Below are 57,671 nucleotides of genomic sequence, written 5' to 3'. Positions count from 1 at the left end.
GGTCATGGGGTCGCTGATGAAGGAGACCCCGGTAGTTCGGGAGTCGGTCGCCGTCGACTCCGCGTCGCCGCGCAGGCTTTCGGGGCCGAGCGTCGGATCGGCGAGCTGGACCTCGGCGGAGCAGCTCGTGCGGGCCTCCTCGCTCGGCGGCGTCGGCGAGATGCGCGGGAAGCCGTCGCCGCTCCAGTCGGAGGGGGCGGCGTCGAAGTGCCACGTGGTGTAGCGGGTCCGCGCGATCGGCCATTCGTCCTCCTCCTGGATGGAGGAGGCGCCGTTGCCGGTGCGCATCTCCAGCCGCACCGGCGGCTTGTCCATGATGCCGTTGTCGATGCCCTTGAGCCAGTGGTCGAAGAAGGCCATGTGGTCGGCCACGGACTCCTCGGCATAGGACTTGACCAGCCAGTCCTCCCAGAAGTCGAGCTTCTTGTGCGGCGTCTGGGTGTGCGGGTACGTCTCGCTGCTGCCGAGCTGGTGGAGGTGGCTCACGTGGGTGGTCGCCGCGACGGCCCGGAGCGGCACCGTCACCTCGCTCACGTCCGGGCTCATGAAGACCTCGGCGCGCGGCCCGAAGATGGCATCCGGGTCCGAGTCCTTGAACGGGTTGTCCCGCATCGCCTTGAGAAGTCAGCTTCATCGACTTCTTCACCGGTGGCCCCGAGAGCGAGCGGGAAGCCCGGGGCGGCCAGTCCTGAGAGGCGCTACTTGCACTGCGCAGCAACATCCAGGACTGGATCGCCGAGTCGCGCATCGACCTGGAAATGGCCCGCCTGCTGACAATGAAGGCGGCCTGGCTGACGGACACAGTGGGCAACAAGGGCGCACGCGTCGAGATCGCCGCCGCCAAGGTCGCCGTCCCCACCATCGCCGTCCCCACCATCGCCGCCCCCACCATCGCCGCCCGGATCATCGACCGGGCCATCCAGGTCTTCGGAGCGGCCGGCATGTCCATCGACACCCCACTCGCCGAGATGTACGTACATCAGCGACACCTGCGGATCGCCGACGGCCCGGACGAAGTACACAAGCGCACCATCGCCGCAGCCGAACTGCGCCGCCGCGAATCCGACTTCGCCCTCACCACACGCTGACACACCCGCACCGCAGCATCTGCGGAGACCGGAGCCGCAGTTGCTCGGACGGTGTCCACGCTGGACCGGTGCTCCGGTTCCGGCTCAACAGGAGGCGCGCCGCGAGCCTGCCGGGCGAACCGGCACAGCTCCGAGCGCCGTCACGCCTTGACGACGCCCGCTGCGACGACGTCTTCGATTACGCGGTCGAGCTTGCTCTTCGCTCGGGACAAGTCCTGGATGCGCTCGGCGATGCGGTCCCGCTCGGTGGTGAGCTGCCCGAGCATGTCGGGAGTCGCCGTACCGGTGCTCACGCACGGCAACAGCTCGACGACGGTCCGGCTGGAGAGGCCGGCGGCAAACAGATCCTGAATGAGCTGGACGCGGTCCAGGGCGTCTTCGGGGTAGTCGCGCTGGCCGCCGGATGTCCGTGCCGACTCGAGAAGGTTCTGCTCCTCGTAGTAGCGCAAGGCGCGCACGCTGACCCCGGAGCGCTTGGCGAGCTGCCCGATGCGCATGACGCAGATCACTTCCCTTCCGCTTGTATCTCACGTTGACGTCAGGTTTTAGGTTAGCAATACCACCGCAATCCATGCGGGATCCACAAACCGGCCTCACCTGTTCCGGCCTCATCGAAAGGACACCCGCATGAACGTCCCCGGAGTGACAGCGCTGGTGACCGGCGCGAACCGCGGGATCGGGCGTCACTTCGCCGCGCAGCTCGTCGAGCGCGGCGCGAAGGTCTACCGACCGCCCGGCGCCCCGGCAGCATTGATCTGCCGGGCGTGGAAGTCCTGCGGCTCGACATCACCGACCCCGCGTCGATCGTGGCCGCAGCGGCGGCCACCGACGTCGACCTGCTGGTGAACAACGCCGGGATCTCCACCGGCACCAACCTCCTGGGCAGCCAGCTCGACGCCATCCGGCGCGAACTCGACACGCACCTGTGGGGCAACCTCAACATGGTCCGCGCCTTCACCCCCGCCCTGGCCGCCAACGGCGGAGGCGCGATCGTGAACGTGCTCTCGGCCCTGTCGTGGTTCTCCTACGACGGCAGCAACACCGACACAGTGGCCAAGGCGGCGGAGTGGAGCATGACCAACGGCATCCGCCTGGAACTCGCACGGCAGAACACGCTCGTCACCGGCGTCGTCCTGGGGGCCGCCGACACCGGCATCATGGCCGGAGCCGACTACGACGGCCCCCTCACCGGCCCCGCCGCCGCGCGCGCCGCACTCGACGGCGTCGGGAAGGGCCTCATCGAGGTCGTCGTCGATGAGTGGAGCGCCCAAGTCGAGGCGTCCCTGGCCGCCGACCCCGCGGAGTTCCAACAGCAGCTGCTCGCCACCTGATCCATCCCGCGCCGCCCCACCGCTTTCCCCACAAAAACCAGAAGGAACCATGAACGACACCGTCATGATCATCGCTGAGAGCAACGCCATCGAGGGCAAGGCCGACCAGGTCCGCTCCTTGATCCAGAGCGTCGTGGAGCGCACGCGCGCCGAAGACGGCTGCTTGCGCTATGAACTCCTGCACGACCTGGACGACGATCACCACATCATCCTCATCGAGGAGTGGCGCGACCAGGCGTCTCTCGACGCCCACCTCGCCAGCGAACACCTCAGCAGCCTGTTCCAGGAGATGATGCCGCTCCTCGCCGGCGAAGGACGCGGAACCCGCGTCTCCCGCGTTCTTTGACCACTGCCGGCGTCGGCAGGCACCCGGACCGCGTCCGACTCGGCCGCGGTCCGGGTGCCAGGCGGGGCCGCGGCGGTCGCTCCCTGCGGCCGGGCACCGCAGGACCAGGTTCTGGCGTGCGGGCGATCCGGCTGTGAGGCGGGGGCCAGGCCGGGGTTGTGGCGGTGTGCTTCTCCTGGGAGGCGAGGACTGCGGGCATGTTGGCTTCGATGTGGTCGATGAAGGCCATGAGGTGGTCGCCCGTGGTATCGCCCAGGGGGGTGAGGGAGTAGTTGACGTTCGGGAGCATCGCGGTGAGGACCTCGCGGCTGACGATCGGCAGCGGTTCGTGGCCGCGGGCTTCGCGGATGTCCTGGGCCCGTAGCGGTCCGGTCGCGTGCTTGAAGGCGGCGAGGAGGCGGGGCAGTCCGGGTGCTCGGGCAGGTCCGGTGGGACGGTGGGGAGTCGGTCTGCGAGGCCGGTGACGGTCTTGCGGGTGATCGTGAGGTGCTCCAGGTGGGTCTCGGCCTCCCGCAACCGGGTCTGCAGGTCAGGGTGAGGAACTCGGGCTGCCCGAGGTGCTCGATCTCGACGACGCCGCGCGCCAGGACCCGAACTGGATCCGGACGAACGGGGTGGACGCGGGCCGGGACGGCTGCCGGGTGCCGCTGCCGTGGACCCGGGAGTCAGCCGCCTTCGGCTTCTCACCGCCGGACGCGGCGGTCGCCCCGTGGTTGCCGCAACCGGAGCGGTTCGCCAAGTACGCGGTTTCCGAGCTGTGGGCCGACGTCGACTCGCCCCCCGCGCTGCACCGCCGTGCGCTGTGCATCCGCAGAGCCGGGCCCGGCCTGGCCAAAGACGCCTTCCGGTGGCTCGACGTGCCGGAAAGCGTGCTGTTCTTCGAGCGCGGGAACGGCTTCGCCTGCGTGGTCAACTTCGGCACCGAGCCGTACCCGCTGCCGGCCGGCAGCAAAGTGGTGCTGACGAGCGTGCGCGGCAGGCGCGGAGCAAGGGCCGGTCCCCGCTCCGCGCCGGTCGATCAGCCCGGTCCGGTCATGTCACCGTCCATTTCTGGGACGCGCGGCCGTCGCACTGGTTGATGATCAGCTGGGTTCCGTCCGCCGCGCTGCCGCCGGTGGTGTCCAGACAGACGCCGCGGTTGCGGATGGTGCCGTCCGACTGCACGGACCAGTCCTGGTTGGCGCCGCCGTGGCAGTCCCACAGCTGGACCTTGGTCCCGTCGGCCGTACCCCAGGCGTCCACGTCGAGGCACTTGCCCATCGACCGCAGTGTGGCGCCCGTGGTCTGCCACTTCTGATTGTCACCGCCGTTGCAGCCCCACAGCTGCACCTTGGCGCCGTTCACCGAGCCGAAGGCGTCCACGTCGACACACTTGCCGCCGACGCCCTTGATCTGCTTCGCGGCGGACGGCCCGTCCTGTCCGACACCGGCCCCGACGAAGGTCATCGAGTCGACGTCGTACGAGTTGTCCGAGGACGTCTTGAAGACCAGGTACAGCTCCGTCGTCCCGCTGGGCTTGGTGACGTCGACCGCCGGTGTGCTCTGGTAGGTGTCCCAGCCGCCGGTGCTCGGGACCGGCACCGTGGCGATCAGCGCGCCGGTCGGCGAGCCGTCGCGCAGTTCGACCGTTCCACCGCCCGAGGGCGAGGAGAGTCGCAGCGAGACCTTGTCGATGCCGGTGAAGTTGACCGGGGAGTAGGAGACCCAGTCGTTGTTGCTGACGTCACCGAGCCGGCCACCGGACTCGGCGCCGCCCTGGGAGACGACCCGCACCCCGGACTGCCGGGTGTAGAACTCGGCCTGCTTGTGCTTGGGCTGGAGCAGCGCCTTGGCGCTGCCGGCCAGTGCGGGCGCTCCGGAAACTCCCTTGTCCGTGTAGGTGGAAGTGGCGACGTAGGACACGTCCAGGTCGGCGTGGGCGGTGTCCGTCTCCGGGACGATGGTGCCCGAGCACCCGGTGATCGCGTCGGTGTCGTGCGCGTGTTCGTCGTGTCCGAGCGAGGGCACGGTCCTGACCTTGGTGCAATCGATGGTGCCGTCCTCCGGGTCGGTGACGTTCACCGTGTACGGGATCCGGTCGCCCCAGTCGTACATGCCGCCGTTCGGCAGGGAGAGCTTGACGGCCGGCGCCGTGTTGCCGGAGGTCACGGTCAGGTTGGCGGTGCCGGTGCGGCCGCCGGTGTCGGTGACGGTGAGCTGGGCGGTGAACTGTCCCTTCGCGGTGTAGGTGTGCGTGGGGGACGCTTGGTCGGAGGTCGCGCCGTCACCGAAGTCCCAGTGGTAGGAGAGCGTGCCGCCCTCCGGGTCGCGCGAGCCCTCACCGGAGAACTTCACCGTCAGCGGCGCGGGTCCGGACGTCGGGGTCGCGGTGGCCTTGGCGAGGGGACGCCGGTCACCGGAGGAGTAGTCGATGCGGTAGAGGCCGGAGTCCGGGTTGTCCCGGCCGAAACCGCTTCCCCACTCCAGCAGGTACATCGCTCCGTCGGGGCCGAACTTCATGTCCATCGGGGACTTGAAGCTCAGGTTCGACAGGAAATCGTTGATCTTGAGCAGCTTCCCGTCGTCGTCCAGCCGGAATTCGTGCAGCTTGTTGCGGGACCACTCGCCGAAGAACGGGGTCTTGTCGAAGTAGGCCGGGAACTTCGTCTCCGACGGGTTGTCGGGGTCGTAGTGGTAGACGGGGAAGGCGGCGGGAGCCTCACCGCCGTCGCCCATCTCCGGGAACTTCCCGCCGTTGACGCCGTTGCCGTACCAGACGTCCGCCTTCTTGGCCGCCGGAAGGTGGGTGAGGCCGGTGTTGTTGGGCGAGTCGTTGACCGGAGCGGCGCAGTTGAAGTTGCCGCCGGACTGGCCGGTGGCGAAGTTGTAGTCCCGGTAGGGGATGTTGTCGCCGACGCAGTACGGCCAGCCGTAGAAGCCCGGTTGCTTGATCACGTTCCACTCGACGATCGCCGCCGGTCCCCGGGCGGCGTTGTCGGAGCCCGCGTCCGGCCCGTAGTCGGCGGCGTAGAGCGTGCCGTCGGCCGGGTCGACGGAGAACCGGAAGGGGTTGCGGAAGCCCATGGCGTAGATCTCGGGCTTGGTCTTCGCTGTGCCCGGCGCGAACATGTTGCCCGAGGGGACGGTGTAGGTGCCGTCGGCCTCGGGGTGGATGCGCAGGATCTTGCCGCGCAGGTCGTTGGTGTTGGCCGAAGTGCGCTGGACATCGTTGTCGGCGTGTCCCGGGCGCTCGTCGATCGGCGCGTATCCGTCGGAGCGGAACGGTTCGGTGTCGTCACCGGTGCCTATGTACAGGTTGCCGTTCGGTCCGAAGGTGATGTAACCGCCGGTGTGCCCGGGTTCCGGGGACTGGCGTGACGAGGGGACCCTCATGACGACTTTCTCGCTGGCCTTGTCGAGGGTGTCGCCGTTGACGGTGAACCGCGACACGCGTGCGATGTCCTCGGTGCCGCCGGCCGGCGAGTACATCAGGTAGATCCAGCCGTTGGCGGCGAAGTCCGGGTCCAGTGCGAGGCCGGTCAGTCCGTCCTCGCCGCCGGTGTAGACGTCGAGCGTGGCGGCGGTGAGCACGTCGCCGGTGCCGGGCTTGTGGACCTTCACCCTGCCGCCGTACTCGGCGTAGAACACCCGGCCGTCGTCGGCGATGTCCAGGGCGGCCGGGCCCACGGTGTTCTCGTCCAGCGGGACCTTCTCGTAGTCGGCCCAGGTCGTGGGGCCGCAGTCCGCCTTGACCTTGCCGCCCGCGGCCTCGACGCCGCCCACGACGTGGTTGCGGAAGAGCGGGTCCGAGTAGCTGGCCGCGTCGTGGCCCATGGCGGTGGCCCACACGCTGCCGCCCTCGGCGTCGCGGCACCAGGAGATCGGGTGGTCGGGACCCATGGCCTCGCTGCCCGGGTCGTACGTGGTCTCGTCGGCGGTGACCAGGACGTGCACGTCACCGCGCGGGTTGGGGTCGAAGTTGTACCATTCCTCCGTGCGTTCCCAGCGGTCAGGAAGGTGCGCCGTGGAGGGGTGGACCCGGTCGGCGACCTTGGCGGTGCCCTTGAGACTCCCGGGCGAGTGGGCGGGCATGTGGGCGCCGCCGTTGACCAGCTGGTCCCACCACGGGAAGTCGTTCTCGATGCCCATGTCGAGCGTGTTGTGGACGGCCGCGATGCCGCCGCCGTTGCGCACGTACTTCTGCACGGCCTGGCGCTGGGCATCGGTCTCCCAGACCATGCCGGACGTCTGGACCATGGCGACCACGTCGTACTCGGCCAGGTCGGCGTCGTTGAAGACCGCCGCGTCCTCGCTCTTGGTCAGCTCCCACCCGCGCTCGGCGGCCACCTGGTCGAACATCGTGACGGCTGCCGGGATGGAGTCGTGCCGGTAGGCGCCGGGCGCGGTCTTCGTGAACAACAGGACATGGAAGCCCTCCGGATGGGCGGAGGCCGGCGCGGCCAGGCCGGCCACGAGGAGGACCGGGCTGGCTAAGCTCAGCGCCCATCTCGCCATTCTTGATCTCATGTACGGCTCCTGCGGTCGTGGGATCGGATAAGGGGATGGATCCTGCGGACTTCGGGCACGGTGCGGGGAACACGAGTGCCGAACCGGCTCTAGGCCGGCGGCGGGCTCGGGAAGGCGGCGCGGGTGGGGCGGCGTTCGGCCTCTCGCAGGAAGGCGAGGCCACGGGTGGCGAGGGCGTCCTGGCTCGGGGCGAGCGGACGCCAGACGGAGGCGGCGACCGCGATGGTCTTGTTGTGGGCGGTGAACGACTCGATGCACAGCGGTCCCTGGTGTCCCTCGTCGTCCAGGGCGTCGAGGAAGCCCGGCCAGTCCAGGTGGTCGTCACCGGGGGCGCCCCGGTCGTTGGCACACACCTGGACGTGGAAGATGCGGCCCGTGGCCCGGCGTACGGCGTCCGGCAGTGACCGCTCCTCGATGTTCTGGTGGTAGGTGTCGAGGGCGACGCCGATGGTGCGGGCGGGCAGCCCGTCCATCGCCGCCACCGTCTGGGCGATCGTGTTGAACAGGCTCGTCTCGTACCGGTTCAACGGCTCGACGGCGATCCGGACACCGGCCTCGGCGGCGTGCGTGACGACCGGCGCGATGTTCTCCCGCCACTGCTCGTACGCCGCCGCCCGCTCGGCATCGTCCATTCGCCAGGTGCGGCCGACCGCGGCGTAGACGGGTCCGGCCACGACGGGGGCGCCGACCTGGGCAGCCGTGTCGACGCAAGTCCGTAGGTAGTCCTGGGTGCGGCGGAGTGTGGCGGGCCGGGCGCGTACCAGGTCGCGTCCCGGCGCCATCACCGCGATCACCGCTGCGGGCGTGAGGCCCTGGTCACCCAGCAGCTTGGCGACGGTCGCGGGGGCCCAGTCACCGGGCTGCTCCAGCGGCAGTTCGGCGCAGTCGAAGCCCCACCCGGCCAGCCGCGGCAGTACCTCGGCCAGCGCCTCCCCGGTGACCGGTGAGTGCCAGATCCAGGGATTGGCGCCGATCGCACGCCTGACGGTCGGCCTCACTTGCCGCCCCAGTCGCCGGGGTAGCCGGGAAGCTTCTCGCAGCCGCAGGCGCCGTAGTGCAGGGGCGGCATGCCCTCCTTGTAGTAGGAGTCGAAGCTCTCCTGTGTCACGACCGGCTGCGGCAGGGTCCACTGCTTCGGCACCTCCTGACCGCCCAGGACGCGCAGCGCGGCGATGACGGGCGTACGCCACTGGAAGGTGGGGTACGTCGGCGCGATGGCGGTGAGGTCCTTGTCCTTCCATGCCTGGAGGAAGTCCTGCTGGTCCTCGCCGGTGATCGGCGGGACGTCCTTGCCGGCGTCCTCGAACGCCTCGACGGCCGCGACGGCGGTGGCACCGGAGTCCATCCACACCCCGTCGATCGTGCCGTGCCGGGAGAGGGCGTCGGAGACGATCGACTTGGTCTTCGACGGGTCGCCGTCGGTGAACTCCACCTCGGCCACCTCGAGTCCGGCCTTGTCGAACGCCTTCTTCGCGGCGGCCCAGCGGGTCTCCAGGACGTCCACGCCGGGCGAGATGCGCAGCGCGACGATCTTCCCGCCCTTGTCCACCTCGTCGACGAGGAAGCCGGCCGCCGCGGCGCCGTAGGCGTAGCCGCCGATGGGGCTGATGAAGGTGACCGAGCAGTCGGTCTGCACACCCCGGTCGAAGACGATCACCGGGAGCTTGCCGCACGCCTCCTGCACCGCGGGGGTGAGGGTGGCGGTGGTGTTGGGCGAGACGATCAGCGCGTCGCAGTCCTGGCCGGACAGCTCCTGGATGTCGGAGATCTGCTTGTCGTCCTTGCCCTGCGCGTCCAGGACGGTGAAGTCGGTGATCTCCTCGTGCAGTTCCGCCTCCGCCTTCATGCTCTTGAGCCCCACTTGCCGCCAGGGGTTGAAGACGCCCGCGTTGGAGAAGCAGAGGTGGACGTCCTTGGCGCCGCCCTTCTTGGCGTACTTCGACGTGTCGGTCATCTCCGGGTTCAGCATCTGCTCCCACGGCTTGCCCGCGGGGCCCTGCGGTGTCGTCCCGGCGAGCGCGAGCTGGCGTTCGTAGTCGGCCCGGTCGAAGAACTTCGACTCCTCGCCGCTGTTCCGGGACTGCTTCGAGGCGGTGGCGCCGCCCGCCGCGTCGTCCTGGGGCACGTCGGAGGAGCAGGCGGACAGCAGCGCCGCGGCCAGCAGCGCGGCGAGGGACGCGGCCAGGCGGGCCCGGCCACCGGGTCGTCCGGTATGAAGTGCGCGGCTCATGAGGAGGTGCCTCCGGAGGGTTGTGAACGGTGACGGCGCAGGCGGTTCAGTCCCGGACGCCCGGTGGCTCCGAGCCCGACGGCCGCGATGACGATGACGCCCTGGACGGTGGACTCCAGCGCGCCGGACACGCCCTGCAGGTTGAGCAGTGTGAAGAGCGCCTGGAGGGAGAACGCCCCGGCCATGGCGGCCACGACGGATCCGCGGCCCCCGCCGAGGAGGACCCCGCCGAGCACGACGGCGGTGACGGCCTCGAACTCCAGGCCGCGGCCGGCCTGGGCGGAGACGCCGGAGAAGCCCGCGACGAGCACGGCCGCCAGCGCGGCGGCCGCGCCGGAGAGCACGAACGCGAGGGTGCGTGCGCGGGGGACGCGTACGCCGGCCAGGTTCGCGGCGCGTTCGCTGTCCCCGGTGGCGAGAAGCGTGCGGCCGAAGTCGGAACGCATCAGCCACACCGCGGCGGCGCCGACCACGACACAGGCGGGAACGGCCCACGGCAGCCAGCCGCCCGCGGTGCCGCGGCCGAACTCCCTGAAGCTCTGCGGAAGTACGCCTTGCGGGGAGCCGCCGGTCCAGTAGAAGACGGCACCCTCGAGGATGAGCATCATGCCGAGGGTGGTGATGAACGACGGCACCCGGAGCCTGGTGGTGATGAGTCCGTTGGTCAGCCCCACCACCGCTCCGGCGGCCAGCAGTCCTGCGGTCACGAGCAGCCAGGGGGTGTCCGGGTAGGAGCCGTAGAACTCGGCCCCGGCCACCACTGCGGCGGTCACCACGGCGCCGACGGAGAGGTCGAAGCCGCCGGAGACGATGACGAGGTACTGGCCCGCGGCGAGGATCACCAGCGGGGCGGCTCGTTTGACGAAGGCGAGGAAGCTGTCGGGCTCGTAGAAGCCGGGGTCGGTGATCGCCAGGGCGGCGAGCAGGCCGACGAGGAGGGCGTAGACGGGGGCACCGGTGCCCAGGCGCCGGACCGCTCGCACGGCGGTGTTCGGGGTGACGGTCCCGGTGGTGGTCATGCGGACTGCTCCTGCCCCGGGACGCCCGGCGCCCCGCCCTGTTTCGCCCGTCCCCGGCCGGTGCGGCGCGGCCGTCCGGCGGCCCGGCCCGAGCGGGGCCGGGCGTAGAGGGCGACGGCGGCGATGATGACGACGCCGCGGACGACGTTCTTGAAGAACGGGTCGACGGAGAGCTGGTTGAAGATGCTGTCCAGCACGGAGAGGACCAGGACGCCGCCGAGGGTTCCGGTCACTCCGCCGCGTCCGCCGGCGAGGGCCGTGCCGCCGAGCACGACGGCGGCGATGGACTCCAGGTCGTAGCGGGCGTCCGTGCCCGCCCAGGGGGCGCCCGCGCCGAGCCGGGCGGCGAGGAACAGGGCGGCCGCTCCGACGCACAGCGAGCACAGCACGTGCGCGAGAACGACGGCGCGTCCGGTGCGCACGCCGGACAGCCGGGCGGCGTGCTCGTCGCCGCCGGTGGCGTACATGTGGTGGCCGACGCGGGTGCGTCTGGTGATCAGCCAGGCGACGACGGCGACCGCGATCAGCAGCAGGACGGAGACGGGCACGAACCCGATGCGGTCGTAGCCCAGGCGCCGGAAGGAGGCGGGCACGTGGCCCGCGGGTCCGGTATAGGTGTCCTCGATGTAGCCGCGCAGGATGAACGCCATGCCGAGCGTCGCGATGAACGCGTTGACCTTCAGGCCGGTGACGATCAGCCCGTTCGCGACGCCGACGGCGGCGGACAGCGCGAGGACCGCCAGGATCGCGGTGAGGACGCCGCCGCTCTCCATCATCTCCGCGGCGACGAGCGTGCCGAGGCTGACGAGGTACGCGACGGAGAGGTCGAGGGAGCCGGTGACGATCACCACTGACTGGCCGACTGCGACCAGGCCCAGGGCGACCGAGTTCTGGAGGATGCCCGTGGCGGTGGACTGCGTCATGAAGTCGCCGCCGTCGGCGGTCACGGCGATCCAGCCGACGAGGGTGACCGCGAGGGCGGCCAGCCACACGGCGACCACCGGGTCGCCGAGGCGGATGCGGCCCAGGGCGGTCGGTCTGCGGGTCGCGACCGGCGCTGCGGATCCGCCGGGGACGGCCGTCATGCGGCGCTCCCCTCGTAGGGTCCGGCGGTGTCGCCGGTCGCCAGCCGCATGACGTCTTCCTCGGCGGCGCCCGCGGGCAGTTCGCCCACCAGCGCTCCGTCGGCCATCACCAGGATCCGGTCGCTCATCCCGATCAGCTCGGGCAGTTCGGAGGAGACGATGAGCACGGCAAGCCCTTCCCGGGCGAGTTCCCGCACGAGCGTGTGGATCGCGGATTTCGCGCCGACGTCCACACCGCGGGTCGGTTCGTCGAACAGGAGCACCCGGGGGCGGGCGGCGAGCCACTTGGCGATGACCACCTTCTGCTGGTTGCCCCCGGAGAGGTAGCGCACCTCCTGGTCCTGACCGCGGGAGCGCAGCGTGACCCGTTCCAGCAGTCCGCCGACCTCCCGTGTCCCGACACCGGCCACCGCCCGGGTGACGAGCAGGGCGTTGTCGCGCACGGACTGGCGCAGGGCCAGGCCCTCGGCCTTGCGGTCCTCGGTGACCAGCGCGACGCCGCCGCGGATCGCCTGCCGCGGACTGCCGGGCAGCAGCGGCCGGCCGGCGACGGTCATCCGGCCGCGGGTGAAGGGTGCGGCGCCGAACAGGGCCCGCACCAGCGAGGTGCGGCCCGAGCCCTGCAAGCCGGCGACTCCAGTGACCTCGCCGGCGCGCAGGGTCAGCCCGATGCCGGTGAGGCGCTCGTTGCCGGCGCCGGTGACGGTCAGGAGCGGCTCACCGATCTCCTCGGGGCGGGCGCGGGGCGGGTAGTAGGAGCGCAGTTCACGGCCGACCATGGCTCGCACCACCTCGTCGGGGGTGGTCTCGGCGGTGGTGAGGGAGGCGACCTTGCGGCCGTCCTTCAGCACGGTGATGCGCCGGGAGAGGTCAAAGACCTCACGCAGGCGGTGGCTGATGTAGAGGATTCCGATGCCGCGGGCGGCGAGCCGGCGGATCAGCGCGTAGAGCAGCTCCACCTCGTGGTCGGCAAGGGGTGCGGTCGGCTCGTCCATGACAAGAACGCGGACGTCGGAGGCGGCCAGCGCCTTGACTATCTCCACGGTCTGCTGCCGGGCCACCGACAGTTCCCTGACCTGGATGCGGGGGTCGATCCCGGTCTCGTCCAACTCGGCGAGCAGCTCGGCGGTGCGGCGCTCCATCGCCCGCCGGTCGACCAGCCCTCGCCGCACCGGCTCACGGCCGAGGAAGACGTTCTCCGCGACGGTGCGGTACGGCAGGAGGGCGAACTCCTGGTGGATGAGGGCGATTCCGGCGGCCTGCGCCTGCACGGGATGGGAGAAGACCCGGGTGGTGCCGTCGAGGGTGATGGTGCCCTCGTCCGGGGCGTACTCCCCGGCGAGCACCTTCATCAACGTGGACTTGCCGGCGCCGTTCTCCCCGACCAGGGCGTGGACCTCGCCCGGTTCCAGGTCGAGCGACACCCCGTGTAACACCCGCGCCCCGAGAAAGCTCTTCGAGACACTGCTCATCTTCAGCATGTTCGGCAGGATTGCGAGCCGACTTTGCCCTGTCAACACTTGAAGCGCGAATGCTTACAGCATCGTGAACCCCCGCTTTGCCCGACTTTCGAACAAAGCCTGGTCCGTAGACGAAGCGATCCTTAAGGTTGCTATTGTGAACGCACATACCTCTTCGCCCCCTCTGTCGTCGGTCCCCAGCTCCGCGCCTAGTTCGCTCCCGGGCCAGACACCCGGCGAGGTGTTGGCGCTGATCAGTTCCGGCGTCGCCGTCACGCGCGCCGAGATCGCCCGGCGCACCGGCCTCGCCCGCTCCACCGTCTCCCACCGTGTCGACGCCCTGATCACCCACGGCTTCGTCGACGAGGACACCGGGGCGCCCTCGACCGGTGGCCGCCCGCCGCGTCGGCTCTCCCTGCGGACCCACGGACACGCCATCGCCGGTGTCGACATCGGGGCCTCGCACTGCCGGGTGGGGCTGCTGGACATCAGCGGCACCCTCCTCGCGGCCCGCGAGGATCCGCTGACCATCGCGGACGGGCCCGAGGCAGTCCTCGGACACGTCGAGCGGACCCTGCGCACGCTGCTCGAAGCGGCCGACGGGAAGGGCCCGCGGACGCTGCGTGCCATCGGCGTCGGCGTGCCCGGCCCGGTGGAGTTCTCCACCGGACGCCCGGTGGACCCGCCGATCATGCCGGGCTGGCACCACTTCCCCATTCCCGAGTTCTTCGGCGAGCGCTTCGGCGTCCGGGCGCTGGTGGACAACGACGTGAACGTCATGGCCCTGGCCGAGCAGCGCCGGGCCTTCTCCGACACGCTGCACCTGCTGTACCTCAAGGTCGGCACGGGCATCGGCTGCGGCATCGTCGCCGATGGCCGGATCCACCGAGGTGCCCAGGGTTCGGCCGGGGACATCGGGCACATCCGCGTCGGTGAGCGGGACGAGCCGTGCCGCTGCGGCAACTCCGGCTGCCTGGAGGCCATCGCGGGAGGCGCCGCACTGGCCGCCCGACTGCGGGAGCGAGGGCTGGAGGCCGAGGGAAGCCTCGACATCGTCCGACTGGTCAGGGAAGGAAACCACGAAGCCGTCCGCACAGTCCGCGAGGCCGGTCGCGCGGTCGGCGAGGTGCTGTCCGGACTGGTGAACTTCTTCAACCCGGAGACGGTCGTCGTGGGTGGCGCCCTCGCCGCCATACACGACCAACTGCTCGCCGGCGTCCGCGAGGCGGTCTACCGCCGGTCCAACCCGCTGGCGACCCATGTCCTGCGGATCGAACCGAGCCGGATCGGCGAGAACGCGGGCGCGATCGGCGCCGGCATCCTGGCGATCGAGCACGCCCTGTCCCCCGCCCAGGTCGACCGCGCCCTCACGACGGACGCGACGGCGGTGTGAGCCCGACGGACGCTCGGGTGGCGTGAACCCGACGAACAGCCGTGTTGTACGCCCGCCCGACCACCGACCCGACAGCATCCTCGGCACGGTCCGAACAGGCACGCGCCATGGGGTCCGTACCCCTCGGCCGATCATCACGCGTCCACCCCGGAAGGGAACCCCAGCATGACCGACGCCTCGTTTCGGCCCGCAGCGGGACCGGCCCGTCGGCGCGACAGCCGGAGCGGCGGGGCTCTCGGTCGTGCTGACCGCAGCGCGACCGCGTCCCTCTTGAGCTCGGCCGTGAACCGTGGGCGCCTACCGCCCAGATGGACCTCGATGCTGGGTCCGCGTGGACCCCCGGGCCCTTCGTGGGGGTGACACCGCCGACAGCGGTGGGGCCGCCGTCACCGATCCCGAGGACCGACGAAAGCAACCACATAAGACCGCTGCTACAAGGGTCTGTCAATGAAGCCCGGCGTGGCGGTCTGCATTCGCCGGCACGGTCGGATGTGTTGACGTGTTTATGCAATGCGGTTGACTTCAGGAAGCGCACTCCCCCTGCCGCCAGAGCGCTCCCACTGCGACCAGGCGCGGGAGGCCGGAGCTTGAACCCCGCCCTCCCGCCACAACTGGCGCCACTGGTAGGCCGACTTCACGCTCACCTGTAGCCGCTGTGCCACTTCCGACGGCTTGACCTTCTGCTCGAACAGTTCAGCCGCCTGCATCCTCACCGGCTCCCGACGCCGACGTCCCGTAGGAGTCAGCCCGCCCCCATCCGCATGTCTCACACACCACGGATACAACCACCCACCCACGCTCATCAGGGGCTTCGCAACGATTCACCCCAACGAGCCGAAGTCAGTTAATGGACACTCCCCCCGGCCGGGCCTATCGGCGGGTGGCGGGCAAGGACGGAAGCCGGCAGGACGCCGACAAGGCCGTGCGGCGGCGGATGGAGAGCCGTTCGTTCCATTGACGACCGCCGTGGCCCGTGGTTTCTTGGCACCACATCTCACAGGCGCGACCCCGGTCAGGAGGCGCGCAAGACAGCTCCTCGCTACGCGCAACGCAGAACAGTCCACTCTGACAACGATGTCATCCCCTGCCCAAGGAGCCCGATCCATGACCACGCGACCGTCCCGACGTACCGTGTTGGCCGCGGCAGCCCTCGGGGGTGCGACCGTCCTCAGCTTCCCCTCTCCCGCTGCCTTCGCCGCCGCGCCGCGCTCTTGGCCAGGAACCGGACTGCCCGTGGACACCTTCCTCGGCACGGACGGCAACGGCAACGTATTCCCCGGCGCGCAGGTTCCCTTCGGTTTCGCGCAGTTGGGCCCCGACATGACCGGTGCCCCCACGCACGGCTACAAGACCGGCGCTCCGGTGCTCGGCTTCAGCCAGACCAAGGCCAGCGGCACCGGCGGCGGCATGTGGGGCAATCTCCGGATGCTGCCCTACACCGGGGAGGTCACCACCGATCCGGCCACAGCTCCCGTCACCGGTGAGGAGACCGAGCCCGGCTACTACGCCTGCATGCTCTCCGCCTCCGGCATCCGGGCGGAGCTCACCGCCGAGCGGCTGACCGGTCACGCCCGCTACGCCTACCCCACGACCGGCGCGGCACAGCTCCAGCTCGATGTCACGAGCGCCATCGACTTCGGCACCAAGGAATCCTGGCAGCAGCGCCCGCAGCGGGTCGAGGTGCACGTCGTCGGCGACGACCGGATCGAGGGGCTGGTGGAGTTCGCCGGCGGCTGGAACAGCGGACGCTACGCCGTGTACTTCAGCCTGCGCACGGACCTCCCCTTCACCACGACGACCACCTGGGTCGGCAAGCGCCTCACCCACGGCGGCCGGGACGTCGTCATCGGGGCCGGGGACCGCGTCGGCATCACGATGACCTTCCCCGAGGGCCGCACCGTGTCGGTGCGTACCGGAATGTCGCTGGTCTCGGTCGCTCGGGCGCGCCGCACCGCGGACCGTTCGGCCCGGCACTTCCCCACGGCACGGCGGCGGGCCGCCTCCCTGTGGCGGGACGTCCTGGGCACGGTCGCCGTGGACGGTGGCACCGACGGCCAGCGGCTGATCCTGGGCAGCGCGCTGCGCAACGTCCACATCGGGCTCAAGGACATCACGGGCGAGGACGCGCCCGGTGGCAGCCAGGGGCCGCACTACACCGACTACTTCGCCCTCTGGGACACCTTCCGCACCGTTCACCCGCTGCTGACACTGATCCAGCCCGAACGGCAGCGTGACATGGTCAACAGCCATATACGCACCAGCAAGGAGTTCGGCTGGGGCTTCGACGGGCTGCTGGCGCACTCCCCCGGCCTCACTCAGGGCGGCACGAACGGCGACGTGATGATCGCCGACGCCTTCGTCAAGGGCCTGGACGGCATCGACTACCGCGACGGTCTCGAGCTGATGCTGCGCAACGCCGAGCACGAGTCTCCCCACCCCATGAACTACGGTCGCGAAACGGTGGACTACATCGAGCACGGCGGATGGCTGCCGATGGACTACACCGGCTCGCTGCCCCCCGACCACGGCGGCCACGGCCGGACCGTCAGCCGCACCCTGGAGTACAACTACAACGACTTCTGCATCGCCCAGGTCGCCACGGGACTCGGCCGTCGGGCCGAAGCGGAGCGGCTGCGGCGACGAGCGCGCGGTTGGCGCTCCCTGTGGGACGGCGAGACCCTCTCGGTGCGACCGAGATTCTCCGACGGCCGGTGGGCGGACCCGTACAGCAAGTGGTGGAACGCCCCCTGGGACAGGCAACGCACCGATAGTGCTTGGGAGTTCGGTTGGTTCGAGACTCCGTACTACGAGGGCAGCGCCATGAACTACTCGACCTACGTGCCGCACGACACCGCCGCGCTGGTGGCCGCCTGCGGCGGTGACGCGGCGTTCACCGGCTGGCTCGACGAGCTCTTCGACCGCCCCCACTGGGATGGCGGATTCGACCCCGGCAACGAGCCGGCTTTCCTCGCGCCCTGGCTGTACCTGCACGCCGGACGCCCGGACCGCACCGCCGAACGGGTCCGCGCCCTGCTCTCGGACTCCTACCGGCCCGCACGCGACGGCTGGCCCGGCAACGACGACTCGGGCGCGATGTCCGCGCTGTACGTCTTCTCGTCCCTGGGTCTCTTCCCCAACGCCGGCCAGGACTTCTACTACCTGGGCAGCCCTGTGTTCCCAGAAGCCGAACTCCAGACAGGACGCGGGCGTCGGTTGCGGATCGTCGCGCGAGGCACCAGCGAGTCACACAAGTACGTACGGGGCATACGACTGGACGGACGGCCTCTCGACCGGGCCTGGCTCAGCCACGACGAGCTGGTACGGGCGCGGGTCCTGGAGTTCGACATGAGCGACCGGCCTGGTGACTGGGGCACCCGGCGGCGTCCGCCCGCGCGCGGATAACCGTGAGGTGAGGGCTTCGCCGCGCCTGTGTGCGCGGCGAAGAACCCAGCGGAGCGGAGATCGGCGGCTCTGATCTGCCTGCTTCCTCACAAGGGCGTGGTGAAGGCAGAGCCCTTCGAGGAGAGCAGCCAGCCGCGACGGTAGGAGCGATGCCGGCCTCGCAGGCGCCCGGGTCGCGTTCGGCGTGGGGGGCAGTCCTGGTGTGGATGGTGGTTGCCACGATGCTGTTCACCATGGCGTCGTGGCCAGTCGTCGACTCTGCGGCGAGACTCGCAGACAGCACCGCAGAGAGATGGCACCGCCTGGACGACGCCGCCCCATGGCTGCCCGGTCGACGACGACCGACGACGCGCAGGGAACGCCGTGCCGCTCCTGTCACTGCCGGGTGCCGGTAACCCTCGTGCCCTGCTTCTCGCGGTCTCCGTGGGTCCCTGGGGCAGTCGGCTGCAGCTCGACGACGGGAAGGCGGTCCGGCACCGAGAGGGCGGTGTCGGTCGGGTTCGGGTGGGTGGCCACTGGGGTCGGGCCGTTCTTCGGCTCGTAGACCCACCCCTCCTGGATCGCCTCACCGAGACGCAGGGTGAGGTTTCGAGGCTCGGGACTCGGGGGCGTCCCGCTCTCCGGCGGCGGCGGGTGGTCCAGGACGGAAGTCTGCGATGGGGGGTGGCATCGATATGTGCCTTCCTCTTGTGGAAAACGTTGTCAGCCGCTTCAGTGGAATCTCGTAGTGAGTTGCGTCACAGTCAACCGGGTTGGCGCGCACGGAAGTTGAGCCGTCCCCGCTCCGTTGGAGACGCGCATGTCGTTGTGCCGCCCCGAGAAGGGAACGCCTCGTGACAGGACGAACCGACCGACGGCGCACCGGAACCGGACGGCTGGGAGTGGCGGTGGCCGGTGCCGCTGTCCTGGCCGCCACCGTCGGACTGGCGCCGGGACCGATCGTCGGACCGGCCGCAGCGGACGAGCACAGTGGCCCCGCGGTCCCGCGTCCGCCTGCCGGGACCGGAGCGGATCAGACCCTCGTGTTCGCCGACGAGTTCGACGACGGGACCGTCGACCGCGGGAAGTGGAGCACGCGCAACCGGGAAGCCGACCCGAACGTGGAGGGCAAGTCTCGCTTCCTCGCCTGGTATCCGCAGGCCGAGGACGAGGGGGTGAGCAACGTCTCCGAGGGCGGCGGCTCCCTCACCGTGCGGGCCGACGACCACGACTGGTATCCCGGCCAGCCGTGGGGCCAGTCGTACGGCACCGGGATCGTGCAGTCGGCGCCCGGCACCGATCGGACAGAGACCCAGCCGGGTTTCCAGTTCCGGTACGGCTATGTCGAGGCCCGCATCCAGGGACCGGCCGCCGACGCCCGCGGCACCGACGCCGGGCTCTGGCTGTACAGCCGCAGCGGCTGGCCGCCCGAGATCGACGTCGTGGAAATGCCGGGCTCCCAGGCCGCCGGCAAGGTGCAGATCAACCACCACTGGAACGACGGCGGGCACCGCAACGAGTGGCACTACGCGGGCGTCAGGTCCGACCAGTGGCACACCTACGGCCTGCGCTGGGAACCGAACCTGCTCGTGTGGTACGTCGACGGCACCGAGATCTACCGATCCTCGACCGGCGTGCCCCAGGACCCGATGTTCGTCAACCTCGCGATCGAGATCGGCGGCGGGCCCGGCGACACGTTCTTCGGTGATCCGGCCGCCGGCGCCTGGCCCCAGCGCATGAACGTCGACTGGATCCGCCTCTGGCAGGACGGCGGGGCCGCCGCCCGGCGGACCGCGGACGAGCGCTGAGAACGACGGATGGACAACGTTGTCTTCCCTGTCCCGGCGTCACATTGCCCACCGCGCACCGGACCCGGCACATCCCTCATCGACCTCACAGGAGAAACTGTTATGTTGCCCGCGATAAGACCTGACAAGCGACCGCGTCTCGTCAACGCACTGATCGTGCTCATCCTCGCGCTGGCGGCATCGACCGCAGGCGTCCTCCCCGCGCAGGCGGCCTCCCCGCCGCCCGCGGGCGACTGGTCCTTGACCTTCGAGGACAATTTCGACGGCACCAGCCTGAACACTGACAAGTGGGTGACGTGCTGGAATTGGGGCACGAACGAGCAGGGCTGCAACAACAACCCGGGCGGGCGGATGCTCTCCTGGGTCATGCCCCGCAACGTCAGCGTCGGCGACGGCTCCCTCCAGCTACGCACGGTCAAGGAGAAGCACACCACGCCGTGGGACGGCCGTACGTACGACTGGACCAGCGGCATGGTCACCAGTGACCGGCTGGACGGCGAGGGGCGGGACTCCTCCCGCTTCGCCTTCAAGTACGGCTACATGGAGACCCGGATGAAGATGCCGACCGGTTCCGGCGTCTACAACGCCTTCTGGACCGGCGCCGAGGATCACAGCTGGCCCCCGGAGATCGACGTCGTCGAAGCCATCGCCGACCGGCCCGACCTGTACCACCAGTCGGTGCACTGGCCCACGAGCAGCGGCAGCGACTCCCGCACCCAGGACTACGTCGGGCCCCGGCTCAACGACGGCGACTGGCACACGCTCGGAATCCTGTGGGACCCGGAGAAGATCGTCTGGTACGTCGACGGCAAGGAGACCACCCGCTTCACCGACGCCTCGAAGATCCCGGCCAAGCGCCTACACCTGCTCCTGTCCACCGAGGTCTGGGCCGCTTCCACCGGCTGGACGAAGGGCCCGGACAGCTCCACGCCCGCGGTCACGACCACGTATGTGGACTATGTACGGGTGTGGAAGCACGACGGCGGCGACTCCGTGACCGCGCCTCCCCCGGCCAAGGTTGCCCCGACCGCGCGCTTCGGCACGGCCGGCATCGGTTCCGGCACCTACGACAAGGCCGCCGACGGCGACACCACCACGGGCTTCGACGCCGCCGACGGCAGCAACTGCCACACCGGGATCGACGCGGGCGGAGCCGTGACCGTGGACACTGTCCGCTACTGGCCGCGGCTCTACCAGGGCAAGCGGATGATCGGCGGCAAGTTCCAGGCGAGCAACAGCCAGAGCGGCCCCTGGACGGGCCTGCACACCGTCTCCTACTGGCCCGGCGACCACGCCTTCACCACGGTCAGAATCGCCAACTCCGCCGCCTATCGCTACTACCGCTACGTCGGCCCGCCCGAGGGCCACTGCAACATCATGGAGATGGAGTTCCGGCCGGCGCCGCCCACCGGCCTGGCCAATGGCACCTACAGCGTCGTCTCCCGGGCGAGCGGCAAGGCGATGGACGTCACGGACATGTCGACGGCGGACGGTGCCAGAGTCCATCAGTGGGCTGCGACCGGCGGCCAGAACCAGCAGTGGGCCGTCACACGGCAGAGCGACGGCAGCTACACCCTGGTGGCGCGGCATAGCGGCAAACTGCTCGACGTGCCCGGCGGCTCGACTGCGGACAGCGTCCAGCTCCAGCAGTGGCCCGCCAACGGCGCGTCGGCGCAACGCTTCCGGATCGAGCCGGTGGCCGAAAGCCACTACAGGCTGGTGAACGTCAACAGCAACAAATGTGTCGACCTACGCGGCGGAAGTGCCACCGACGGCACGCCCATTCAGCAGTACCACTGCAACAACTCGGCGCCGCAGCAGTGGCGCTTCCTGCCTGTGTGACGCCCGCGGTCAGCGGGTCCGCGACGCCGGCCACGCCACGCAGACCCGCCGACTGCCCCACCGGCGGGCGCATCCGTACGCGTTCGCGAGGTGGGCGCTTCGGGCAGCGGCCATCACGATCTCCAGCCCGTGCTGCCCCACCCGCCCGGCATCCGTACTGGAGGGCCCCGCCGCCGACCGGGATCACTGGCAGTGACCGCAGCATGACGGGCAATGGCGTCGAGTCCACCACGAACACCTGCCCGGGCCGGTGGATCACCACCCGGGCCGCGACGCCGGCCTCCGCGGCGTCGCCCACCGTCCGCTGGTGACGCGGCCTGGCGCCGCCCGGACCGAACTACTCCTCCCAGACCACCGCCAGCGGGTATCGGGGCGAGATCTTCTCCACCGGAAAGTCGGGTGGCTTTATCGACGATTCACGACAGCATCCGTCGACCTTTCCATGCCGTGCACTACGCATCGGGCGCACCACGCGCGTCGTCACCGTGTCCCTGCTCCGTGTGCTCGACAGCGGGGAGCCGGAGTACAGCAGCAGGCCGGCCGGTGCCTCCGCCGAGAGGTCTTGAGGGCCTTAACCAGGGCGGCCCGCGCGGGCGTTGCCAGCGGAGCGCGGAACGAGGCAGTGGCCCGGGAGCGCCCCGCGATGAGCATGGCTTGGCGAAGTCGCGGTAGCGCTCAGGCACGACGAAGCCCCGGCTCGGTGATGCTTACCGGCCGGGGCTTCGTCGTGCCGCAAGGTGTCACAGTCTCTGCGGGACGAGGCAGACAGGGCGCTGCTCACCCTGCATTATTCGCACCACCTGGACTGTGTGGACTGCCGCGGAAGGGCCCTACGACCTGTGCCATGTGGTACCGAGGGAGCGGCCCAGGACCAGGACCGGTACGTCTTCTGGCCCGTCACGGCGGTACTGCAGGGTTTTCGGTGGTGTCTCGCTCATCCGTCCGGCTCTCTCATCTATCACGAAACCTCACATCGCCGGGGCGAACCCAACGAGCTCGTGCAGGGTTGACGGAGGCGCGTCGAGGGCCGCGGTTGGTCTTCGGGGTTCACCTGTGCGGATCTGCGGACGGGGTGGCGGTCTGCTGGTGGATGAGCAGTCCGGCCACGGCCTGGACGAGGCCGGCCATGTGCTCTCGGCGAGCGTGCGCAGCCGGACACCGGGCGCGACGGTGCGGCCTTGCCGGGTCGGCAGCGCCGTACTTCGATCGACTCCGGGTCCGTTCCCTCGACGGGTCTCCGCCTCGCCCGGGTTCGGCGGCGGTGGCTGTTCACCGCAGGTGGAAGCTTGCGTCCCTCCGGTCGGCGTCTCCCGGGACCGGCTCGCTGTACAGGGCTGAGAAGTGGTGCCGGAGATACCGGTCGGGGAAGTTGTACGACTCGAACGAAACCAGTGACGGGTCAGCGAGGCCCGGTCGGCGGTGCCAGGTGGCGTCTGCCTTGTATTGCGCCGTGTCGGCAAAGGGGTCCATCCAGATCTCGCCGTTGCGGTGGCGCAGGTGGTGCCCCGGGAAGTTGACGGACTCAAGCGAAACGGCGGACGGATCCGCGAGGCCCGGCACGACCTTCCACTGCGCGTCTTGGAACGGGACCACGCCGGAGTCGATCCGGCCACGGCTCCAGGCGTGGCGGACGAACTGATCGGGCTGGTTGGCGGCTTCGAGACTGAAGATGTTGGACCGGGTCGACACGTTGTCGAAGCGTGCCGCCGTGTTGTGGACGCGCACGCCGGTGGCTCCGGAGGCATGGCTGCTGTCGGTGACGCTGATCTTCGGTTTCGCCATGTCATTGACGTAGACCTTGATGGAGGATGCGATCGCTTCGACCTTCAGCTTGTACGTCGTGTTCGGCGAGACCGTCATCGGGGCCGACGCGAGCTGGGTCCAGCCGTTCGCGGCCTTGCCCAGGACGACCCGGCCGGACGGGCTGATCCCCGCGTAGTACCCGTGGTAGCTGTCTTCGCCCACGCCGAGCCGCGTCGCGCGGAACACCACACCGCCGTCACCGCCGCCCGAGGTCAGGGTCACGTCTGCCTCGTGGACGACGTCGGAGAAGTTGGTGTCCAGCAATGCCTTGCCGCCGGGGGACGAGCCGGCGGCGTACTGGCCGTTCGCCGCCGACCACGAGCCGCCGTACGTACGCCATCCCACCGCGTTGTTGTCGGCGAAATTGTCCTTGACGCCCATACGAATCGGCTGGAGTGTTCCGTCGCTGTTGAAATACATCCGGTCGTAGGCGAGCGCTCGGTGATTGCCGTCCGTCTCACTCAACGGACGCCGATGGTAGAAGATGTACCAGATATCAGTACCCGGCACATTGACGACGGTATTGTGCCCGGATCCTCGTGCGACCGCCGGATCCTGGGCGAGCACTTTGTCGATCTTGCGGAACGGACCGGTCGGCGAGTCGGACATCGCGTACGAAACGGAGTAGTCCGCCCCTCCCCAGAAGCCCTCGGACCACATGAAGTAATACTTGCCGTTCCGCTTGAACATCAGCGAACCTTCGGTGTAGTTCTCCGGCGTGATCTCCTTGTATGTCGAGCCGTCCGGAAACGTGCCGAGGCTGACCATGTCGGGGTTCAGTTTCACGACGTTCGCGTGATGCCACCCGCCGTAGTACATGTATGCCTGGCCGTCGTCGTCGATGAAGACGTCCTGGTCGATGGGCTGTGCGCCGTTGACGAACCGGGAGACCAGCGGTCGCCCTATCGCATCGCGGTAAGGCCCTTCCGGCTGATCGGCCACAGCGACACCAATACCGCCGAGTTCCGAGTTGTTCTGAATGTCGTTGGCGGCGAAGTAGAGGTAGTACTTGCCGTTGCGGTGAACCGGTGCGGGCGCCCAGAGCGCCCGGCGCGCCCAGGAGATGTCGTCGACGTTCAGCACGTCGGCGTGCTTCGTCCAGGACACCAGATCCGTCGACGAGAACGCGTCCATGGACGTCTGCTGGTCGTAGGCCCTCGACGTCGTGGGATACAGCCAGTATCGGCCGCCGTACACAGCAATGTCCGGATCCGCGTACCAACCGTCGACGATCGGGTTGCCGGCTTCAGCCGTCGGATAGTCCGGGGCGGCGGCGGCGAGTGCACGCGGCGCGGCGCCCACGCCGAGTGCCACCGCAAGACCGAGCAGGAGCGCGAAAACGGTGGCCCCGGCTACAAAGTGACGAACTCTGCTCATCACGCACTCCCAGGAGGTGGGGTGTCACAACAACACTGCGAGGGTGAACGCATCGTAGGTATGGCAACACATCTCGTCAATACCTCACAAGATTCAACACTTTGCCTTGCGTGTTATCGATACGTCGAGGCTTCGGCGAGCAGCCGGGAGTTGCCCCGCTCCTTTCCCTTCAGCCACGAATGGCGTCACCACCTCTGGCGGCCGCCCCCCGCGCCCCGCCAGTCGGCTCGACGATCCGCGGCCATCGGCATCAGAAAGCTCCGCACCTGAGCCGTTGACACCCAGGGTCTCTTGCAAGACTGAGGTTCGTCCGGTTCGCCGAAGTAGTGCGGAAACAGGCAGGGCATCCTTGTTCGGGCAAGAAGTGAGCGCAATACAGGCACGGTCTCGGTGATCATGCGAGTGTCGAAGTCCCATGAACACTTGGCGAGTCTGTGCCTGTTCCTGCATCTTCCCTCATGCCCGCCGGCCTGGCGCCTGATCCACAAGGCGTTCGCGGCCGTCGCTGTCCGCTGTCCGCTGCGGTGGCCGCTGCCGCAGCGAGTGTGCTGGCCGATGCCCGGTCACTGACCGCGATCACCGAGTGGATATCCGACGCTCCCCCGTGGGCACGCCGAGCCTCGGCTTCCCGGTCGGCCCGTCGACCGGCACGGTGTCCGTCCCGCACCCCCACACCCTGCGCCGCCTGCTGATCCAGCTCGACGGCGATGTCCTGGACCAGGCGATGGGCGCCTTCCTCACCGCCCGTGCCAGACAGCTCCGGGCTGCGGGCAATCGCGGTCGACGGGAAAGTGTTGCGCGGCTCGCGCACCGCCACCGCCCCGGCCGTCGCCCTGCTCGCCGCGATGGACCACGCCGGAAACGTCCTCGCTCAACGGCAGGTCGCCGACAAGAGCAGCGAGATCCCCGCCTTCGCCCCGCTGCTGGACAGCACCGACCTCACCGGCACTGTCATCACCGCCGACGCCCTGCACACCCAGCACGCCCACGGCACCTGCCTCCGAGGCCGCGGCGCCCACTACATCGTGCAAGTCAAGGCCGACCACCCCAATCCGGCCGATGAACTCGCGGCCGGAAAGGCCCGGCTCACGGCCTTGGAGACCAGAGCGAGGAGCTGGTCGCCCTGCACCCGGACGGGGTCCTCATCCGCAGCCTGCCGGGGATGGGGGCCGTCCTCACCGCCGAGTTCATGGCCTCCGTCGGCACCATCCACCGCTTCACCAGTGCCGACGCTCTCGCAGCGGCCTCCGGCCTGGCTCCCGTGCTCACCCAGTCCTCCGGAAAGGTGCGTCACTCGCGCTCCGTGACGGGAGGCAACAAGGCCCTCAAACGCGTCTTCTACCAGGCGTCGTTCTGCTCGATCCAGCGTGACCCCACCTCGCGGGCCTACCACGACCGCAAACGAGCCGGAGGTAAACGGCACCACCAGGCCCTGATCGCTCCGGCCCGCCGCAAGGCCAACGTCGTCTACGCCATGCTCCGCGACCGGCGACCCTTCCAGGCCCGGCCACCCCTGCGTCTCGTGGCGTGACAGAAGCATCAGGCAGCCACCTCCGACCGTGCGCCGGGCACATGAGAGCGGGGACTGTTGAGTGGCTCGAATGCGGCCTGGGCGAGTACCAGGTCCGCCGCTACCCGGCTGGCACCACCGCATGACCCTGGTCATGGCCGCCGTAGGGGTCACGGTTGCGCATGTCTTCACGTTGGGCCGACGTGCCGTCCGGACGAGCCGTCGAGGAGCCATAGACCCCTGGCGACGTCTTCAACGCCGAGCTGCATATCTCTTGGAGTCTCCTTAAGCAACACCCGTGTCCGTCCTTCATCGTGACCCCAGTCGCTGACTTGCTCCGGAGAACTCCGCCACCTGCACGAACTCGTTCCACACCGGCATCGATCGGGGCCAGGTCGAAATTTCGGAGTGGACAGCCCTCGGTCCGCGCGTTGCCTGGAGAACGCGCGGTGCGCTGTCATTCGTCGAGAGGAGACATGTCCTCTGATCGTCGAGAACCTTGCCCCCAGTCGACAAGGAGTCGCACCGTGCATTTATCGAGGAGAACGAACCGGCGAGCAGGCGTCATGCTGGCCACCGCACTGTCGGTGATCGCGCTGATCGTGCCGGGCTCCCTGTCCGCCCAAGCCTCGGAGGCGGCGGCCCCGGCACCCGCCTCGGACCGGTCGCTCGACCAACGCCCCTTGGTCCGGGCGGCCGAAAACATCCGCAGTGTGGTCGAACGCGACAAGCACCCCGGTTACGCCGGGATCGTCTTGGGCGACCAGGACGTCACCGTGTGGTGGAAGGGGAAGGCCCCGGAGTCCGTCAGGGAGACGGTGGCGAAGGCCAACCGTCGGGTCACGGTGCGGGTGCGGGCCGCAGCGCACTCGGAGGCGGAGCTACGGGCCGCCGCGGGCGAGATCCGGGCGTGGTTGGACGCCAATCCCGGTAGCGGGTTCCACGGTGTGAAGAGCCCCGGTGACGGCAGCGGCCTGGTGCTCGCCGCGCACCCGGATCGCGCCATCCGGATCGCCGAGGGCCTCGCGGCGCTCGACCAGCAGGTCGATGTCCCGCTCAAGGTCTTGCACGAGGAGCCGATGAAAGACGTCTCCCGCCAGGACGACTCACCGCCGTGGTGGGGTGGTGCGCGGACCTGGAACCAGACAGCGAGCACGCTGTGCACCTCCGGGTTCGGTGTCCGGGACTCCGCCAACCGCCGCTACATCCTCACCGCCGAGCACTGCGGGCAGGTGGGGCACCGGATCGCGGACGGCAAAGGCGAGTTCATCGGCAATGTCAGCGCGGGCCACGACGACCACGACATCGGCCTGATCCCCACCAACAGCGAGAACCGCATGTACGTCGGTGGCGGGGACAGCAACGCCGGTGTCAACGTTGAGGGTTGGGGACACGTCTTCGTGGGCCAGTACCTCTGCCAGTCCGGTGTGACCAGCGCCGAGGCGACCGGTGCACCGGTATGCAACTTGAAGGTCATCTTCTTCTGGCAGGACCGCGAGGATCTGGTCGAGGCCGAACAGGTCCAGGGGCAGACAGCCGCGCGGGGTGGTGACAGCGGCGGGTCCGTGTACTCGTCGGGCGGCTCGGGAGGTGTCGTCGCCAACGGCACCGTCACCCGGGCCGGCGGCAACCGCCTCGGGTTCCAGGACTTCGCCACAGCCAACCGCGACTTCGGGGTCACCATCCCCTAGCGTCCCCTCCGGGGCGGGCTGTCCGCACCAGCGTGGACAGCCCGCCCCGGATGCCCATGTGTGCGCAGCCAACAGACGAACAGTGACAACGACCGCGCACAGCGGTACTCTCGACTGGCCGTTCGAATGATTCCGACTGGTCGACCGCGGACGCGGGTGACGTTGTGACGCAATTCGAGAATGCCAAGAAGCCGTTCGGCAGCCCGCGATTGTGGACCGAACCGTTCGATGTGGCGCTCAAGACGGCCATCCGACGCCAGGGCCTGACCCTGGAACGGCTGCGCTCCCATCTCGCTCGCCGGGGTGTCCAGGTCGGCCTGTCCAGTTTGAGCAACTGGCAGAACGGTCACAGCCGCCCGGAAGCGGCCGCCTCCCTGCGGGCCGTACGGGCGTTGGAGGACATCCTCACCCTGCCTCCGGGCTCCCTGCTGCGCCTGCTCGCGGCGACCGACGCGGATTCCCGGTCCCGGCAGGCGCGTCGAGCGGCCATCGCCGACGTGGCCCCGGTCGCGGAACTGCTGGACGCGGTCCCGGGCTCCCGAGCCCGCGATCTCGAACTGGTTTGCGTCCAGCACAAGGTCACCGTAGACGCTTGCCGGCGGGCCACCTCGCTGTGGACGCGCAGCACGGTGCGCGCCCTGCGCGACGGTGTGAGCCGGTACGTCGCCCGCTACTACGGCAACCCCTCCTGCGTACCCGCCAGGGTGCGGCTCCGTCAGCTGGGCAACTGCCGGTTGGGCCGGTGCGTCCCGCACCCCACCGCGCCGGCACTCGTGTACGAGTTGGTGTTCGACCATGTCCTGCAAGCCGGCGAGACCTGGATCTTCGAGAGCCACTTGGTCGACCCCACCGCAGGAGTGTCCACCGAGTTCGCCCACGGATTCCGGTACCCGGCCGAACAGTACCTCCTGGAAGTACGGTTCCACCAGAACGCCCAGCCCGCGGTGTGCTACTCCTTTGCGCAGTGGGACCTGGACGACGAGCGCCATCCCACCGGGGAGCTCACGCTCAGTGCGCACAACACCGTGCATTTGGTCGCCTCCGGCGTCAGCTCCGGAGTACTCGGCATCAAGTGGGAATGGCCCTGAATCATGCGGGTGCCGATCAGCACGCACCCAGACACCCTGCCGACCAAGATCGGCGAGTGCAAGACCTGCGGCTGAACTCATTCTGAAACGATCAGTTAGTCGCCCTGGAGGTGGAGTTCCAGGCTCGCGGCTTCCGCGCAACGCTCGGCCAGCTCGCGGATCTTTTCCAGCATGTCCCGCTCCTGCTGCCCCTTCACCAGGCCACAGGTGGCGTCGACCTCGGAGATGAACTGAGGCATATCCGCCGACGTAAGGATCTGGGTGCGGTACGGGTCCACGCGGTTGAGCATCGGCAGACCGCTGTTCACGCACAGACCGGAGAACAGGTCCGCCCCGTCCTGTACGAATTCCACCGTGGTCAGCTGACGCTTCTCAAGGCTCGTCCCCCGATGCGTCACCTGCATCAGCACTACGTCAACGCCCATTCCTCATGCCCCTTACAGGATCCGGAACACTCACCCAGGGCTCCAGAGCGAGCGCCAGGGTTCCGTCCACGATCAGGACGGCGTCCGCCCTGACACATCAGAATCGTCTCACTCGTGACCGATGGTTACGGGACAACCCTTAAAGGGCCTGCCGATCATCAAGATGTTGCTTTCAGGGCTGGGGCTCGTTGGTGTCGTATGCGCATCCCGGACGAGACTCGTGACCAACTTGCCGTGAAATTTGCGGTGTTGTTCCCGCATCTGGACGAGCGGCAACGGCGACTGCTGATGGCCGCGGAGGCCCAGGGACTGGGACACGGCGGTGTCCGGGCCGTGGCCCGGGCAGCCGGGATGAGCGAGACGACGGTCCGCAAGGGCATGTCCGACCTCGAGACGGGCGAATCCCTGGCGGACGGGTGCGGCGGACGCACCCGCGTCGCGGATCTCGATCCCGGGCTGCGGTCTGCACTGTTGCAGTTGGTCGAGCCGGACGAGCGTGGGGATCCGATGTCGCCATTGAGGTGGACGACCAAGTCGACTCGCACGCTGGCCGCCGCGCCGACCCGCCAGGGGCACCGGATCGGGGCGGACACCGTCGCCGGCCTGCTGCGACAGGAAGGCTTCCGCCTGCAGGACAATGCCAAAACACTTGAGGGAAGTCAGCATGCGGACCGGGACGCCCAGTTCCGCTACCTCAACGAGCAGGCACGCGATCACCGGGATGCCGGCCAGCCGGTGATCAGCGTGGACACCAAGAAGAAGGAGCTGGTGGGCGACTTCCACAACTCCGGCCGTTTCTGGCGGCCGACGGGCGACCCAGTGCCGGTGCGCGTCCACGACTTCGCCGACCCGCAGCTGGGCAAGGCCATCCCTTACGGAATCTATGACCTGGTGGCCAACACCGGCTGGGTCAACGTCGGCACCGACCACGACACCGCCGCGTTCGCGGTGGAATCGATCCGTCGTTGGTGGCACGGCCAGGGCGGCGACGCCTACTCTCACGCCTCACGACTGCTGATCACCGCCGATGCGGGCGGCTCCAACGGCTATCGCACCCGGGCCTGGAAACTCCACCTCGCCCGCCTGGCCACGGAAACCGGCCTGACCATCACGGTCTGTCACCTGCCGCCGGGCACGTCGAAGTGGAACAAGATCGAGCACCGGCTCTTCTCCCACATCACGATGAACTGGCGCGGTCGCCCCCTGACCAGCCACGAAGTCATCCTTGAATCGATCGCCGCGACCACTACCCGCACCGGACTGCGGGTGAAGGCGGGGCTGGACAGCAACACCTACCCCACCGGCATGGGGGTCGGCGACGCGGAGATGGGGCCCTGCCGCTGACCCGTCACGCCTTCCACGGCGGCTGGAACTATATGCCCTGCATCCCCAACCCGCCCCAGCTGATACGGAACCTCGCGCCTCCCGGACATCGGTGACGCGGTGGGATCCGGCGCTGTTGTCCGACCCCGCGTTGACGGGAAGGTCCGGCCCTCAGCTGGACCACCTCATCCAGGCTCTGACTCCGGAAGGAGGCATCCGGCGCGGTCGCCCGCCCCGGCTCACTTTCTCCGACCAAGTGCTGGCCACCACGCTCCACCTGCGCGTCAACCTGGCCGCGGAACCCCTGGCCGTGCTCTTCGGCAGCAGCCGCACCGCCATGCACCGCACTCTGCTGGAAATCAGACGACTGCTTGACGCGCAGAGCATCACCATCTCACCGGCCCTCACCCCGCCGGCCCTCCTGGCAACCCTTCAAGCCAGAGTCGCCGCCCAAAGCGACCACCCCAACTACAAGATCAAGACGACACCTTAATGATCGGCAGGCCCTAAAGGCTGTCCCGTAACCGCTGGTCGCGAGTGAGACGATCTTGGTGTGGCTGGTGTGATCACGGCATCCGATCCGTCCTGGATAGCTCCGTTCACGGGACTGTCCCCTCGGTCCTTCCGTGCGTTGGTCACGGTGCTGCTTCGGGAGGAGGCGGGTGTGTCCCGTTCGGGGCGTCCCTGGTCGCTGCCGCTGGAGGACCGAGTGCTGCTGGTGGTCGCGTACTGGCACACAAACCTCACGCCGCGGCAGTTAGCCCCACTGTTCGAAGTGTCGAAGTCTGCAGCCGGTCGGATCGTCCGCTGCACCGGCCCGCTGCTCGCCCTCAAGGCGCGCCGACGGTTTCGCAGGGGCACCGTGCTGATCGTGGACGGCGCCTTGGTGCCCACCCGCGACTGCACCATCGCCCCACAGTCCAAGAACTACCGCTACTCCACCAATCAGCAGATCGTGCTGGACGCGGAAAGCAGCTCGGCGGTCGCCGTGAGCCGGCCAGTGCCCGGGAACCGCAACGACTGCAAGGCATGGGAGGAATCAGGCGCAAAGGCAGTGGTCGGCCCGGTCACCACCAGCGCTGACGGCGGCTACCGCGGCCCCGGGCTGGTCATCCCGCACCGACGCGCTCCAGGCGAGGAGCTTGCGGCATGGAAGCAGCAGCACAACACCTCGCACCGCCGTGTCCGTGCTCCCCTCGAGCACGCCTTCGCGCGAATGAAGACCTGGAAGATCCTCCGCGACTGCCGCCTGAAAGGCGAGGGCGTCCAACCACGCGATGCTCGGCATTGCCCATCTGCACAACCTTGCGCGCCGCGCCTGACCGCACCCGACCGAAGCACTGCCCGTTCAGGATTCGGTGGGCACGAGCTGGACCAGGCCGACCCAGTTCTCCTCGTCCACCTTGGTGTGGGTGGCGCGGACCCTCCAGCGACCGACGGGCAGCGGGACCGATGCCTGGGCGGGCATCCCGCCGCCGGGATACTCGATACCCAATTCGGAGCCCGCTTCGGCGGAATCCATGAGCACGGCCGGACCGTCCGACACCCACGCACCGCACTCCTCCCACTCGGTGGCCGGGGCTGCAAGGACAGCTTCTGCCGCGGCCCTCAGTCCGGCCTCGGAGTCGGCGGCAAGCCACCTCAGGAACGCTCGGCGCTCGGGCAGATAACAGCTGGTGGCCGGTTCGTCCGCCAGCACCAGTGCCTGCGCACCGTTCTCGCCAACGGTGATCACACCGGCCAGACCGTCCACCGCACAGGCCCGGTCGTAGTCGTCTGGAGCGGTGGCGTCTCCCGCCATGACTCCGCTCTCCGAGCACCCGCGCCATACAGCCAGGGCGGAGACGGGGACGACGATCAAAGGGCCGCCCATCGACTCCACCCAGACAGAGGAGGGGTGGGACGTATCGACTGCGGTGGATGAAGAGGCGCTCATCCAGTCAGTGTGCCCTTGCCCACTGACAACCTCCGCAGCGATCATTGGCGCCCAGCACAGAGAACATCGCGAAAGTCCGCGCGACGCTCGACTGGATCGAGCAGGCCGTCGACACCGGCAAGGTCGACATGGACGACGCCCTGGCCCAGCTCCTCAAAGGCGAGTGAGCCATGGCCCGGGCCTCGCGGCGCCGGGGTGATGCGGCCAGACGCCACGCGGACACAATGTGGTTCATCCTGTTCGAAGCCCGGCCGGCCGGGCTGAGTTTCCAGCAGCTGGTGCGGGCCAGTGGCCTGTCCACGAGTCAAGTCCGCGCCGGGCTCGCGATGCTCAAGGACATCATCGCCGAGAATGGCTGGCCGCCGCTGTCCTGCAACCGCGCCGACGGCTATCAGCTCGGAGCCCCCAGGGATGTGCTGGAGGCATACGAGCGGTCCGTGATCTCCGAGAAGCTGACGGAGTTCGGCCGGTTCATCAAGGCCACCATCCTCCCGCACGCCGACGCCCACCCCGGCGACAAATGGATCAAGCACATCGTCGCCCAGATGAACTCCATCGAGTCCACCCTCGACCTCATCAAACACGCCTGAAACCGTCCAACTCGTGGGGTATGCCGGGCCGTTGGCCCGGCAGCCCACACCGTCATATCGGAAGTCGGCCATGCGCCCTCGCCTCTGTCCCTCGGACACCACGAACGCCGAGTGGGCCCTGATCGAGCCGCTGCTGCCCGAGCCTGCCTGCGAAACCCCCGCGGGCGGGCGGCCGGAGAAGCACCCCCGCCGCGAGATCGTCGACGCGATCCGCTACGTCGTCGACACCGGTTGCGAATGGAGGGCTTTGCCTGCCGATTTTCCGCCCTGGCGTACGGTCTGGGGCTTCATGGCCCGCTGGGCCGCCGTCGGTGTCATTGGCCAGATCCGCGACACGCTCTCCGCCCGCATCCGCCGTGACCTGGGCAAAGGACCTCGGGCGGTGGCCACCGTCATCGACTCTCAGTCCGTCGAAGCGGCCTCGACCGTCACCTCCGAATCGAGGGGCTACGACGCCGGGAAGAAGATCAACGGCCGCAAGCGACACCTCGTCGTTGACACCCGCGGGCTCCCCTTGATGGTCATGGTCACCCCGCCGACCTCTTCGACAGCGCGGCCGCGAAGGAAGTCCTTTTCCGCCTCCGCCTCATGCACCCCGAGATCACGATCGTCTGGACTGACTCCGCCTACGCGGGCAAGCTCGTGACCTGGGCGAAGAAGCACCTCAACCTCACGATCAAGCCCGTCAGCCGCCCCAAGGACACCGCCGGATTCGTCATCCTGCCCCGCCGTTGGGTCGTCGAACGCTCGCTCGCCTGGGTCATGAACGCCCGCCGCCACGCCCGCGACTACGAGCGACTGGTCCAGCACAGCGAGAGCCTCATCACCTGGGCAGCGATCACGCTCATGACCCGCCGCCTCACCCGCACATCCTCACGCCGACCGAAGCCGACAGTCGGTCAGGAACAGCTCGCACAAGCCGCCTGAGCCGTCCTCCACCACCTCGACCAGGCACGAAGTGCAGGCACTACTGAAACGCCTGGCCACGCGTGGCGTCCTCGCCGAACCCGAACCCGACCCGTTCGCCCAGCCCGGCACCCGAGCCTCATCGCGCCCCGGTGACCGGCAGTCCTATCCCACCGGTCCCCCTGCCGACCAGACCATCAGACCATCCTATGCCGTGAGATGGCACGCAGAGCGTCATTCACACAACTGAACGTATCGGTTCCTACCTGCGAGTGTTCAACCAACGCCTCTAGCGTCCCTGTCACGCACACGAAACCGACCCCTCTCACCGGGTCGATCACTGAAGCACGCCACTTTCCCCGATGAACATCGCTGGGAATCACGTTACCTACAAGATCGTTCGTAGCAGGGTCGATGGCATAGAAGCAGCCTGTGCCATCCTCCCTCGATACCGCTACCAACTCCCCCATGCCGCCTTCCCTTCACTCCCTCGACACCCACCCATGCACGACTCGTCGAACTCCTGACACGGCGCACAGGGCAGCACTCCGCCGAGCAGGCCTCTGAGTCACGCCTGCGGGCCCGCCGCACATCGCACAGTCATGTCAATCCTGCTCAGGAACCGGGGATCGAAAACAGCTTCAGAGGTCGTTTTCGTCCGTTGTTTCATCCCGAGATGGGTTGCTTGGTGGCCTTCTTCGGGTCGCGCCAGGAAATGGTGTTCTCGCCGGTAGGGCGGCGGGCCATTAGGTCGGTCATGGCGATGTGGATCACGGCTTCGGAGCGGGTGGGCAGGGTTTCGCAGTCGCGGGCCAGACGCCGGTGGAGCATCAGCCATCCGTAGGTCCGCTCGACAGCCCAACGTTTCGGGATCCGAGTGAAACCCCTGGTCCCGGGCTTGCGGGCGGGTATCTCCATGTCGATACCGAGGATCGCGGCGTGTTCGACGAGGTGCTGGCGGTACCCGCCGTCGACCCACACCTTGCGGATGCCGGAGTGGTCGGCGGCAACCTGGTCGAGCAGCGTGGTGCCGGCGACGGAGTCCTGCACGCCGTCGCGGTCACCAGCACAGCGAGGAGAAGGCCGAGCGTGTCGGTGACGATGCTCCGCTTGCGGCCGACGGTCTTCTTCCCCGCGTCGACACCTTGGCCGGCAGCGGGGACGCTGGTGGAGGTCTTCACGCTCTGGGCGTCGATAACACAGGCCGACGGCTCGCCCCGCCGCCCCTCCTTCTCGCGCAGCAGTTGCCTGAGCAGGCCGCCCGGCCGGGCGAACACACCTTCGTCCGCCCATTTGGCGAAGTAGCCGTAGACCGTGTTCCAGTGCGGGAAGTCGTGTGGGAGATAGCGCCACTGAACCCCGGTCCGGTCGACATACAAGATCGCGTCCATGATGTCGCGCAGGTCGTGCTCGGGCGGCCGGCCAAACTCCAGGGCCCTGCCCCGGCGCTCGAAGCGCCAAGCCGCAAGGACCGGCTCGATCAATTCCCAACGGGCATCGGACAGATCACTCGGATACGCACGTCGGTTCGTCATTCCTCCGGCGTACCGCGCCGGACCGAGTGCGCCCAGGCGCGCATCTGTGACGGCGGAAGCACACGACCACGACGACGGGACAACGTGGGATGAGACAGGAGTACATCGCCTCCCGCCCCATCCCTAACCCCATGCGCCCCGCAGGCATTGACCATCTCCACGGCCTCACCTGCACCACCATCCAGCGCCTCACCAACCGGCTTATACACGCGCAACACAGGCGAAAACAACCTCCAAGCAGACGCCTCACCCGCGAATCCACTCCCAACTGGCGCGACACCTGAACCTCGAACCAAACAACCTCGCCGGGACAAAACGCTCTTTAAATGCACAAAGATGCCTCCCCGATGCCAAAGGGGATCGTAGGTGGCCAGTTAAGATTCCCCCGCTCGCGGCCAGTTGGCGGGGAGTGGACTGGCCGCGAAGGTGACGGTGAGTCACCGCAGTCGGCGGGTTCCTGGCGATGGACCGGGGCATCGTTCCGCTAGGGGATGGCCACCGGCTCCGCGGAAAGGTCGATGGTGAACGCCACCCGGTCGAGTCCGGGACCGTCGTAGTCCGGCTTCACGGCTGAGGCCGTGAAGCCGAGTCGGGTGTGAAACGCCCGCGACGCGGTGTTCTCCGGGCTGGTGATGCAGTGCACGTAACGGCGCCAGTGTGACCGAGCGAGCGCGAAGAAGGCCCGGTAAAGGGCACTCCCGACACCCTGTCCGTGCAGCGCCGGGTCGACGCCGACGAAGTGCACATAGGCGGTTTCGGGCTCTGTCTGCGACAGGAAACCGACCAGGAAAGCGGCAACTTCTCCACTGCCGCGTTCGACCAGAAAACTGGTGGTGGTGAAGTGCTGGAAGTACAGCCGGGGCAAGAGCAGCGCACGTTCCGTCGCCCCTGCCTCCCCCTTCAGGCCACCCCACCACGTGTCCAGTACGGCGAGCACGCGGAGATGGTCTTCGTCGGCAAGGTGCCGGGCCCTCAGGCCAGCGGGAAGATCGTCGATCATCTGTGCAGTCTGTCAGCCGCGCGAGGCGCATCGCGAACTTGGCTGCCGCTGGGCGCGACGACTCAAAAGTGCGCACGACAAGCCGACAGCGGCCACGTTCAGTTACCTCAGTAACTGGCCGTACTTGGGGAGTTCTTGAGGCTCTTCCAAGATTTTCGTGAAGAAGGTCAACGGACGCAGCGAGATTGGCCATCGGCCCGACTCCCGCCGTACCGGTCCCGGCGGATTTCTCCTACAGTCGGGTGATGGTTTGGTTTCGACGTCGTCGATCGCACTCTCCTGTGGCTCCAGGGCCGACTTCCCGTCCGGCTGCCGCACCGTTGCCTGAGACCGGACCGGCACAGGCGACTCACCCGCTGCAGTGGCGCCTGGATGCGTGGGACCAGCCCGATCTCATGTACGCGGATACTCATGCGTTGGCTCGGTACCAGGGCTGGGATCGCTACGTTCCATATCTGGAGCTCGTCCAGTGCGGTGAGGTCGTCAAGCCGGCGCTGTTCTTCAAGATCGGTTTCGCCGACTTTGCGGATTGGGCCCATGCCGTGGAGCCACGGAAGATCGTGTGGAACTGGTACCGGACGAAGGGTGAGGTCCCCTATGTCGTCATCGACCTGCACGTGCTGTTCGTCAACGGCAATGGGACGACCATCGGCATCGGCGGAACCGGACAGGGCACGATAACTACAGTGGATGCGCACCTGCACTCCCATCGACTCAGAAGCCGGACCCTGCTCGACCCCGCGGACCCGGCCCATCGCGAGGCGATCGAGGCGTGGGCGGCCGCACCGGACCCGACCATGCTGTTCTTCATCGAGGAGAACTTTCACGCCACGGCCAACGTCTGGGTGCGCATCGACTCGGCGGGCAAACGGATCGCTGTCGAGAAGCTGGCGGAGGCAACGGAGGAACTCGGTGTAGAGGGGGTCGTGCCAGGTGGTTTTCGTGACGCGTGTGCCTTCATCAAGGACACTCTGCCGCCAGTGTCGTGGTGGTACTGAATTACCCTCGCAGGTAGCGGTGCAGGGAGGTCTACGGGATGCCAGTCTTGGTGCTGCTCTCCCCGTAGCTGGCGTCATGGCCCTTGAGCAGGCGGGCCTCCTCGATTGACGGTGGCCAAGCAAGCGGTTCGTCCATGTTTTTCGCGATCGCGGTCAATGGATAACGTCGCTGGTGACGGTGGGTGGTCGACGGGTGGCGGCGACGAGCAGGACGCGTTTTCGTAGCAGAGGGAAGCCTGCCCGTCCTGCCATCTGCCTCTTGATGGATTTCAGGTCCGTGACTCGGCCTTCGACGATGCCCGAGTTGAAGGGGCTGGTCAGCCCTTGGATAACGGCGTCGAGGTCGTTGCGGAGGCTGCGGGCGAAGACACGGACCATCGGAAGCTCGGCGTTTTCCGCTCGGTCGATCCAGCCGGGCAGTCGCCGCTCGCCGTCCAGCCGGTCCATGATCTTGGCGAACTCGCGGACGTGAGCGGCAGTGTCAGCCAACTCGGTGCAGCGGTCCAAGAGTTGTTTGAGGCGGAGGGACTCTTCGCTGATCAGGCCGTCGGGGTGACGGGTGAATCAGGTGGTGGCACACAGACCATTGCCGACCGGCCCAGAGTGCTGGGCTCCCCCTGCGGACCGGGGAGCACCTCTGCAAGCGGCTCCTGGCGGCGGTTTGTTGACTGCGGCTCAGGTCCGTAGTAGGCCGGTGGCAGAGGAACGTTGCCTCGCCGCCTGAGAACTTGTGATGACCCGTCGTGTGCCGTGTCCGCCTGCTCCGGGCCCGCTGGAAGCCTACGCCGCACGCTTCGATGACCTCTTCTCCACACTGGCACAGCGCCGCGGGTTCAGGGAGTACCTCGCGGGGCTGCTGCTGCCGCGGGACCGCAACAAGACGCTGACCTGCCTGGCAGGCACCGAGCCGGTGGCCGGTGCACAGCACCCGGTGGTGCAGCGGCTCCAGTTCTTCCTGTCCGAGTCGACGTGGGACCACGAGCGTGTCCATTCCCGCAGGGCGGAGCTGCTGCTGACCGACCCGGCGACCGCAGCGCACCCGGGCGGAGTGCTGGTGATCGACGACTCGGGGGACCGCAAGGACGGGAAGGCGACCGCGCACATCGGCCGGCAGTGGCTGGGCCGGCTGGGCAAGACCGACAACGGCATCGTCACGGTGACCACCTGCTGGGCCGATGAGAACCTCTATTACCCGCTCCACGCCGTGCCTTACAGTCCCGCCCATCACTTCCCCCAGGGCAGGAGCGACCCCGGCTTCCGCACGAAGCTGCAGATCGCCGCAGAGCCGGCCCGCATCGCGAAGACCATTGGGGTGGCCTTCCGAGCCGTGGCCGCCGACTGCGCCTACGTCGACCAGGACAGCTTCCGCAGGCAACTCGGCGAGGCGGGGATGCCGTTCCTCATGGTCCTCAAACCGAGCCACGGCAGTTGGGCCTACGGCAAAAACGCCTGCACCCCCGCCGACGCCGCCCGCGCCCTGACCTGGAGGGACCCCGAACATCCCGGCGACTGGACCCCGCTCGAGCGCACCTTCCGCGACGGGCACACCGAGTCCTGGTGGGCCGCCGACGCCCGCCTCGGCTGGTGGGGACCCGATGGAAACGTCCGCCTGGTCGTGGCGACCGCAGACCCGACCACGTTGCCCGCGCAGGCCACCTGGTACCTGGCCACCGACCTGCCCCGCCCCGGCGGCCCACGCGAGGCCGACAGCCCCGAGCCCGCAGCCGACCTGCACGAAGTCGTCCGGATCTACGGCATCCGGCACTGGATCGAGCAACGCTACAAGCAGGTCGAGGACGAACTCGGCTGGGCCGACTTCCAGGTCAGCTCCGACACCGCCATCCGCCGCCGCCAGACCCTGGTCACCTGCGCCTTCTCATTCTGCTGGGACAACTGGTTCACTCGACCGCCAGAGCAGGAACTCGCTCTTGTCCCGGCGGTCCCGCCGGCCGCAACTCCGGCGGGACCGGCTGAGAGGGGGGCCAAGCAGACCCCACCAGCCCCAACCGGCCAGCTGGCCCAGGGCGATCCGAGCCGTCCGGGCCTGGCTCGACCCCCGGACCACCCTCCAACGCTGCTGGCGGGCCTGGACCAACGCACCCCCACCACCCGAACTCCAAGCCCTGATCAACGCCGTCGGCGCAGGCCACCCACTTGATCTCTACTCCCCGGTTCAACAAACCACCGCTAGCCCGGCGCCCGAAACAAGATGCACCTCCGAAAGCAGGCAGACGCCCCTGTCGCAGCTGGAGCCCGGGGCGGTGGCCGATGGTGGCCCGGGCGCGCACCTGGATCTCCGAGAGCAGCGCCCCGCGCGGGACGGAGCAGCGCTTCGAGGACGACTGGTTCGCCGACGTCCGCCCGGTGGCCAGCGACCTCCCGCGCATCACACGATGTCGTCGCGCCAGAGGGTGCCAGTGACCTTGTCACCCTGTCGGAGCGTTCCCAGGAGCGGTCCCGGGTCGCCGAAGTACACGTCGAACCTCCGTACGCGCGGGCCGTGCACGGTCGCCCGGTAGCCGCCGGACTTCCCGCCCTTGACCTCCGTCTCGTCGACGGTGAGAGCGAGCGGTCGCGGGCAGTCCTCCTACCACTGCTCCGGCTTCGAGCGGGCCGGGCAGGGGCGCCGGCCCGGTACTCCTGGTAGCGCTCCGCCTGCGCGGGAAGCCGCTCGGCGAACACGTAAGCCGCGCCGGCAGCCGGGATCAGCGACCCGGTGATCAGCAGTACTCCGAGCAGCCGCATCCCCGGCTGCCCTCTCCGTACGGTCATCGCGTACCCCTCCGTGTCGGCGTGCCCGCCCATCCTCCACTGACCTAGACCAGACAGAAGAGGGGAGTTACGCGCTGGTGAGGATGAGGGCGGCGTTCTGACCACCGAATCCGCTGGAGGTGCTGAGGGCTGCGTTCATTCGGGCGGGGCGTGGGGCTTTGTGGACGATGTCGAGGTCCATGGCAGGATCGGGGATGTCGTAGTTGGCGGTCGGTGGGATGATCTGGCGTTCCAGCGTCAGGACGGTGGCGGCGGCTTCGATGGCTCCGGCTCCGCCGACGGCGTGCCCCAGGGTGCTCTTGAGTGCGGTGACGGGTGCGGGGCGGCCGAAGGCGGTGCGGAAGGCACGGTCCTCGGCTGCATCGTTGTGGGGGGTGGAGGTGCCGTGGGCGTTGATGTGATCGATGTTCTGGGGGGACATGTCCGCGTCGTCGAGAGCTGCTTGGGTGGCTTGGGCGATGCCCCGGCCGTCCGGGGCGGGGGTGGTGAAGTGGTGGGCGTCGCAGGATGCGCCGTAGCCCGCTACCAGGGCGCGGGCGGGGGCCTGGCGGGCACGGGCGTGGGAGGCGCGTTCGAGGACCAGGACGCCGGCGCCTTCGCCGAGGACGAACCCGTCGCGGTCGCGGTCGAAGGGGCGGGAGGCATGGGCGGGGTCGTGGCGACGCTTGGAGAGGGCGCCCATCTGCGCGAAGCAGGCGGCCGGGATGCGGAAGCACATGGATTCGGTACCCCCGGCCACGGCGATGTCGCAGCTGTTGGAGCGCAGCAGGTCGCGGGCGATACCCAGGGCGGTGGTGCCGGAGGCGCAGGCGGTGCTGACCACGAAGTTGGGGCCCTGGGCTCCGAGGTCGAGGGCGATCTCGCCGGCCACCATGTTCGGGACGCTGCGGGGCAGGGCGAGGGCGGAGATTTTGTCAGGCCGGCCGGAAGCGAGGTGGGCGAACTCGCGCTCGTAGCGCTGGAAGCTGCCGGTGCCCACACCCATGACGACGGCGACGCGGGGGGCGGACCAGGTGTCCGGGTCGAGGCGGGCGTCGGCGATGGCTTCGCGTGTGGCAACCAGTGCCATCTGGGTGGCGCGGTCCAGGCGCCAGGCGAGGCGTTTGCCCAGCAGTTGGTCGGGGTCGAAGTCGGGGACGCGGCAGGAGAAGTCCTGGGGCAGGCCCGCCAGCAGGGGGTCGGGGGCGGCGGTGGAGAGGCCCGCCAGCAGAGACTGCCAGGTGGCCGGTGCTCCGATACCGCCCGGGGTCACCAGTCCAAGGCCGGTGACGGCGATAGCGTCCTTTGTCACGGGGTGGCACCCGCCGCCGTGGGTGAGGCTGTGGGTGAGGCGGCCGCAGCCGGCGACGTGTCGAGCCCGTCGATCGCAACGGCGACCTCGGCCAGGGACGAGGAGGACGAAAGGGTCTCGGGACGTCGTCCGGTGCGTTCTTCGATGATGAGGACGAGTTCGAGCAGCGACAGGGAGTCCAGGTCGAGGGCTTCAAGGGTCGCCTCGGGGTGCAGGAGGTCGGGGTCGACGCCGAAGGATTCGGTGAGCACGTCGACGATCACGGGGTAACTGGCGGACATGGCAGTGGTCTCCTGAAAGAAGTGTGGCCTGCTGGGGCTGGGTCAGGCCGGTGCGGGCAGGGTCAGGCAGGTGCGGGCAGGGCGGTTCCCAGGCCGAGGCTGGCGCGGAGGTAGCCCGTGTCGAGGACGGTGGGCGGCGCCAGGAATGTGTTCACGGCCGCGTCGGTCCGGGTGCGGGCGTAGCTGCGGCACAGTCGTGCGTGCGGCATGGCGCCCATGGCGATCTGCGTGAGGATCTGCTCGATGGTGCCGGCGGTTTCCTGGTGGTCCTCGGGGACGATGAACATCTGCAGCCAGGGGCAGATCTCCTCCATCGCGTCCAGGACGCGGCGCAAGGGTGTGGAGGTCGGGTGGGTGACGTGGAAGGTGTCGACCAGTTGGGTGGCGGGTTGCCGGGCCAGGTGGACGATGGCGTCGGCCGCGTATTCGACCTGCACGATGTTCATGGTGGCGTCGGGGTGGCCGGGCAGCAGTGCATGGACGCGACCGCCGGGAAGGGTGCCCGGGATCAGTCGTGTCGGGTCGCGGCGGGCCAGGCGGGACAGCCGTTGCTGGGCCGAGGCGAAAGGGTGTGCGGGGGCTTCGGCGGGGCGGAGGGAGTCGGTGACCAGGACGCTCGGGCGGACGATCGTCGCCGGCAGTCCGTGCTCTTGGGCGAAGCGGTGGATCGCCTGCTCTCCCTGGTATTTCGACTCCTCGTAGCGGTTGAGGAAGCCGTGGCGGTCGGAGAGGTGGTCCTCGGTGACAGTGCCCTCGAGCAGGCCGCCGGCCACGTAGGCGGTGCTGACGTGGAGGACGCGGGGCCTGTGGGCGGCGGCCGCGGCGAACTGCAGCACGTGCTCAGTGCCTTGCACGTTCACCGTGTGCAGCAGCTCCGGGGCGCTGGCCATCTGGATGCACCCGGCGCTGTGCCAGACGACCGTGACCTCCTGCCCGAGCTCCCGGTACGTCTCCCGGTCCATCCCCAGCTGCGGCCGCGTGACATCGCCCGGGACCATGCGCAGCACGCCCGGGATCGGTGCGGGCAGGACGGAGCCGAGATCGGTCGCCCGCAGCGCGTGCTCCAAGCGCTCACGCGCTCTGTCGTGCTCTCCCCGGTAGAGCACGGCGACCGACTCCCCCCGGTCCAGGAGGCTGGCCAGCAGGTGGGAGCCTAGGAAACCGGTTCCTCCGGTGAGTAGATGCAGCACGTACGCTCCTTGAGGGCAGTGACCGTGCACGGCGATGCCTGATGGGCGCCGGGACTGATCGCCGATCACCTTGCTCCGCCTCTGCCCTCGCGTCGAAGGAACCACGCCGCGTCATCCCCCGGATGCTTCTCCTACCTCCGCCGGTGCCTCACCCCTCTTCGGCCCGCGGCGCACCGCGTACGAAGGGGTGGTCCTGCTGTTTGTGGCGTGGTGTTCGTCCGGGAGCTGTCGGGGCGGGTGGAGCATGGACGGTGACGTACGCGGAAACCGTCGGATACGACGGCACGAAAACACCAGGCCAGGCCCCCCGGCCCGCCTGGAACACCCCCCGGCGCACCTTGGTTGCGGCCGCCAGCTCGCGCTGGAGCGCCCCGCGCCCGGCAGGTGACGGCCGGGCTGGGCGAGGCGATGGACGACGTCCGGCACTCCGCTGCGGTGCTCGCCGCCCGGGTCCGCTACTCGTTTTTCGGGCGCAGTGCGTCGATGATGAGGTCGAGCAGCCGGCCGGTCTGTTCGGGCGTGTCGCTGGCGGCTGTGGAGAGGAAGACTCCCAGGAGCATCGTGGTGACGTCCTCGGGGTCGACGTCCGCGCGTAGTGAACCCGTCTCTGTTCCCTTGGTGAGGATCGCTTCGATCGCGGCGGTGATGCGCTTCCGCGTGGTCGGTGTGGCGATCTTTCCTGAGGCCCAGCCGGCGCGGAGGATGTCGACCATTCCGCGTTTGGTCGCGACGAACGCCTCGTACCGGCCCATCCACGCGCGCAGTGCGACATCGGGCGGGAACTGGTCGAGCAGGGCGGGGGCGCTGGTGGCGATGGCGTCGAGTTCGGTGCTGTAGACGGCTTCGACCAGGGCTTCGCGGGTGGGGAAGTGACGGTAGAGCGTGCCGATGCCGACGCCGGCCTCACGGGCGATGTTCTCCAGCGGGACGGTGTCGTCAGCGGCCGCGAAGGCCGCTCGGGCGACAGCGATGAGGTTTTCGCGGTTGCGCCGGGCGTGCGCGCGCAAGGGGCGTTCGGCGTCGGCGGGCTGGTCAGCGGGAACGCCGGGGGACGCCGGTTCGGACGGACTCAAAACGGAGGAACCTCCGGTAGTGTTGCAGTCGAATTGGCGGAGGCCCCTCCGCTTTTCCCATCATCGCACGCGGACGGAATCGCCATGACTTCCATCAGCACTCCCAGCCACGAGGCCACGGCCACCGGTGCTCCGCGCCCCGCCGGTCCTGGTCTGCTCGCCGGCCGTACCGTTTCCCGGCTCGGATACGGCGCGTTGCAGCTGGAGCGCCTGCACGGCGACCGCAGCGCGGCCCTCGCGCTCTTGCGTCGCGCGGTCGAGCTCGGCATCGACCCCATCGACACCGCCCAGTTCTACGGCAACGGGTTCGTCAATGGGCTCATCCTCGAGGCCATCGGTCCCGAGGACGGATTCCTCGTCGCCAGCAAGGTCGGCGCTGCCCCAACCCAGGCGGACCGGGCCCGATGCGCCCCGCCCAACGGCCCCAAGAACTTCGGGCGGGCGTTGAGGCCAACCTCACCAGTCTCGGCCTCGACCGGATCGGGCTGGTGAACCTGCGCCGCATGGACGCCGCACCCGGGATCCCCCTTGAAGCGGACCAGGTGGTCGGCCTCGACGACCAGCTCGCCGAGATGACCGGCGCTGCGCGACGAGGGCAGGATCGGCGCGATCGGGATGAGCACCGTGACCCTGGACGGGCTGCGCCGTGCGATGACGCTGAACGACACCGAACGTCACCGGACCGGTGACGAACTCAAACGCAACCTCGAGTTGTCCGGGCTGACCACTCGCGAAGTGGCCGCGGACATGCACTTCACGCCCCAGCGGCTGCGCTCGGCTCTCGACGTCGACCACGCCTGCAGCCCGGTCGACGTGTGGCAGCTGCGCGACTACCTCGAACAAGCCGTACGGGACGCCGGCCGCCGGCCCGCTCCCTTCACCGTGCTGACCGGGCGCTCACGCCTTGAGGCCCGCATGTGGTTCTCCCTGCGCAAGGCCCCGCGCCACGACTTCGTGGCGCCCCAACCTTCCGCGCTCCCTCCTACCGCCCCGCCCCGGGGCCTTCCCGTGTTCCCTCGCCCCTCCTCGAAAGGCTTCACCATGCCCGACATCCGCACGGCGTCCCCCAGCTTCAGGGCGCTCGCGATCGCGCCGATCATCCTGTTCATCCCCTCCCTCGTCTCCTTCGCCATCGCCGAACCCGGCGTCAAGTGGCCGGAGTACACCGGCATCTTCTTCCACCTCACGATCATGCTGCTGATCTCGCGGATGGACGCACCCGACTGGGCCAAGGCCGCCGGTTATGGCTGGATCGCACTCGACGTGCTCACCGGCATCATGACGATCAACGACGTCGCCCACGACATCGCCTGGCCCGTCCGCCTGGGCGGCCACGTCCTGGCCGGGGTATGGATCGTCATGAGCTCCGCCTATGCACGCCAGCGGTCCATCCGCATCATCGGCGGCCTCACCGGCCTGTGGCTCGGCACCTACTCATTCATCGCGAACATCGCGCCCGAACCCGTCCTCTACCCCACCTCCATGCTGATCATCGTCTGGTTCACCCTGCTCGCCGTGATGTATCAGCCGAACCGTCGGCAGCCGCAGACCACGCAGCCGGCGGTGAACACGACCGTACTCACAGCCGACTGACTGGTCCGGCAACGGTCGAAGCCGCCGTTACGCACAAGACGCGAGCTGCCCGGGCCCGGTCGGCGGCGCCGGGGGTGTGACCTCTCCGGCCTCGGTGACCAGCGGCTGCCTGGCGGTGACGGCGGTCACCGAGATCGAGGAACACCACCAGGTCATGGTCTGAGCGGGCCAGGCCCACGATCTCCTCGCGGCCGTTTCGGCGCACGCTCACGTGCCGGCCGCCAGAGACGGACGGCCGGTGCACCACGATCGGAGCAGCGCTCATTGCACCAGCCTGCCTCTGCACCGGGCACAGGGCCAGTCCAGGCATCCGGGCCGATGGGAGTGGCTCCAGGTGTTGTCTTTTTTACTGCCAGGCGCTGCGGCGTTCTTGCAGTGCGGCGCATGCCCGCCGGGTGTCGAGCAGGAGGGAGAACTTTTCGAACGCGATGCGCTGCACGTCGGTGGCGGTGGCCGGGCGGCGTTCGGTGCGGGCCCAGGCCAGTTCCGCCGCGCCTGGTGCGCGAAGCTCCTGCCGCTTGGCGTCGCTGAGCTCCGGGCTGTTCAGCGCGAACAGTATCCGGCGCCACCATCCCTTGGCCGAATGCCCGGCCGTATCGCCCGGAGGGCCACAACTCATCCCCCTCTCCTGCTCTCTTGCCGCAGGTGATCCCGGGCCATTCGTTTGTTTCAGCCGGACGGCCGGGGCGCGCCGGCCGGCGGTGTCCCGGGGTGTGACACCGCCGGACGGCGCGCGGGTCAGGCGGTGGTGCGGAGCCAGACGCTGGTGTCGATCGGCAGTACGGCCTGGCTCAGTGGCTGGGAGGAGACCAGGATCTGGGCGTGGTCGGGGAGCTGGACGGGGGTGTCGGAGAGATTGACGATGCAGGTGAAGTTCTCGCCGCGCGTGAAGGCGAGGACGTTGGGCACGGAGTCGAGCCACTGCATGGGCCCGTCCCCCAAGGCGGGTTCGGCTGCGCGGCGGGCGAGGACCTGGCGGTAGAGGCTGAGCATGGAGTGCGGGTCGGTGTCCTGGGCGGCCGCGCTCAGCTGGGCCCAGGCGGCGGGCTGCGGGAGCCAGGGGGATGCGGCGCCGGCGGGGCTGAAGCCGTAGGGCTCCTTTGTTCCGTTCCAGGGCAGCGGGACCCGGCAGCCGTCACGGCCGGGGTCTTCGCCGTTTGTGCGGTGGTAGATGGGGTCGTCGCGGCGGTCGGCGGGGATGTCCTCGACTTCCGGCAGGCCCAGTTCCTCGCCCTGGTAGATGTAGACGGCGCCGGGCAGGGCCATGGTGAGCAGGGCGGCGGCGCGGGCTCGCCGTCGGCCGAGATCTTCGTCGACGACGGGGTTGTACTGGCGGATGCCGGCCGCGGTGCTGGTGTCGGGACGGCCGTAACGGGTGACGTGTCGGGTGACGTCGTGGTTGGACAGCACCCAGGTGCTGGGGGCGCCGACGCCGGCGTGGGCGGCGAGGGTCTGGTCGATGACCGCGCGCAGGGCGGCGGCGTCCCAGCTGCAGCCGAGGAAGTCGAAGTTGAAGGCGGAGTGGAGTTCGTCGGCGCGCAGGTACTGGGCGAAGCGGGCGGCGTCGGCGAGCCAGACCTCGCCGATCAGGGCGCGGGGTTCGGCGTAGGAGTCGGCAACGGCACGCCAGCCTCGGTAGATGTCGTGGTTCTCGTCGAGGTCGACATAGGGGTGGGGATCAGGGAAGACGGAGTGGTCGTAGTCGGGCAGCGCGGGGTCCTTGCTGCACATGGCGGCGGAGTCGACGCGGATGCCGTCGACGCCGCGGTCGAACCAGAACCGCAGGATGTCTTCGTACTCGGCGCGCACCAGGGGGTTGCGCCAGTTGAGGTCGGGCTGTTCGGGGGCGAACAGGTGCAGGTACCACTGGCCGTCGGGCACGCGGGTCCAGGCGGAGCCGCCGAAGATGGACTGCCACTCGTTGGGGGGCAGCTCACCGTTTTCGCCGCGGCCTTCGCGGAACCAGAACAGGTCGCGTTCGGGTGAGCCGGGGGCGGCGTTGAGGGCGGCGGTGAACCAGGCGTGCTCGTTGGAGACGTGGTTGGGGACGACGTCGACGATGATGCGGATGCCGCGCTCGTGGGCCTCAGTGATGAGTTTTTCGGCTTCGGCGAGGGTGCCGAACCGGGGGTCGATCTGGCGGAAGTCGGTGACGTCGTAGCCGGCGTCCGCCATCGGGGTCAGGTACCAGGGGGAGAACCAGATGGCCTCGATGCCCAGGCGCTGGAGGTAGTCCAGTCTGGAGCGCACGCCCACCAGGTCGCCGATGCCGTCTCCGTTGCCGTCGGCGAAGCTGCGCGGGTAGACCTGGTAGATGGCTGCGTGACGCCACCAGTCGGTGGTGCGCGGGGTCATGGACCTGCCTTCGTGAAGTGGTGTGGAACAAGTGCGCGGGCCCGGCCGGCGGGGACTGGGGCCGGGCCCGCGGGAATTGGGGGTGGTGGACCGCGGGGCCGGGCCGGTCAGGAAGGCAAGCCGGGCCCGCGGTCAGTCAGGTGCTACCAGCCGGAGTTGCCGCTCTCGCGCTGGATGGTGAACCCGCCGGTCATGTTCAGGGGGGTGGCGGTGGTCTGGGTGATCTTGGTGTTGGAGAAGGTGCCCTTGCCGGCGGCGTTGCCTTCGATGCCGTGGTGGCCGGTCTTGTTGATGGTCAGGTCGCCCACGCGCAGGTCGGAGACCTGCTTCTGCCAGGAGACCAGCAGGCCGCTGTAGGTGGAGTCCTCGATGGTGTTGTTGGTCAGGACGACGGGCTGGGTAATGTCGTAGCGGTCGGCGTAGACCCACAGGGCGCCGAGCTTGGCGTTCCAGTTCACTTCCATGCTGCCGGTGCGGCGCAGGAGGTTGCCGGAGACGGTGGTGGTGCCGCTGAAGGGCTCGCCGAAGCGGGTGGAGACGGTGATGCCGGCGGCGGCGACGACGGTGTCGGAGATGAGGTTGTTCTCCACGCTGTTGCCGCTGCCGCCGTAGACGGCGGCGCCGTTGGCGAGGGTGGGCAGCTGCACGGTGTTGTTGCGGAAGGCGCTGTTGGTCACCGCCGCTCCGTCCGACCACATGGCCAGGGCGTCGTCGCCGGTGCCGCGGATGCTGCTGTTGGAGATGACGGTGTCCTTCACCGCGCCGTGCAGGTTGACGCCGTCGGCGTAGGTGTTGCGGATGCGCAGGTCGCTGGCCTTGAGGCCGGTGGTCGGGCCGGAGATCCACAGGCCGACCTTGGTGTGCTGGATCCACACGTCTTTGATGACGGACCCGGTGCCGAAGTTGCCCTCGATGGCGGCGTGGCCGCCGGCGTCGTCGCGGACAGTGTTCTCGCCGTCGATCGTCAGGTTCTCGACGGTGCTGGTGCCGCCCTGGCCGAACAGACCGCCCTTGAGGCCGGTGCCGCGCAGCACCGTGTGCCACACGCCCGCACCGCGCAGTTTCACGCCGGAGAGGTTGATGTGGTCGGAAATCTTGTAGATGCCGGCCGGCAGGAACAGGCCCTTGCCCTGGCTCTTGGCGGTGTTCAGCGCGGTGTTGAGGGCCGCGGTGACGTCCTGGCCGCCCGGCGTGACACCGAGGTCCCTGGCCGAGACGTAGCCGCTGGGCAGGATGGCGGCCGCTCCGGTCTCCTCCGCCTCGATCAGGTCGACGGTGTAGGAGGAAGCGGTGTCGCCTGTGTCCTTCTGCAGGCGCAGGACGGTGCCGGCCGGCAGGGTCTGGCCGAAGTTGATGCGGGTCTCGTCGAAGAAGCGGTGGCCCTGACCCTCGCCGGGGTTGTTGGTGTACGGGTATGCGCCATAAACCCAGGCGTAGCGGGAGGTGAGCCGGAGGTCGGGCAGGGCCTTGCCGTCGGCGTAGGCGCTGAGGGTGGCGTCGATGCCCTTGCCGTCGCTGCTGTCGGGCAGTGAGTAGCGCAGGTTGATGGCGTTGGCGGGCTTGGTGAGCTTGACCTCGACGTAGTCGCCGGTCTGGGTCAGCTTAACGGCCTTGCGGCCGGAGGCCTCCGAGGCGACGGTGAGGTAGGTGCGGTCGGGGCCGACGGCCGAGCCCTTGAAGGTGCCTGCTTCGGCCTCATAGGTGGTGAACGGCAGGGTGGCGCCCACACCGGACGGATCGCCGTCACCAGGTCCGCCGTCACCGGGTGCGGTGGGCGTGGTGACGGTGAGGCTGTCGAGGTTGACGTTGCCGCTGTCGGCGGCGGTGAACTTCAGCGCGAGGGTGTTGGCACCCTGGGCGAAGGTGACCGGCACGTCCACCGTGGACCAGGCCGCCCAGCCGCTGGTGGCCGGCAGGGTGATCTGCCTGGCGGTCCCGCCCGCCGTCAGGGTCAGTGTCTTGGCCGAACCGGTGCCGTTGGCGTAGCGGATCTTCACCGACCCGTTGCCTGCGTTCGCTGACTGCACGGTGTAGGTCGTGGTGGCGTTGCCCTTGTTGGCATCGGTGTAGCCGCCGACGTAGCCCGTTCCGGTGTATCCGGCGTGCTCGCTTTCCGCCTTGGCCCCGCCGGTGAGGACGGCGGCCTCGGACTGCAGGACGGCGGTGGCGGCGTGGGCAGGGGTCGGGGCCGCCAGGGTGTAGGAGGCGGCGCCGGTGAGGGCCAGGAGAAGGGCGGCTATCGCGACGGAGTTCCTGGGGCGCGGGGTGGTGCGGTGGATCGTCACAGCGGTGTGTCCTTCCGGTGCAGGGGCTGCTCGGCCCTTGGGGATGCAGGCGGGGTGCCGGTCGAGGTGCCGCCGGGCGGGCAAAAACCTGCGGGCGGCAGTGGATGGCCGGTGCGGTGAAGCCGTCCAGGGGTGCGCCGGCCAGTCAAAGAGGGGTGTGCTTGCCGGGACCGGGTGCGGGGCGCGGGCGTTTCAGCCCTTGAGGCTGCCTGCGGTCAGACCGGCGATGATGTGCCGCTGGAAGATCAGGAAGACGACCAGCAGCGGGATGGAGGCCATGACCATGCCGGCGAGGAGCTGGTTGGCGGGCATGAACTCGGCCAGGCGGTTGAGGGCCACGGTGATGGGCTGGCGTGCGGGGTCGGGCAGGACCAGCATCGGCCAGAGGAAGTCCTTCCAGACGCCGACGACAGCGAAGATCGACACGACGGCCAGGACCGGGCGCGAGAGCGGGAGGATGACCGACCACAGGACCCGCAGGGGACCGGCGCCGTCCAGGCGGGCGGACTCCAGCAGTTCGCCGGGGATCTGGTCGAAGAACCTCTTCAGGATGAAGATGTTGAAGGCGTTCGCGCAGGCCGGCAGCCAGATCGCCCAGGGGGTGTTGATCAGGTTGACGTGGATGAGGGGCACATCGGTGACCGTCAGGTAGGTGGGGACCAGGAGGGCGGAGACCGGCAGCATGAGGGTGGCCAGCATCATGCCCAGGACGACGTTGCCCAGGGCCGGGCGCAGCCTGGAGAGGGCGTAGGCGGCGGCGACGTCGACGATGAGCTGGGTGAGCCAGGCGCCGGCGGCCAGCAGCAGGGTGTTGAGGAAGTACTGGGCCAGGCCGACGTTGGTCCATGCCTGGGTGTAGGACTCCGGGTGCCAGCTCTGCGGCCACAGGGTGGGGTTGGGATCAGCCAGTTCGGCGGACGATTTCAGTGCTCCGCTGGCCATCCAGTAGAGCGGGAAGACGAACGCGAGGGTGAAGCCGACCACGGTCAGGGTGAGCACGAAGCGGTACAGGTACCGGCCGGCGCGGCGGTTCATCTCGGCAGGTGCGATGAGGGTGCGGTCTGCAGGGGCGGACATGGTGCTTCCTTTCAGCCCTTGCTGCGGGTCAGCCGCAGGTAGACCGCGGCGAACAGGCCCAGGACGATGAACAGCACGGTGCTCATGGCGCTGGCCATGCCGAAGTCGTTGTAGACGAAGGCGTAGCGGTAGAGCAGCAGCAGTACGGTGACGGTGGCTTCGTTGGGTCCGCCGCCGGTCAGGACGAACGGTTCGATGAAGACCTGCATGGTGCCGATGACCTGGAGCAGCAGGGTGATCATGAGGATGAACCGCATCTGCGGGATGGTCACGTGCCACAGCCGCTGGCGGACGGAGGCCCCGTCGAGTTCGGCTGCCTCGTACAGCTCGCCCGGGACGGATCCGAGGGCGGCGAGGTAGATCAGGGTGGTGGTGCCCATATTGGCCCAGGTGGAGACGAGGACCAGGGAGACCATGGCGAGGTTCTCCGATTCCAGCCACTGCTGGGCCGGCAGGTGGAGGACCTCCAAGACGCTGTTGAACAGGCCCGGGCCCGGGTCGTAGAACCAGCGCCACAGCAGCATCGTGACGATCGGGGGCAGCATCACCGGAAGGTAGACGGTCATCCGCAGGTAGGACCGGGCGTGCCGGAACTCGTTGAGGACGACCGCGGTGGCGAACGGTGCGGCGAAACCGAAGATCAGCGCGAGAAGCGTGAAGTGGCCGGTGTTCTTCCACGCAGTGGCAAACAGCGGGTCGTCGAAGAGGCGCTGGTAGTTCGCCCAGCCCACCCAGGTGGCGGGCTGGGCGAAGGTGACTTCCTGGAAGCCCAGGAGCAGGCCCCGGACGATCGGGTACCAGGAGAAGAGGACGAAGCAGACCAGCCCGGCACCGAGGAAGGCGTAGGCGGTCAGGTTCTCGCGGATGCGGCGCCGACGCCTCTGGGGTTGTCTCATGGTGCCCTTCTGCGGCTGCAGGGAGGCTTTCGGTGTCCTTGTGAGGGTCGATGCCGTCATGTCACTTCACCGTTGCGAGGATGCCGTCGACCTTCTTGGCGGCATCGGTGAGCAGCTTGTCGAGGTCGGCGTCCTTGTCGGTCAGGACGGCCTGCATCACTCCGTCCAGGACGGCGTAGATCTGCTGGGCGTTCGGCGGCTCGACCTTCTGCTGGATCTTGGCGTTGCCTTCGATGAAGGGCTTGTAGTTCTTCTGCGGGACGTTGGCGTATTTGGCGTGCGCGGCGTCCTGCTTGACCTGGGCCATGCCGGTGAACAGCCGGTCGAGCGGGAGACCGATGGGGACGTCGTTGTTCGAGGCGCGCTTGTCCTCGAACTCGGTGCGCTCGGGGTTGAGGTACTTCCACTGGACCCACTCGATGCCGGCCTTGATCTTCTCCGGCGACGCCTTGGGGTTGAACATGAAGCCGTTGCCACCGCCGAGGGTCGCCTTGCCCGGCATCGCCGCGACGCCGTACTCCTCGTACTTGCGCTCGAACTGCTTGACGATGGTGGGGATGTTGTCCGGGCCGGCCATGTACATACCGAGCTTGCCGGCGCCCATCATCTTCTGGACGTCCTCGATCTGCAGGAGCTGGCGCGTGCCCATGGAGTTGTCGGTCCAGCGCATGTCGTGGAGCATCTGCAGCGCCTTGCGGCCCGCAGGGCTGTCGAAGGCCGCCTTCCAGCCGTCGTTGCCCTCCAGAGCGATATCCCCGCCCAGGGAGTAGACCCACGAGGTGAAGTGCCAGCCGCCCTGGTTGTTCTTGCTGTAGTCGGCGTAGCCGACCGTGCCGTTTCCCAGCGCGGTGATCTTCTTCGCGGCCGCGCGGACCTCTTCCCAGGTGACCGGCGGCTTGTCGGGGTTGAGACCGGCCTTCTTGAAAAGGTCGCGGTTGTAGATCAGACCCAGGGAGTACTGTCCGTTGGGCAGGCCGTACAGGCCGCCGTCGGGGCTGGTGAACACCTTGAGGTAGTCGGCCTTGATGTCGTCGTAGTACGGCATGTTCTTGACGTACTTGGTGATCTCCGCACCCTGGCGGCGCGCGATGAGGCCTGCGGGGTCGGTGAAGTAGACGTAGTAGAGGTCCTCGAGCTGCCCGCCGGCGAGCTTGGCGGAGAACGTCTTGGGGTCCATCTGCCCTTCACGGGCGTCGATCTTGATCTTCGGGTGTTCCTTCTCGAAGGCCTTGATGTCCTCCTCGAAGTACTTGCGGTCCACCGGCTGGGTCATGGGCGGCATGCCGTTGACCGTGATGGTGACGACGCCGTCCTTGGACGTGGCCGGGGAGCTGCTGCAACTGGCCAGCCCCCCGACGAGAGCACAGGCGATACCTGCGGCTATGAGCGTACGACGGCTCTGCGTACCTGCCATGACAGATCGGCCTTCCTGAGATGCGCCGCACTCTTCCCGGTCCCGTCTACCGGGGGTACAGCTGACACGCAGAAGGTAGAAGTCAGTTATGTAAAAAGTCAATGACACATTGCAAAACTTCTACCTGCCGGATCGGCGACCTGGCCTTCCGGACGAACTCCGGACGATCAGCTGGGTCTGGAACAGGGTCACGCCAGGCTCCGCACGCTGGCCCTGCATCTGTAGGGCCAGCGCCTCCATCGCGGCGTCGGCCATACGGTCCACCGGCTGCCGGCACGTGGTCAGCGGCGGATCGACCGCCCCCATGAGCAGAGAGTCGTCGAACCCAGTCACGGAGACATCGCCTGGTATGTCCAAGCCCAGCCTGCGGGCGCCGCGCACTGCCCCCAGGGCCAGTTCATCACTACCGCAAACGACAGCTGTAGCTCCCTCTTCCAGAAGTCTGCCGACTGTAAGGGCTCCGGCCTCCATGGCGAACAAGGAGTGTCCGACCAGCGGCATCCAGGTCCCGGAAGGCACTTGCCGGGCTTTCCAGAACGCGGCGAAGGCCGCCAGCTTGCGCGCGGAGGGGACATGCCCCACCGGTCCGATCAGGAGTCCGATCCGCTCGTGCCCCATCGCGGTCAGATGCGTGAGCACCTGATGCACCGCATCGGCGTCATCAGCACTGATCTGCACCGCATCCGCGTTTTCGTCGGCCGGGTTGATCAGCACCAGCGGCACCTGACGGTCCTTCAGGGCCGCCCCCTGCTCGGCGCCGGCATCGGCGTAACTGGACCCGATGAAGACGATCCCGCCGATGTTCTGGGCCAGCAGCATCTCGATGTAGTTGGCCTCGGAGACCCCGTCGGAGGTACGGGTGCACAGCACGGGCACCAGGCCGCGCTTGTTGAGCCGACTGGTGATTGCCTCCGCGAACGCCGGGAAGACGGGATTTCGCAGATCGGGCACCACCACACCGACCAGCAGGCTCCGCCCCTCGCCCTGTCCTGACGGCCGGGGCAGCCCCAGGACGTCGAGCGCGGTGAGAACGCGCTCCCGCGTCGCAGGCGCCACCAGGTGGCTGCCATTGAGCGCCCGCCTCGCCGTCGCCTCACTGACACCCGCGAACTGCGCCACTTCCAGCAACCTCTTGTTCATGCGCATACCGTACAGCACGGCTGCAAAAATTCGTCAGAGTAATGAAATTAATTGCCCCAGGCGAGGTGGAGAAGGTGGAGGCCCGCTCCTTCCGCATCGGCGCGGCACAGGGTGAACAGCGAAGCTCGAGACGTTCCTGTCACACAGCAAGAGCGGGTATACGGGACTCACTGCGGGTGAGCTCGCCGCGTCGGCCCCACTCGGCCTGAGCAGACGACGAGGGAGACCGTCCCGGGGCATACACCCGGGACGGGCGCCGTACTCGTCCCCGGGTCACGGAACCGGCGGCGCGCTGTCGGGTGTATGTGGCGGCCGGGAAAGGTTCTGTGAGGCGGTCCGGGAGAGTTCCGCAACAGTTGCCGCACCGCACCGCCACAGCCCCGGCCGCGGCCGGGGCTGTGGCCGGGGCTGTGGCGGTGCGGTGCGATGCGGTGCGATGCGGTGCGGTGCGGTGCGGGAACGCCTGGCCGGGCCAGGCTCCATGGAAAAGCCGATCCCCCGACACCTTTCCACGACAGCCAGAGAAGTCAGTTGCTCCCCCTCCCCCGCTGCTCCGGGGGTGCACATGAAGCCGTCGCCATGCTTGGGTGCGGGGATGAGAAGATCCACAATTTGGACGCGCGGGTGGGGGACGGCGGCGCTGATATGCGCGGCCGTAGTGGTTCTGCTTCCCGCGGTACGGTTCACCGCTCCCGCGCCGCGCATTGACATGCTGGTCGCGATGGCGCTGGCGCTGGTGTGCGCTCTGGGGTGGGTGGCGGCCACCTATCGGGCGCCCCTGCCGGAGCCGGGCCCGCCTCCCCTGGGCCTTGAGGACGAGCTCCCGCCGATCCCCTCGGTACTCCCCCGCCCCTTTCCCATCGCGATCGGCCCCGCCCTCGCCCTCGTACTCGCCGCCACCGCCGTCGCGTCGGCGTTCCTCGTGGGACTGCGGCCCGACGGCGCCCAGGGCGAAGCACTCGACGCGATCCAGCGGGCGAAGCCGCAAGTGGCCACGGGGACCGTCGTGCAGGCCGGTGACGCGGAGTCCACCGGCGTCGGCAAGCGCAAGCAGGGCGGTTACCACTTCGCCGATCTGCGGGTCGAGCTGAGCGACCGTACCGTGCTCGCGGTGGACCGCGGGATCGTCGGATACCGGCCGTATGAGGGCATGGAGGTACAGATCCTGCACGCTCCCGGCCGCCCCGAGCTGGGCGGCTGGGTGGACGACGGATCCGATCTCTCCGCTTACCTCTCGCCCTGGTACGTGCCGCTGGGCGACGGAACGCTGATGCCGTTCCTGGTCCTCCTGTTCGTCGCGGGCTACGCGGCTGTCGCCTTCATGAACGGGCCCCGGGTCACAGAGCACGGTCCGCGCAGGCTGCTGGCCGAGGACGCGGCCGCGGGAGGGGTGAACGCCGAGTACGTGGAGCGGCTGACCGCCGTCCACGACGCCCACACCACGCCCGGCGGCCGGGCCGGCAGCACCAAGGTGGTCGACAAGGTCTGGCTCAGCGCCACGATCGACGGCATCGCCCCGCTCGAACTCCACGTCGACCGCGCGGAGATCCTGGCCCTGGCCACCGAGTTCGGCCAGGGGACGGGCTGGCTGGTCTGGGCCCGGCGCTGGGCCATGGTGAACGACAAGGGCTCGGTCCCGGCGGTCTTCGTCGCCCCGGACGGCCGGACCTTCACCTGCTCCCTGCCGCCCTCCGGCATCCGCCGCCTGGCCATCGACGACGACGCGATGGTCGAGGAGGCGACGACTCCCGGCACCGCGACCCGGCCCTGGAAGGGCCTCTGCCGCACCTCCCCCCGCACCCGTCTCATGATCATCGCCCTGTACACGGCGGTCGGAGTCTGCCTGCTGCCCGCCCTGACCGGCAACGCCGGCCACCTCACCGGCTACCTCCCCCTCGCACTCACACCCGCCGCCGCCGCACTGACCGCAGCCTTCGTGACACCCGCCTGGCGCCACACCCTGCCCCTGCCCGGCTGGGAACGACGGACAAGCCAGGACCCACGCCTGCGCACATAACACCCCTGCGGCGCTCCCCTCGGACGAAGAGCAGAACCCTGTCATCCAGATCACCAGAGGAGCCCCAGACCGGCCCTGCTGTCGGTGCCTGCCCCGGCTGCGGGGCCCGGCCCCGCGCAGTCCTCTGCCCCAGGCCGAGCGCAGCGGCCCGCCCGTTCCCCTGCCGGGCCGGCCCCCGCGGCTCCCCCGCCTCCTCCAGCTCAGAAGCAGGGGCAGGGACAGTCAGGCAGGGGAAGTCAGCCCACCACGACCGCCGGAGAAGGCCCGTGAACTGCACAAATGCGCACCTCACCACGGAGGCGGTGCAACAGTTGGCGCAAGACTTGCCGCAACGGTTCCGGCAAGAATTGCCGCAAGAGTTGTGGTCGGCCCTCACCACGGCCGGGACGAAGCCGTCGGCATGCGCCAGCGCGCCTTTACGCGCGTGCGCGAGCGCGGCACGCCCGGCACGGGTCAGCTCCCACACCAGCCACCGACACACAAAGCACCACCTCATGCCAGCAGCCAGCCATCAGAAGCCGTATCTCAACCGAATGCGATCTGTTGATTTTCCCTGGTCAGGCATGGGTTCGGGTGGGGTGAGGGAGAGTTCCGATGTTCTGTTCCGCTGTTCGGT

37 protein-coding genes and 12 pseudogenes (1 of these 49 running past the window's edge) are annotated in these 57,671 nt (G+C 68.7%); 22 read left to right on the top strand and 27 right to left on the bottom strand.

Annotation, left to right across the window (positions count from 1 at the left end):
* Positions 1-288: pseudogene (locus ABD374_RS30325) on the bottom strand (CocE/NonD family hydrolase C-terminal non-catalytic domain-containing protein) (it extends 574 nt beyond the left edge of the window).
* 419 nt (positions 289-707) lie between these two features.
* On the opposite strand from ABD374_RS30325, the gene ABD374_RS30320 reads away from it, so the two are divergent.
* Positions 708-1,088 carry an acyl-CoA dehydrogenase family protein gene (locus tag ABD374_RS30320; RefSeq protein ID WP_344499655.1) on the top strand — a complete coding sequence of 127 codons (381 nt, stop codon included), beginning with the start codon at positions 708-710 and terminating at the stop codon, positions 1,086-1,088.
* A 140-nt stretch (positions 1,089-1,228) separates the two neighbouring features.
* Here ABD374_RS30320 and ABD374_RS30315 read toward each other — a convergent pair whose 3' ends face one another.
* On the bottom strand, positions 1,229-1,585 hold the full coding sequence (locus ABD374_RS30315) for a MerR family transcriptional regulator (protein ID WP_344499607.1): 357 nt from the start codon (positions 1,583-1,585) through the stop codon (positions 1,229-1,231).
* Between the two features lie 130 nt (positions 1,586-1,715).
* Between ABD374_RS30315 and ABD374_RS30310 the strand changes: the two are divergent.
* Both ABD374_RS30310 and ABD374_RS30305 read left to right on the top strand, forming a co-directional pair.
* A pseudogene (locus ABD374_RS30310) lies at positions 1,716-2,419 on the top strand (SDR family oxidoreductase).
* Positions 2,420-2,468: 49 nt separating this feature from the next.
* Complete coding sequence (locus tag ABD374_RS30305; RefSeq protein WP_344499605.1) at positions 2,469-2,765, top strand: putative quinol monooxygenase; 297 nt, start codon at positions 2,469-2,471, stop codon at positions 2,763-2,765.
* 316 nt (positions 2,766-3,081) lie between these two features.
* Here ABD374_RS30305 and ABD374_RS30300 read toward each other — a convergent pair.
* Positions 3,082-3,296 (bottom strand): annotated as a pseudogene (locus ABD374_RS30300) (hypothetical protein); the annotation flags it as partial.
* Positions 3,297-3,322: 26 nt separating this feature from the next.
* Here ABD374_RS30300 and ABD374_RS30295 point away from each other — a divergent pair.
* Positions 3,323-3,844, top strand: a complete 522-nt coding sequence (locus tag ABD374_RS30295; protein WP_344499603.1) for a DUF3459 domain-containing protein — start codon at positions 3,323-3,325, stop codon at positions 3,842-3,844.
* Here ABD374_RS30295 and ABD374_RS30290 read toward each other — a convergent pair.
* The 6 genes from ABD374_RS30290 to ABD374_RS30265 form a co-directional block, all read right to left on the bottom strand.
* Positions 3,798-7,271, bottom strand: coding sequence for a ThuA domain-containing protein (locus ABD374_RS30290; protein ID WP_344499601.1), 3,474 nt, complete (start codon positions 7,269-7,271; stop codon positions 3,798-3,800). The genes ABD374_RS30295 and ABD374_RS30290 overlap by 47 nt on opposite strands.
* A gap of 89 nt (positions 7,272-7,360) precedes the next feature.
* Entirely contained in the window at positions 7,361-8,269 is a 909-nt protein-coding gene (locus ABD374_RS30285) for a sugar phosphate isomerase/epimerase family protein (RefSeq protein WP_344499599.1), read from the bottom strand.
* Positions 8,266-9,501: a substrate-binding domain-containing protein gene (locus ABD374_RS30280; RefSeq protein WP_344499597.1), complete on the bottom strand. Its 1,236-nt coding sequence runs from the start codon at positions 9,499-9,501 to the stop codon at positions 8,266-8,268. Before ABD374_RS30280 ends, ABD374_RS30285 begins: the two co-directional genes overlap by 4 nt.
* The gene (locus ABD374_RS30275) at positions 9,498-10,520 is read right to left on the bottom strand and encodes an ABC transporter permease (RefSeq protein ID WP_344499595.1); all 1,023 of its coding nucleotides are present in this window, start codon (positions 10,518-10,520) and stop codon (positions 9,498-9,500) included. Before ABD374_RS30275 ends, ABD374_RS30280 begins: the two co-directional genes overlap by 4 nt.
* Positions 10,517-11,605: an ABC transporter permease gene (locus ABD374_RS30270; protein WP_344499593.1), complete on the bottom strand. Its 1,089-nt coding sequence runs from the start codon at positions 11,603-11,605 to the stop codon at positions 10,517-10,519. Before ABD374_RS30270 ends, ABD374_RS30275 begins: the two co-directional genes overlap by 4 nt.
* Positions 11,602-13,086: a sugar ABC transporter ATP-binding protein gene (locus ABD374_RS30265; protein WP_344499591.1), complete on the bottom strand. Its 1,485-nt coding sequence runs from the start codon at positions 13,084-13,086 to the stop codon at positions 11,602-11,604. The genes ABD374_RS30270 and ABD374_RS30265 overlap by 4 nt, the downstream gene beginning before the upstream one ends.
* A gap of 220 nt (positions 13,087-13,306) precedes the next feature.
* On the opposite strand from ABD374_RS30265, the gene ABD374_RS30260 reads away from it, so the two are divergent.
* A complete protein-coding gene (locus tag ABD374_RS30260; RefSeq protein WP_344499589.1) occupies positions 13,307-14,458 on the top strand; it encodes an ROK family transcriptional regulator in 1,152 nt (383 codons plus the stop codon).
* 572 nt (positions 14,459-15,030) lie between these two features.
* Here ABD374_RS30260 and ABD374_RS30255 read toward each other — a convergent pair.
* A pseudogene (locus ABD374_RS30255) lies at positions 15,031-15,228 on the bottom strand (helix-turn-helix domain-containing protein); the annotation flags it as partial.
* A 334-nt stretch (positions 15,229-15,562) separates the two neighbouring features.
* Between ABD374_RS30255 and ABD374_RS30250 the strand changes: the two are divergent.
* From ABD374_RS30250 to ABD374_RS30240, 3 genes are all read left to right on the top strand, one after another.
* On the top strand, positions 15,563-17,860 hold the full coding sequence (locus tag ABD374_RS30250) for a GH92 family glycosyl hydrolase (RefSeq protein WP_344499585.1): 2,298 nt from the start codon (positions 15,563-15,565) through the stop codon (positions 17,858-17,860).
* Between the two features lie 833 nt (positions 17,861-18,693).
* Positions 18,694-19,647 (top strand): glycoside hydrolase family 16 protein, encoded by a 954-nt coding sequence (locus ABD374_RS30245; RefSeq protein ID WP_344499583.1) that lies wholly within the window; start codon positions 18,694-18,696, stop codon positions 19,645-19,647.
* Positions 19,648-19,749: 102 nt separating this feature from the next.
* Positions 19,750-21,489, top strand: coding sequence for an RICIN domain-containing protein (locus ABD374_RS30240; RefSeq protein WP_344499581.1), 1,740 nt, complete (start codon positions 19,750-19,752; stop codon positions 21,487-21,489).
* A gap of 1,269 nt (positions 21,490-22,758) precedes the next feature.
* Here ABD374_RS30240 and ABD374_RS30235 read toward each other — a convergent pair.
* Positions 22,759-24,669: a family 43 glycosylhydrolase gene (locus tag ABD374_RS30235; RefSeq protein WP_344499653.1), complete on the bottom strand. Its 1,911-nt coding sequence runs from the start codon at positions 24,667-24,669 to the stop codon at positions 22,759-22,761.
* Positions 24,670-25,376: 707 nt separating this feature from the next.
* Between ABD374_RS30235 and ABD374_RS30230 the strand changes: the two are divergent.
* The 4 genes and pseudogenes from ABD374_RS30230 to ABD374_RS30215 form a co-directional block, all read left to right on the top strand.
* Positions 25,377-25,679, top strand: a pseudogene (locus tag ABD374_RS30230) (ISAs1 family transposase); the annotation flags it as partial.
* 104 nt (positions 25,680-25,783) lie between these two features.
* Positions 25,784-26,200 carry a transposase gene (locus ABD374_RS30225; RefSeq protein WP_344499651.1) on the top strand — a complete coding sequence of 139 codons (417 nt, stop codon included), beginning with the start codon at positions 25,784-25,786 and terminating at the stop codon, positions 26,198-26,200.
* A 545-nt stretch (positions 26,201-26,745) separates the two neighbouring features.
* Positions 26,746-27,870 (top strand): chymotrypsin family serine protease, encoded by a 1,125-nt coding sequence (locus tag ABD374_RS30220; protein ID WP_344499579.1) that lies wholly within the window; start codon positions 26,746-26,748, stop codon positions 27,868-27,870.
* 164 nt (positions 27,871-28,034) lie between these two features.
* Positions 28,035-28,958, top strand: coding sequence for a hypothetical protein (locus tag ABD374_RS30215; protein ID WP_344499577.1), 924 nt, complete (start codon positions 28,035-28,037; stop codon positions 28,956-28,958).
* 95 nt (positions 28,959-29,053) lie between these two features.
* Here the strand turns inward: ABD374_RS30215 and ABD374_RS30210 are convergent, their stop codons facing one another.
* On the bottom strand, positions 29,054-29,383 hold the full coding sequence (locus ABD374_RS30210; protein WP_344499575.1) for a hypothetical protein: 330 nt from the start codon (positions 29,381-29,383) through the stop codon (positions 29,054-29,056).
* Positions 29,384-29,581: 198 nt separating this feature from the next.
* On the opposite strand from ABD374_RS30210, the pseudogene ABD374_RS30205 reads away from it, so the two are divergent.
* Positions 29,582-31,199: pseudogene (locus tag ABD374_RS30205) on the top strand (ISAzo13 family transposase).
* Between the two features lie 60 nt (positions 31,200-31,259).
* Positions 31,260-32,028 (top strand): annotated as a pseudogene (locus tag ABD374_RS30200) (transposase).
* 26 nt (positions 32,029-32,054) lie between these two features.
* Here ABD374_RS30200 and ABD374_RS30195 read toward each other — a convergent pair.
* The gene (locus ABD374_RS30195; protein WP_344499573.1) at positions 32,055-32,642 is read right to left on the bottom strand and encodes an Imm21 family immunity protein; all 588 of its coding nucleotides are present in this window, start codon (positions 32,640-32,642) and stop codon (positions 32,055-32,057) included.
* 59 nt (positions 32,643-32,701) lie between these two features.
* On the opposite strand from ABD374_RS30195, the pseudogene ABD374_RS30190 reads away from it, so the two are divergent.
* The 3 genes and pseudogenes from ABD374_RS30190 to ABD374_RS30180 all read left to right on the top strand — a co-directional run.
* Positions 32,702-32,809, top strand: a pseudogene (locus ABD374_RS30190) (DUF6192 family protein); the annotation flags it as partial.
* Between the two features lie 3 nt (positions 32,810-32,812).
* A complete protein-coding gene (locus ABD374_RS30185; protein WP_344499571.1) occupies positions 32,813-33,232 on the top strand; it encodes a RacP protein in 420 nt (139 codons plus the stop codon).
* A 70-nt stretch (positions 33,233-33,302) separates the two neighbouring features.
* Positions 33,303-34,159: pseudogene (locus tag ABD374_RS30180) on the top strand (IS5 family transposase).
* Positions 34,160-34,804: 645 nt separating this feature from the next.
* Here ABD374_RS30180 and ABD374_RS30175 read toward each other — a convergent pair.
* Together ABD374_RS30175 and ABD374_RS30170 are read right to left on the bottom strand one after the other, a co-directional pair.
* Positions 34,805-35,673, bottom strand: a pseudogene (locus ABD374_RS30175) (IS5 family transposase).
* Between the two features lie 484 nt (positions 35,674-36,157).
* Positions 36,158-36,673 (bottom strand): GNAT family N-acetyltransferase, encoded by a 516-nt coding sequence (locus ABD374_RS30170; RefSeq protein WP_344499569.1) that lies wholly within the window; start codon positions 36,671-36,673, stop codon positions 36,158-36,160.
* A 416-nt stretch (positions 36,674-37,089) separates the two neighbouring features.
* Here ABD374_RS30170 and ABD374_RS30165 point away from each other — a divergent pair, with 416 nt between their 5' ends.
* Positions 37,090-37,671 carry a hypothetical protein gene (locus ABD374_RS30165; RefSeq protein WP_344499567.1) on the top strand — a complete coding sequence of 194 codons (582 nt, stop codon included), beginning with the start codon at positions 37,090-37,092 and terminating at the stop codon, positions 37,669-37,671.
* A gap of 153 nt (positions 37,672-37,824) precedes the next feature.
* Here ABD374_RS30165 and ABD374_RS30160 read toward each other — a convergent pair.
* Positions 37,825-38,220, bottom strand: a pseudogene (locus ABD374_RS30160) (transposase); the annotation flags it as partial.
* A gap of 184 nt (positions 38,221-38,404) precedes the next feature.
* Here ABD374_RS30160 and ABD374_RS30155 point away from each other — a divergent pair.
* Positions 38,405-39,829 carry an IS701 family transposase gene (locus ABD374_RS30155; RefSeq protein WP_344499565.1) on the top strand — a complete coding sequence of 475 codons (1,425 nt, stop codon included), beginning with the start codon at positions 38,405-38,407 and terminating at the stop codon, positions 39,827-39,829.
* A 681-nt stretch (positions 39,830-40,510) separates the two neighbouring features.
* Here the strand turns inward: ABD374_RS30155 and ABD374_RS30150 are convergent.
* From ABD374_RS30150 to ABD374_RS30135, 4 genes are all read right to left on the bottom strand, one after another.
* Positions 40,511-41,734, bottom strand: coding sequence for a beta-ketoacyl-[acyl-carrier-protein] synthase family protein (locus tag ABD374_RS30150; protein ID WP_344499563.1), 1,224 nt, complete (start codon positions 41,732-41,734; stop codon positions 40,511-40,513).
* A complete protein-coding gene (locus ABD374_RS30145) occupies positions 41,731-42,015 on the bottom strand; it encodes a phosphopantetheine-binding protein (protein WP_344499561.1) in 285 nt (94 codons plus the stop codon). The genes ABD374_RS30150 and ABD374_RS30145 overlap by 4 nt, the downstream gene beginning before the upstream one ends.
* Positions 42,016-42,077: 62 nt before the next feature.
* Entirely contained in the window at positions 42,078-43,205 is a 1,128-nt protein-coding gene (locus ABD374_RS30140) for an SDR family oxidoreductase (protein ID WP_344499559.1), read from the bottom strand.
* Between the two features lie 455 nt (positions 43,206-43,660).
* Positions 43,661-44,278 carry a TetR/AcrR family transcriptional regulator gene (locus ABD374_RS30135; protein ID WP_344499557.1) on the bottom strand — a complete coding sequence of 206 codons (618 nt, stop codon included), beginning with the start codon at positions 44,276-44,278 and terminating at the stop codon, positions 43,661-43,663.
* An 84-nt stretch (positions 44,279-44,362) separates the two neighbouring features.
* Between ABD374_RS30135 and ABD374_RS30130 the strand changes: the two are divergent.
* Both ABD374_RS30130 and ABD374_RS30125 read left to right on the top strand, forming a co-directional pair.
* Positions 44,363-44,932 (top strand): annotated as a pseudogene (locus ABD374_RS30130) (aldo/keto reductase); the annotation flags it as partial.
* Positions 44,930-45,871 carry a DUF2316 family protein gene (locus tag ABD374_RS30125; RefSeq protein WP_344499649.1) on the top strand — a complete coding sequence of 314 codons (942 nt, stop codon included), beginning with the start codon at positions 44,930-44,932 and terminating at the stop codon, positions 45,869-45,871. The pseudogene ABD374_RS30130 and the gene ABD374_RS30125, both read left to right, overlap by 3 nt.
* Positions 45,872-46,217: 346 nt before the next feature.
* Here the strand turns inward: ABD374_RS30125 and ABD374_RS30120 are convergent, their stop codons facing one another.
* From ABD374_RS30120 to ABD374_RS30090, 7 genes are all read right to left on the bottom strand, one after another.
* On the bottom strand, positions 46,218-46,490 hold the full coding sequence (locus tag ABD374_RS30120) for a hypothetical protein (RefSeq protein ID WP_344499555.1): 273 nt from the start codon (positions 46,488-46,490) through the stop codon (positions 46,218-46,220).
* 119 nt (positions 46,491-46,609) lie between these two features.
* On the bottom strand, positions 46,610-48,226 hold the full coding sequence (locus ABD374_RS30115; protein ID WP_344499553.1) for a glycoside hydrolase family 13 protein: 1,617 nt from the start codon (positions 48,224-48,226) through the stop codon (positions 46,610-46,612).
* A 143-nt stretch (positions 48,227-48,369) separates the two neighbouring features.
* The gene (locus ABD374_RS30110) at positions 48,370-50,511 is read right to left on the bottom strand and encodes a right-handed parallel beta-helix repeat-containing protein (RefSeq protein WP_344499552.1); all 2,142 of its coding nucleotides are present in this window, start codon (positions 50,509-50,511) and stop codon (positions 48,370-48,372) included.
* A 192-nt stretch (positions 50,512-50,703) separates the two neighbouring features.
* Positions 50,704-51,588, bottom strand: coding sequence for a carbohydrate ABC transporter permease (locus ABD374_RS30105; RefSeq protein ID WP_344499550.1), 885 nt, complete (start codon positions 51,586-51,588; stop codon positions 50,704-50,706).
* A gap of 11 nt (positions 51,589-51,599) precedes the next feature.
* Complete coding sequence (locus tag ABD374_RS30100) at positions 51,600-52,484, bottom strand: carbohydrate ABC transporter permease (RefSeq protein ID WP_344499548.1); 885 nt, start codon at positions 52,482-52,484, stop codon at positions 51,600-51,602.
* Between the two features lie 61 nt (positions 52,485-52,545).
* Positions 52,546-53,898, bottom strand: a complete 1,353-nt coding sequence (locus ABD374_RS30095; RefSeq protein WP_344499546.1) for an ABC transporter substrate-binding protein — start codon at positions 53,896-53,898, stop codon at positions 52,546-52,548.
* Between the two features lie 120 nt (positions 53,899-54,018).
* Positions 54,019-55,038 carry a LacI family DNA-binding transcriptional regulator gene (locus ABD374_RS30090; RefSeq protein WP_344499544.1) on the bottom strand — a complete coding sequence of 340 codons (1,020 nt, stop codon included), beginning with the start codon at positions 55,036-55,038 and terminating at the stop codon, positions 54,019-54,021.
* Between the two features lie 658 nt (positions 55,039-55,696).
* Here ABD374_RS30090 and ABD374_RS30085 point away from each other — a divergent pair.
* Positions 55,697-57,055, top strand: a complete 1,359-nt coding sequence (locus ABD374_RS30085; protein WP_344499542.1) for a hypothetical protein — start codon at positions 55,697-55,699, stop codon at positions 57,053-57,055.
* Positions 57,056-57,671: the final 616 nt, after the last annotated feature.

The organism is Streptomyces enissocaesilis (assembly GCF_039533765.1).
Classification (GTDB): Bacteria; Actinomycetota; Actinomycetes; order Streptomycetales; family Streptomycetaceae; genus Streptomyces; species Streptomyces enissocaesilis.
Note: the sequence above shows the minus strand (reverse complement) of the source record. Positions and strands in the feature narration are given on the sequence as shown.

Bases quoted from the DNA above. Each gene is read 5' to 3' on its own strand.
- ABD374_RS30145 (WP_344499561.1), bottom strand. From the start codon at position 42,015: ATGTCCGCCAGTTACCCCGTGATCGTCGACGTGCTCACCGAATCCTTC.
- ABD374_RS30305 (WP_344499605.1), top strand. From the start codon at position 2,469: ATGAACGACACCGTCATGATCATCGCTGAGAGCAACGCCATCGAGGGC.
- ABD374_RS30120 (WP_344499555.1), bottom strand. From the start codon at position 46,490: ATGAGTTGTGGCCCTCCGGGCGATACGGCCGGGCATTCGGCCAAGGGA.
- ABD374_RS30100 (WP_344499548.1), bottom strand. From the start codon at position 52,484: ATGAGACAACCCCAGAGGCGTCGGCGCCGCATCCGCGAGAACCTGACC.
- ABD374_RS30290 (WP_344499601.1), bottom strand. From the start codon at position 7,271: ATGAGATCAAGAATGGCGAGATGGGCGCTGAGCTTAGCCAGCCCGGTC.
- ABD374_RS30235 (WP_344499653.1), bottom strand. From the start codon at position 24,669: ATGAGCAGAGTTCGTCACTTTGTAGCCGGGGCCACCGTTTTCGCGCTC.
- ABD374_RS30095 (WP_344499546.1), bottom strand. From the start codon at position 53,898: ATGGCAGGTACGCAGAGCCGTCGTACGCTCATAGCCGCAGGTATCGCC.
- ABD374_RS30275 (WP_344499595.1), bottom strand. From the start codon at position 10,520: ATGACCACCACCGGGACCGTCACCCCGAACACCGCCGTGCGAGCGGTC.
- ABD374_RS30125 (WP_344499649.1), top strand. From the start codon at position 44,930: ATGACGCTGAACGACACCGAACGTCACCGGACCGGTGACGAACTCAAA.
- ABD374_RS30240 (WP_344499581.1), top strand. From the start codon at position 19,750: ATGTTGCCCGCGATAAGACCTGACAAGCGACCGCGTCTCGTCAACGCA.
- ABD374_RS30220 (WP_344499579.1), top strand. From the start codon at position 26,746: ATGCTGGCCACCGCACTGTCGGTGATCGCGCTGATCGTGCCGGGCTCC.
- ABD374_RS30105 (WP_344499550.1), bottom strand. From the start codon at position 51,588: ATGTCCGCCCCTGCAGACCGCACCCTCATCGCACCTGCCGAGATGAAC.
- ABD374_RS30195 (WP_344499573.1), bottom strand. From the start codon at position 32,642: ATGAGCGCCTCTTCATCCACCGCAGTCGATACGTCCCACCCCTCCTCT.
- ABD374_RS30250 (WP_344499585.1), top strand. From the start codon at position 15,563: ATGACCACGCGACCGTCCCGACGTACCGTGTTGGCCGCGGCAGCCCTC.
- ABD374_RS30280 (WP_344499597.1), bottom strand. From the start codon at position 9,501: ATGAGCCGCGCACTTCATACCGGACGACCCGGTGGCCGGGCCCGCCTG.
- ABD374_RS30185 (WP_344499571.1), top strand. From the start codon at position 32,813: ATGGCCCGGGCCTCGCGGCGCCGGGGTGATGCGGCCAGACGCCACGCG.
- ABD374_RS30115 (WP_344499553.1), bottom strand. From the start codon at position 48,226: ATGACCCCGCGCACCACCGACTGGTGGCGTCACGCAGCCATCTACCAG.
- ABD374_RS30270 (WP_344499593.1), bottom strand. From the start codon at position 11,605: ATGACGGCCGTCCCCGGCGGATCCGCAGCGCCGGTCGCGACCCGCAGA.
- ABD374_RS30315 (WP_344499607.1), bottom strand. From the start codon at position 1,585: ATGCGCATCGGGCAGCTCGCCAAGCGCTCCGGGGTCAGCGTGCGCGCC.
- ABD374_RS30265 (WP_344499591.1), bottom strand. From the start codon at position 13,086: ATGCTGAAGATGAGCAGTGTCTCGAAGAGCTTTCTCGGGGCGCGGGTG.
- ABD374_RS30210 (WP_344499575.1), bottom strand. From the start codon at position 29,383: ATGGGCGTTGACGTAGTGCTGATGCAGGTGACGCATCGGGGGACGAGC.
- ABD374_RS30170 (WP_344499569.1), bottom strand. From the start codon at position 36,673: ATGATCGACGATCTTCCCGCTGGCCTGAGGGCCCGGCACCTTGCCGAC.
- ABD374_RS30090 (WP_344499544.1), bottom strand. From the start codon at position 55,038: ATGAACAAGAGGTTGCTGGAAGTGGCGCAGTTCGCGGGTGTCAGTGAG.
- ABD374_RS30155 (WP_344499565.1), top strand. From the start codon at position 38,405: ATGACCCGTCGTGTGCCGTGTCCGCCTGCTCCGGGCCCGCTGGAAGCC.